This window comes from Polaribacter sp. (assembly GCF_036480315.1).
In the GTDB taxonomy this organism is placed as follows: Bacteria; Bacteroidota; Bacteroidia; order Flavobacteriales; family Flavobacteriaceae; genus Polaribacter.
Genome location: NZ_JAZGGG010000055.1, coordinates 1 through 57,671, shown reverse-complemented (window position 1 = coordinate 57,671; position 57,671 = coordinate 1). Strand labels below are relative to the sequence as shown.

The 57,671-nt window shown below is 29.1% G+C and carries 60 protein-coding genes and 2 pseudogenes (1 of these 62 running past the window's edge); 35 read left to right on the top strand and 27 right to left on the bottom strand.

All coding sequences use genetic code 11. The features are described from left to right. Positions 1-861 carry the 3' portion of an amidohydrolase family protein gene (locus tag V3V28_RS11460; protein WP_331365155.1) on the top strand. It extends 222 nt beyond the left edge of the window, so 861 of the gene's 1,083 nt are visible here — the last part of the coding sequence; its start codon lies off the left edge, out of view; the stop codon is at positions 859-861. A gap of 76 nt (positions 862-937) precedes the next feature. On the opposite strand, the gene V3V28_RS11455 is transcribed toward V3V28_RS11460, so the two are convergent. The 11 genes from V3V28_RS11455 to dnaK all read right to left on the bottom strand — a co-directional run bounded on the left by V3V28_RS11455 (position 938) and on the right by dnaK (position 11,165). Then, entirely contained in the window at positions 938-1,561 is a 624-nt protein-coding gene (locus V3V28_RS11455) for a tetratricopeptide repeat protein (RefSeq protein ID WP_331365154.1), read from the bottom strand. Positions 1,562-1,577: 16 nt separating this feature from the next. Continuing rightward, entirely contained in the window at positions 1,578-2,195 is a 618-nt protein-coding gene (locus V3V28_RS11450; protein ID WP_331365153.1) for a DUF2306 domain-containing protein, read from the bottom strand. A gap of 1 nt (position 2,196) precedes the next feature. Beyond that, positions 2,197-2,616 carry a DUF2141 domain-containing protein gene (locus V3V28_RS11445; protein ID WP_331365152.1) on the bottom strand — a complete coding sequence of 140 codons (420 nt, stop codon included), beginning with the start codon at positions 2,614-2,616 and terminating at the stop codon, positions 2,197-2,199. A gap of 227 nt (positions 2,617-2,843) precedes the next feature. Beyond that, complete coding sequence (locus tag V3V28_RS11440; RefSeq protein WP_331365151.1) at positions 2,844-5,000, bottom strand: TonB-dependent receptor; 2,157 nt, start codon at positions 4,998-5,000, stop codon at positions 2,844-2,846. 100 nt (positions 5,001-5,100) lie between these two features. Continuing rightward, positions 5,101-5,277: a GyrI-like domain-containing protein gene (locus V3V28_RS11435; protein WP_331365150.1), complete on the bottom strand. Its 177-nt coding sequence runs from the start codon at positions 5,275-5,277 to the stop codon at positions 5,101-5,103. 35 nt (positions 5,278-5,312) lie between these two features. Continuing rightward, entirely contained in the window at positions 5,313-5,729 is a 417-nt protein-coding gene (locus tag V3V28_RS11430) for a hypothetical protein (protein WP_331365149.1), read from the bottom strand. A gap of 10 nt (positions 5,730-5,739) precedes the next feature. Further along, positions 5,740-6,657: an AraC family transcriptional regulator gene (locus V3V28_RS11425; RefSeq protein ID WP_331365148.1), complete on the bottom strand. Its 918-nt coding sequence runs from the start codon at positions 6,655-6,657 to the stop codon at positions 5,740-5,742. 351 nt (positions 6,658-7,008) lie between these two features. Then, complete coding sequence (locus V3V28_RS11420; RefSeq protein WP_331365147.1) at positions 7,009-7,317, bottom strand: hypothetical protein; 309 nt, start codon at positions 7,315-7,317, stop codon at positions 7,009-7,011. Further along, on the bottom strand, positions 7,318-8,604 hold the full coding sequence (locus V3V28_RS11415) for an NAD(P)/FAD-dependent oxidoreductase (RefSeq protein WP_331365146.1): 1,287 nt from the start codon (positions 8,602-8,604) through the stop codon (positions 7,318-7,320). Between the two features lie 65 nt (positions 8,605-8,669). Then, on the bottom strand, positions 8,670-9,194 hold the full coding sequence (locus V3V28_RS11410; RefSeq protein WP_331365145.1) for a hypothetical protein: 525 nt from the start codon (positions 9,192-9,194) through the stop codon (positions 8,670-8,672). Positions 9,195-9,266: 72 nt separating this feature from the next. Continuing rightward, complete coding sequence (gene dnaK / locus V3V28_RS11405; RefSeq protein WP_331365144.1) at positions 9,267-11,165, bottom strand: molecular chaperone DnaK; 1,899 nt, start codon at positions 11,163-11,165, stop codon at positions 9,267-9,269. 247 nt (positions 11,166-11,412) lie between these two features. On the opposite strand from dnaK, the gene V3V28_RS11400 reads away from it, so the two are divergent. Both V3V28_RS11400 and V3V28_RS11395 read left to right on the top strand, forming a co-directional pair. Then, positions 11,413-11,754, top strand: a complete 342-nt coding sequence (locus tag V3V28_RS11400) for a DUF2853 family protein (RefSeq protein WP_331365143.1) — start codon at positions 11,413-11,415, stop codon at positions 11,752-11,754. Between the two features lie 88 nt (positions 11,755-11,842). Further along, positions 11,843-13,267, top strand: a complete 1,425-nt coding sequence (locus V3V28_RS11395) for an L-serine ammonia-lyase (protein ID WP_331365142.1) — start codon at positions 11,843-11,845, stop codon at positions 13,265-13,267. Here the strand turns inward: V3V28_RS11395 and V3V28_RS11390 are convergent, their stop codons facing one another. Both V3V28_RS11390 and yaaA read right to left on the bottom strand, forming a co-directional pair. Beyond that, positions 13,268-13,915, bottom strand: coding sequence for a SanA/YdcF family protein (locus V3V28_RS11390; RefSeq protein WP_331365141.1), 648 nt, complete (start codon positions 13,913-13,915; stop codon positions 13,268-13,270). Next, positions 13,916-14,674 carry a peroxide stress protein YaaA gene (gene yaaA, locus V3V28_RS11385; RefSeq protein WP_331365140.1) on the bottom strand — a complete coding sequence of 253 codons (759 nt, stop codon included), beginning with the start codon at positions 14,672-14,674 and terminating at the stop codon, positions 13,916-13,918. Between the two features lie 206 nt (positions 14,675-14,880). On the opposite strand from yaaA, the gene V3V28_RS11380 reads away from it, so the two are divergent. From V3V28_RS11380 to V3V28_RS11335, 10 genes are all read left to right on the top strand, one after another. Next, entirely contained in the window at positions 14,881-15,420 is a 540-nt protein-coding gene (locus tag V3V28_RS11380; protein ID WP_331365139.1) for an RNA polymerase sigma factor, read from the top strand. 41 nt (positions 15,421-15,461) lie between these two features. After that, positions 15,462-16,001 (top strand): hypothetical protein, encoded by a 540-nt coding sequence (locus tag V3V28_RS11375; RefSeq protein WP_331365138.1) that lies wholly within the window; start codon positions 15,462-15,464, stop codon positions 15,999-16,001. Positions 16,002-16,073: 72 nt separating this feature from the next. Further along, complete coding sequence (locus tag V3V28_RS11370) at positions 16,074-16,946, top strand: hypothetical protein (protein ID WP_331365137.1); 873 nt, start codon at positions 16,074-16,076, stop codon at positions 16,944-16,946. Positions 16,947-16,995: 49 nt separating this feature from the next. After that, positions 16,996-17,472, top strand: a complete 477-nt coding sequence (locus tag V3V28_RS11365; RefSeq protein WP_331365136.1) for a hypothetical protein — start codon at positions 16,996-16,998, stop codon at positions 17,470-17,472. 10 nt (positions 17,473-17,482) lie between these two features. Then, positions 17,483-17,737 carry a hypothetical protein gene (locus tag V3V28_RS11360; protein WP_331365135.1) on the top strand — a complete coding sequence of 85 codons (255 nt, stop codon included), beginning with the start codon at positions 17,483-17,485 and terminating at the stop codon, positions 17,735-17,737. Further along, complete coding sequence (locus V3V28_RS11355) at positions 17,734-18,372, top strand: hypothetical protein (RefSeq protein ID WP_331365134.1); 639 nt, start codon at positions 17,734-17,736, stop codon at positions 18,370-18,372. The genes V3V28_RS11360 and V3V28_RS11355 overlap by 4 nt, the downstream gene beginning before the upstream one ends. 69 nt (positions 18,373-18,441) lie before the next feature. After that, entirely contained in the window at positions 18,442-18,768 is a 327-nt protein-coding gene (locus V3V28_RS11350) for an ArsR/SmtB family transcription factor (protein WP_331365133.1), read from the top strand. Positions 18,769-18,779: 11 nt separating this feature from the next. After that, positions 18,780-19,247: a DUF6428 family protein gene (locus tag V3V28_RS11345; RefSeq protein WP_331365132.1), complete on the top strand. Its 468-nt coding sequence runs from the start codon at positions 18,780-18,782 to the stop codon at positions 19,245-19,247. Positions 19,248-19,361: 114 nt separating this feature from the next. Beyond that, positions 19,362-19,796, top strand: coding sequence for a GNAT family N-acetyltransferase (locus V3V28_RS11340; protein WP_331365131.1), 435 nt, complete (start codon positions 19,362-19,364; stop codon positions 19,794-19,796). Between the two features lie 151 nt (positions 19,797-19,947). Beyond that, positions 19,948-20,457 (top strand): hypothetical protein, encoded by a 510-nt coding sequence (locus V3V28_RS11335; protein WP_331365130.1) that lies wholly within the window; start codon positions 19,948-19,950, stop codon positions 20,455-20,457. Between the two features lie 36 nt (positions 20,458-20,493). Here the strand turns inward: V3V28_RS11335 and V3V28_RS11330 are convergent, their stop codons facing one another. Both V3V28_RS11330 and V3V28_RS11325 read right to left on the bottom strand, forming a co-directional pair. Beyond that, entirely contained in the window at positions 20,494-21,534 is a 1,041-nt protein-coding gene (locus V3V28_RS11330) for an RluA family pseudouridine synthase (RefSeq protein WP_331365129.1), read from the bottom strand. 89 nt (positions 21,535-21,623) lie between these two features. Beyond that, positions 21,624-22,181 (bottom strand): PASTA domain-containing protein, encoded by a 558-nt coding sequence (locus tag V3V28_RS11325; RefSeq protein WP_331365128.1) that lies wholly within the window; start codon positions 22,179-22,181, stop codon positions 21,624-21,626. Positions 22,182-22,274: 93 nt separating this feature from the next. Between V3V28_RS11325 and V3V28_RS11320 the strand changes: the two genes are divergently transcribed. The 6 genes from V3V28_RS11320 (at position 22,275) to V3V28_RS11295 (ending at position 28,193) form a co-directional block, all read left to right on the top strand. Continuing rightward, complete coding sequence (locus V3V28_RS11320) at positions 22,275-23,258, top strand: D-alanine--D-alanine ligase (protein WP_331365127.1); 984 nt, start codon at positions 22,275-22,277, stop codon at positions 23,256-23,258. Positions 23,259-23,345: 87 nt separating this feature from the next. After that, complete coding sequence (gene coaD / locus V3V28_RS11315) at positions 23,346-23,801, top strand: pantetheine-phosphate adenylyltransferase (RefSeq protein WP_331365126.1); 456 nt, start codon at positions 23,346-23,348, stop codon at positions 23,799-23,801. 49 nt (positions 23,802-23,850) lie between these two features. Continuing rightward, entirely contained in the window at positions 23,851-24,813 is a 963-nt protein-coding gene (locus V3V28_RS11310; RefSeq protein ID WP_331365125.1) for a hypothetical protein, read from the top strand. Between the two features lie 4 nt (positions 24,814-24,817). Continuing rightward, positions 24,818-26,563 (top strand): M14 family metallopeptidase, encoded by a 1,746-nt coding sequence (locus V3V28_RS11305; RefSeq protein WP_331365124.1) that lies wholly within the window; start codon positions 24,818-24,820, stop codon positions 26,561-26,563. A 12-nt stretch (positions 26,564-26,575) separates the two neighbouring features. Beyond that, on the top strand, positions 26,576-27,082 hold the full coding sequence (locus V3V28_RS11300) for a pyridoxamine 5'-phosphate oxidase family protein (RefSeq protein WP_331365123.1): 507 nt from the start codon (positions 26,576-26,578) through the stop codon (positions 27,080-27,082). A 7-nt stretch (positions 27,083-27,089) separates the two neighbouring features. Beyond that, positions 27,090-28,193 (top strand): lactonase family protein, encoded by a 1,104-nt coding sequence (locus tag V3V28_RS11295; RefSeq protein ID WP_331365122.1) that lies wholly within the window; start codon positions 27,090-27,092, stop codon positions 28,191-28,193. 98 nt (positions 28,194-28,291) lie between these two features. On the opposite strand, the gene V3V28_RS11290 is transcribed toward V3V28_RS11295, so the two are convergent. Then, the gene (locus V3V28_RS11290) at positions 28,292-29,953 is read right to left on the bottom strand and encodes a SulP family inorganic anion transporter (RefSeq protein ID WP_331365121.1); all 1,662 of its coding nucleotides are present in this window, start codon (positions 29,951-29,953) and stop codon (positions 28,292-28,294) included. Positions 29,954-30,004: 51 nt separating this feature from the next. Then, positions 30,005-30,601, bottom strand: coding sequence for an NUDIX hydrolase (locus V3V28_RS11285; protein ID WP_331365120.1), 597 nt, complete (start codon positions 30,599-30,601; stop codon positions 30,005-30,007). 7 nt (positions 30,602-30,608) lie between these two features. On the opposite strand from V3V28_RS11285, the gene pyrE reads away from it, so the two are divergent. Further along, positions 30,609-31,250, top strand: coding sequence for an orotate phosphoribosyltransferase (pyrE, locus tag V3V28_RS11280; protein WP_331365119.1), 642 nt, complete (start codon positions 30,609-30,611; stop codon positions 31,248-31,250). 17 nt (positions 31,251-31,267) lie between these two features. Then, the gene (locus tag V3V28_RS11275) at positions 31,268-31,657 is read left to right on the top strand and encodes an SRPBCC family protein (protein ID WP_331365118.1); all 390 of its coding nucleotides are present in this window, start codon (positions 31,268-31,270) and stop codon (positions 31,655-31,657) included. Here the strand turns inward: V3V28_RS11275 and V3V28_RS11270 are convergent. After that, positions 31,654-32,385, bottom strand: a complete 732-nt coding sequence (locus tag V3V28_RS11270; protein WP_331365117.1) for a biotin--[acetyl-CoA-carboxylase] ligase — start codon at positions 32,383-32,385, stop codon at positions 31,654-31,656. The two genes, V3V28_RS11275 and V3V28_RS11270, sit on opposite strands and share 4 nt — an antisense overlap. Positions 32,386-32,472: 87 nt before the next feature. On the opposite strand from V3V28_RS11270, the gene rsfS reads away from it, so the two are divergent. The 10 genes from rsfS (at position 32,473) to V3V28_RS11220 (ending at position 42,724) form a co-directional block, all read left to right on the top strand. Continuing rightward, entirely contained in the window at positions 32,473-32,841 is a 369-nt protein-coding gene (gene rsfS / locus V3V28_RS11265) for a ribosome silencing factor (protein ID WP_331365116.1), read from the top strand. 22 nt (positions 32,842-32,863) lie between these two features. Beyond that, complete coding sequence (ftsH, locus tag V3V28_RS11260) at positions 32,864-34,855, top strand: ATP-dependent zinc metalloprotease FtsH (protein WP_331365115.1); 1,992 nt, start codon at positions 32,864-32,866, stop codon at positions 34,853-34,855. Between the two features lie 22 nt (positions 34,856-34,877). After that, a complete protein-coding gene (locus V3V28_RS11255; protein WP_331365114.1) occupies positions 34,878-35,462 on the top strand; it encodes a hypothetical protein in 585 nt (194 codons plus the stop codon). A gap of 1 nt (position 35,463) precedes the next feature. Continuing rightward, positions 35,464-36,258, top strand: coding sequence for a phosphatidate cytidylyltransferase (locus V3V28_RS11250; RefSeq protein WP_331365113.1), 795 nt, complete (start codon positions 35,464-35,466; stop codon positions 36,256-36,258). Between the two features lie 3 nt (positions 36,259-36,261). Beyond that, on the top strand, positions 36,262-36,918 hold the full coding sequence (locus tag V3V28_RS11245) for a phosphatidylserine decarboxylase family protein (RefSeq protein ID WP_331365112.1): 657 nt from the start codon (positions 36,262-36,264) through the stop codon (positions 36,916-36,918). 2 nt (positions 36,919-36,920) lie between these two features. Continuing rightward, positions 36,921-37,190 carry an acyl-CoA-binding protein gene (locus V3V28_RS11240; RefSeq protein ID WP_331365111.1) on the top strand — a complete coding sequence of 90 codons (270 nt, stop codon included), beginning with the start codon at positions 36,921-36,923 and terminating at the stop codon, positions 37,188-37,190. A gap of 1 nt (position 37,191) precedes the next feature. Then, positions 37,192-37,821 carry a YceI family protein gene (locus tag V3V28_RS11235; protein WP_331365110.1) on the top strand — a complete coding sequence of 210 codons (630 nt, stop codon included), beginning with the start codon at positions 37,192-37,194 and terminating at the stop codon, positions 37,819-37,821. A 315-nt stretch (positions 37,822-38,136) separates the two neighbouring features. Then, on the top strand, positions 38,137-41,958 hold the full coding sequence (locus V3V28_RS11230; protein ID WP_331365109.1) for a T9SS type A sorting domain-containing protein: 3,822 nt from the start codon (positions 38,137-38,139) through the stop codon (positions 41,956-41,958). 18 nt (positions 41,959-41,976) lie between these two features. Beyond that, on the top strand, positions 41,977-42,147 hold the full coding sequence (locus V3V28_RS11225; protein WP_331365108.1) for a hypothetical protein: 171 nt from the start codon (positions 41,977-41,979) through the stop codon (positions 42,145-42,147). A gap of 103 nt (positions 42,148-42,250) precedes the next feature. Next, a complete protein-coding gene (locus V3V28_RS11220) occupies positions 42,251-42,724 on the top strand; it encodes a hypothetical protein (protein ID WP_331365107.1) in 474 nt (157 codons plus the stop codon). On the opposite strand, the gene V3V28_RS11215 is transcribed toward V3V28_RS11220, so the two are convergent. Together V3V28_RS11215 and V3V28_RS11210 are read right to left on the bottom strand one after the other, a co-directional pair. Beyond that, a complete protein-coding gene (locus V3V28_RS11215) occupies positions 42,717-43,595 on the bottom strand; it encodes a TIGR01777 family oxidoreductase (RefSeq protein ID WP_331365106.1) in 879 nt (292 codons plus the stop codon). The genes V3V28_RS11220 and V3V28_RS11215 overlap by 8 nt on opposite strands. Positions 43,596-43,660: 65 nt before the next feature. After that, a complete protein-coding gene (locus V3V28_RS11210) occupies positions 43,661-46,279 on the bottom strand; it encodes a zinc-dependent metalloprotease (RefSeq protein WP_331365105.1) in 2,619 nt (872 codons plus the stop codon). A gap of 237 nt (positions 46,280-46,516) precedes the next feature. Between V3V28_RS11210 and V3V28_RS11205 the strand changes: the two are divergent. Next, positions 46,517-47,192: pseudogene (locus V3V28_RS11205) on the top strand (hypothetical protein); the annotation flags it as partial. Next, positions 47,182-47,676, top strand: a pseudogene (locus V3V28_RS11200) (magnesium chelatase); the annotation flags it as partial. The pseudogenes V3V28_RS11205 and V3V28_RS11200, both read left to right, overlap by 11 nt. A 44-nt stretch (positions 47,677-47,720) precedes the next feature. Here the strand turns inward: V3V28_RS11200 and V3V28_RS11195 are convergent. From V3V28_RS11195 to V3V28_RS11175, 5 genes are all read right to left on the bottom strand, one after another. Further along, entirely contained in the window at positions 47,721-48,074 is a 354-nt protein-coding gene (locus V3V28_RS11195) for a DUF6686 family protein (RefSeq protein WP_331365104.1), read from the bottom strand. Between the two features lie 11 nt (positions 48,075-48,085). Beyond that, positions 48,086-50,284 (bottom strand): PepSY domain-containing protein, encoded by a 2,199-nt coding sequence (locus tag V3V28_RS11190; RefSeq protein ID WP_331365103.1) that lies wholly within the window; start codon positions 50,282-50,284, stop codon positions 48,086-48,088. A gap of 99 nt (positions 50,285-50,383) precedes the next feature. Beyond that, entirely contained in the window at positions 50,384-50,878 is a 495-nt protein-coding gene (locus V3V28_RS11185) for a DUF2271 domain-containing protein (protein WP_331365102.1), read from the bottom strand. A 9-nt stretch (positions 50,879-50,887) separates the two neighbouring features. Then, complete coding sequence (locus tag V3V28_RS11180) at positions 50,888-52,366, bottom strand: ankyrin repeat domain-containing protein (RefSeq protein WP_331365101.1); 1,479 nt, start codon at positions 52,364-52,366, stop codon at positions 50,888-50,890. A 5-nt stretch (positions 52,367-52,371) separates the two neighbouring features. Continuing rightward, complete coding sequence (locus V3V28_RS11175; protein WP_331365100.1) at positions 52,372-53,274, bottom strand: DUF6607 family protein; 903 nt, start codon at positions 53,272-53,274, stop codon at positions 52,372-52,374. A 100-nt stretch (positions 53,275-53,374) separates the two neighbouring features. Between V3V28_RS11175 and V3V28_RS11170 the strand changes: the two genes are divergently transcribed. Next, positions 53,375-55,450, top strand: coding sequence for a TonB-dependent receptor plug domain-containing protein (locus V3V28_RS11170; RefSeq protein WP_331365099.1), 2,076 nt, complete (start codon positions 53,375-53,377; stop codon positions 55,448-55,450). Between the two features lie 36 nt (positions 55,451-55,486). Continuing rightward, positions 55,487-56,113: an HmuY family protein gene (locus tag V3V28_RS11165; protein ID WP_331365098.1), complete on the top strand. Its 627-nt coding sequence runs from the start codon at positions 55,487-55,489 to the stop codon at positions 56,111-56,113. 59 nt (positions 56,114-56,172) lie between these two features. Here the strand turns inward: V3V28_RS11165 and V3V28_RS11160 are convergent, their stop codons facing one another. Both V3V28_RS11160 and V3V28_RS11155 read right to left on the bottom strand, forming a co-directional pair. Next, positions 56,173-56,754, bottom strand: coding sequence for a YdeI/OmpD-associated family protein (locus V3V28_RS11160; protein ID WP_331365097.1), 582 nt, complete (start codon positions 56,752-56,754; stop codon positions 56,173-56,175). After that, on the bottom strand, positions 56,738-57,538 hold the full coding sequence (locus V3V28_RS11155; RefSeq protein WP_331365096.1) for a M23 family metallopeptidase: 801 nt from the start codon (positions 57,536-57,538) through the stop codon (positions 56,738-56,740). Before V3V28_RS11155 ends, V3V28_RS11160 begins: the two co-directional genes overlap by 17 nt. Positions 57,539-57,671: the final 133 nt, after the last annotated feature.

The window sequence follows — 57,671 nt, the reverse complement described above, 5'->3', positions numbered from 1 at the left end:
CTTTCTCAATTATATGGAAACGGTTTACGTTTAGAAGAAATGAAAAAAGCGTTGCGTTTTCAGAATGATTTTAATGCAAAAGTACAAAGAGAACATCCATCTAAATTTACGTGTGGTTTTGTTGTACATCCTGGTTTTATTTATGGCGCTTTAGATGAAATGAAGCGTTGTGTAGAAGAATTGGGTTTGAAAGTTTTGTGTTTACCAACACATTTTATGGATTCTATTGGGCAATGGCGTTGTGTTTTTGATGAAGAAAACGACCGAATTTTTGAATTGGCAAATAAGTACAAATTAGCAATTGAAATCCATCCTTATGATGGTGATAAAATGATAAAATTAGAAAATACCAATTGGCGATTTCATTTAATTTGGATGTTAGCACAATGTGGCGATGCATATCATTTTTATACGTTAAACGGAATGCAAGAACGTTTTAAAAATATTAGAACTTGTTTTGCTCATGGAGGCCAATTGGCGCAAATGAATTTAGGAAGAAGAATTCAAGGTTTTGATGGAAGACCCGATTTATTTGAAGGAAAAACGCATCCAAGAAAAGCCGTTGGGCACCCAAATATCTTTTTTGATACACTTGTACATGATACAGATTCATTAAATTTAATGATTGATAGACAAAGTTCTAATCAAGTTTTAATGGGTTTAGATGATCCATATCCTTTAGGAGAAATGGAAAGTGATGAGCAATCTTCTTATCCTGGTAAAATTTTAGATTTAGCTAAAGACAGAGATATTATTAATCAAACCCAATACGATCAAATTTGGGAAGATAATACCCTACAATGGTTGTTTGGTGATGACGAAATTGCTAAACAAGAATTGATAAATAAGATACTTTCTTAAAATAGTATTTTTCTTTAGTTTTCAGTAGCAGTAGCGGTTAACAGTGAATACTGAAAACCGCTATTGCTACTGAGGACTATTTCTCACATTGTTTTAAAACACCTTCAGCTCTTCCTACCATAAATTTAGGGTAGAATTCCTCTTCAATTTTTTCTACTTTTCCTAATTTAATGGCTCTTTTAATTTCATCGCAATAAGGTGTTGTAGGTTTACCAAAGAATTTTGCAGCACCCATATTCCATTCTGCATTTCCTAAAATCACTCTTGGGTTGTTTGGTGCAATCGCTAAAGCTTTTGCGTATAATTGGGCATTTTTCCCAGACAAAGTCATTCCGTATTTTTGTCCATCAAAAGCTATATAACCTAAATTTAAAAACGCTTGTGTAATTAATATTTCTGGATTATTTTCAGAATTTGACTTTGCTGTATCTAAAAACTCTTGTGCTTTATTTAATTTTTCTGTCAGTTTTGCTTCATCTTTTATTCCGAAACTACCTATAATTTCTACAGTTGCTGCATAATATACTGGCTTCCATTTAGTTGGTTCTGCTTTAGAAATTCTTTCAAATAATTGAGAAGCTTCAGTCATTTTTCCTTTTTCCCAAAGAGAAAATGCTTTTTTCATTCCTGTTTGATATTTTGTTTGTGCAGATATGATTCCTGTAAATAATAAAGCGATAATTAAGATTAATTTTTTCATTTTATATAGTTTTAAGTTATTGAATTTTAAATTGATATTTTATAATAAAGTAAACGACAATAGTATTTGGAACCCAACACAACCAAGAAATTAATTTGTATGCTGGTAAAAACCCGCCTAATAAAGGGATGAAAATTGGTAAATAAATTCTTAAAGTAACAGCTGCAAAACAAATTGCATAACTGTAAATCATTAGTTTTTGATGTTTGATTACGTTTCCGTTTTTTATAGCTGTAAAACCGAATAAAGTAGTTAAAAACCAAGCAACTGCCATTGTCATAAAACCTAGTTTTGCAATAATACCTCCAGTAGCAAAGTAGCCAATATATAAACCCGTAATTGCACTTAATAGAACAGCTATAATATATATCTTTCCTATTTTTCTATGAAGATTTATGTTTCTTAGTCGTAGTTTTTTGTGAAACTGTAACCAACCAATTAGCAATGCAATTCCTCCTAAAAGAATATGTATGTAAAACATGGTGTTCCAAAGGCTATTTGCTAACAGTTCTGCAGATTTACTTGCTAATAAGCCGAACTTTCTATCAGGAACTAGAAAATAAACAATTGGGTACAAACCAATAAGTACACTACAAATAGCTAATAAATAATAAGATATTTTTTTAACTTTCATATTATATTTTAATATCGATTGTTTTGTTTTCTACTAACTTAAATTTTGCATCATCGTATTTTGGTGGCCCCATAAATCCTTTTGCATTGTTAGAACAGCCATAATCTTCTTTTGGAATTCCAAAAAAGTTAGTATCCATTTTTTTGTTGTCATTTTCATCATGAACAAAAGAAACTGCATATTCTCCTTTTGGCAAATTTTTAAAAATAACTACAGATTTTTTATCCATAATTTTTACAACATCACCTTTAAATTGCTTGTTTAAGAAGTTTTCTTTTTTGTTGTAAAGCCCAACCAATAAAGTTCCTTTGTTAGAATTTAAACCGGCAATGTTTACAGTTAAATTAAATGTTTCTTCTTGTGCGTTTGTAGTTAGAATTCCACTAAAAACGAAAGTGAATATTAAAAATAATTTTTTCATGATGGTTGTTTTAGTTTTTATTGATGATGTAAATATCTGATGTTTCTGTCTGTTATTCACAAGAATAATACCGAATTGTCGTTTTTTGATTCTGAATTGTATTTTTTATATTATGACCTTTGCTTTTAGACAAGTTTAGCCCAGATTGAAGCATTTGTTTGAGCTCTTTTTTGTCTTTTCTGACAAAAAAAGCGAGTGCTGAAAGCTGGAAATAGCTTCTAAAAATATTACAAATTATCTAATTGATTGGTTTTTTTATTATCACTAATTGTCCAGAAGAAGCCTATAAAAAAGAACCTATCTGCATTTGGTATAATTGCTTGCCTATCGAAATTTCCACTAGGTTCTGCGGTGTTTTTGTAGTTGTAGCCAAAAACATTTTGAGTCCCTAAAACATTGTTTACAGAGAAATATAATATTTTTTGTTGATCAATTAAGTATGCCCAATTTAAACTTAACGAATTGTAGTTTTTAGTTTCATTGTTTAAAAACCCAGCTTCATTTGGATTGGTGTAATTTCTACCAGAAGCAAAATTGTAACTAAAACCAATCTGACTTTTCCAATCTTCTACCCAATGCTTTGCGACCACAGATAAGTTGTGTTTAGAAGCAAAACTTGGTCTTGCTGCTGTAGGGTAGTTTTTGTAATCTCTTTTGGTGTCTAAAAACGAATACGAAACCCAATAATCTGTATTTTTAATTTTACGATCTTGTCTCCAAAATATATCAAAACCTTTTGCATAACCGCTTCCGTTATTATTGAAATTACTGTTAAATATTGGTTGGTTGCTATCATATTTTACCAAACTTTTATAATCTTTAAAGTAAGCTTCAATTCTGAAAATTTGACCTTGTTTTATATGTTGATAATTGGCTATTAAATGTGATGTGTTTTCTGCCTTAAAATCTTGACTGAATTTTAAATATTCGTTTTTTGGGTTTTGATAAAATTGACCATAAGCTAAAGAGAATTGTGAGTTTTTGCCTGATTTATAAGCTAAAGAAAGTCTTGGTGAAATTGTAAACTCATTTAATAATTCTGAATGTTCTGCACGAATCCCTATTTTAGTTGCTAGGTTTTTTGAAAAGAATATATCTGTTTCTGCAAATGAAGCAAAAATGTTATTGTTGAAGCCGTATTGAAACTTATTACTATTATTAGCAGTGTAATCTTCATTAAAATCTGTCATAAAATATTCTGACCCAAAGCTAATTTTAAATCGATTAGAAAACTGTTTTTTTAGTTTCACTTTAAAGTGCATTGAGTTTTCGTTGTCAGTTATTAAATCGTCAATAATTTTTAGGTTAGAATAATCATTTGTGAAACTCATACCTGTTTCAATTCTCCAATTATCTCCAAATTTATTCTTATAAGAAGTATTAAAATAAAGGTTTCTATTTTTTAAACCGAAACGAAATCCATCTACAAAATTAATATCATCTTGTATTAAATCGAAATCAGTATAACTAAATGCGCCATATAATTTTAAAAGAGATTCATTCTTAAACTTGTGTCTGTACACCATTTCTCCACTCAATGCTTGCACAGGTTTTTTCCATGTATTTCTATCTGGAAATGCTGCTTGATATGGGGCTAAATTGATGTAAGACGTATTTACACTAAACGAATTATTACTCCAGATTTGTGTGTTTCCAACGCCTAAACCCAAAGTCATAAAAGATAAATCTGTTTTTTCTTCTACAGGTTCATCAATTGTATTTAATTGTAAAATACTCGATAATGCTTGTCCGTATTCTGCTGAATAACCACCTGTTGAAAATGAGATTCCTTTAAACAAAAACGGTGAAAATCGTCCACGAGTTGGAATGTTTCTTGCGGAAGCAGCATAAGGTGTAAATACACGGATACCGTCTATAAAAATTTGTGTTTCTTCAGCTTCGCCACCACGTACAAAAAGACGCCCATCTTCATCTACTGTAGAAGTTCCTGGAAGTGTTTGTAAAGCGCCCATAACATCGCCTAAAGCGCTTGCTGTTGTAACAATGTCTAAAGGTTTTAAAACAGTAACTTTTGCTTTTTCACCAGCTTCAAAAGTTCCTGCATTTATAACTACTGCATCTAATGAGTTTACATCATCTCTTAATTTTACTTTTAAGTTTTTAAGTAATGAAACATCAGCTGTTTTTATAAAAGGTTCAAAAGAAACAAAAGAAATGACTAGCGTTTGTGTTCCTATTTCTTCAGTTTTAAATGAAAATTCTCCTTTTTCGTTTGTTGAAGTTCCATCATAAGTGCCATCTAAATAAACATTTGCTCCATTTATAGGATTATTTTTTGAACCTGTAACTTTACCAGAAATGGTTGTTTGTGCAATTAATGAAAATTGACAAATTGTAAATAAAATAAATAATATGCGTTTCATCTGTAGTTGTTTTTTGATGATACAAAGATGTAGTGTTATTTAATCTTAAAATAAAAACAAATACCGAGTTGTAATTTTTGAATGATGAGTTGTAGAAAAATTATTTTACTTTAAAACGCAAAACTGTTTTTAGCTTTTCTGTAGGAACTTTTCTGAAATCGGATAAATATATTTCTCTATGAATTTTTGATTGTCTTTCTAAATTTGACTCTTTAGCAAATTGTTCCATAATTTTAAACGATGCAGATTCATCATCAAAAGAACCAATATGAAGCATTTGAATACAGTTTCCTTCTATAATTTTTTCGAATTTTACTTTATCAAATAATGGATTTGATTTTTTTTTTTTGCTTTTTCTATAGCTTCTAAAGCGTATTCTTTAGTAATAAAATTGGGTTGCCTAATCATTAATGTAAAAACTAAATCGTCTTTATTTAATTTGGAATCTTCAGTGTATGTTTTTTTTGCTTCATCAGAAATATCCCAAACACCTTCTAATGGATATACTGTATAATCATAATATCCATTTAGAATTGGGTTTTTCTTTAAGCCCATTTTAACACCATAACAAATAGGATATAATGCGCCAATATATTCTGAAAATTCAGGATTATTAGGGTTTCCTTTACCTGAAATTGTAAAGAAATTATATTCTGGAATATTAACCTGTTCTGGTTTTTCTTTCGGAATATAAACCAGTTTTTCTTTTTTTCTCCATTCGTGTTTCATGGCTAGCAATTTATAAAATAGGAATGCATAAATCTACAATAAACTTATTTTCTGAATGTTCTGCAGCATTATTGTAATAAATTTCAAAAGGATCTATTTCAGATTTTTTGTACCCGTTTTCAACCATAAATGCAAAAGAAGATTCCCATGCTTTTTGAAATTCATAAGGAGTAATTTCTAACCGAGACACAATACATTTTGTAGGACTTAAAATTCTTAAATTTACTTCACCATCAATTTCTATTGGGTCATTTAGAACAATACAAGCGCTCATTCTTAAGTTATCTGGATTGGTGATTTTAGGACTGTCATGATAAATAGTAACCATTCTTGTTTGGTTATTCATCAAACCTTTTGGAGTTGCCCATTTTACTAGTTTATTATAGATACTACCAATTGCTTCCATTTTTCCTTTATGAGAAATGGCAGCTAAATCTAATCTAGGAACTTCTTTAACTACTGTTTTTGCATTCATTTTTAACCAATTTAAAGCGTTATTTATGTTGCAAATATATTGTTCAAAAGTAATCGTTACTTTTCCATTCTTGCTATCAGTTTTGCAAATCTTGCTGTATTTTTCTGGACTTTCTTTTTTGAATTTACTTGGAGACATTCCATAAAATTTTTTAAAAGATTTTGAGAAAGCTGATAAAGAACTAAAACCTACTTTTTCTGCAATCTCCGTAGTGTTTATTTCATTTTGATGTAATAAATAAGCAGCAGATTTTTCAATTCTTTTTCTATTGATAAAATGATGTACGGTTTCACTAACAGCAATTTTAAACAATCTATGAAAATGAAAAGGAGAGAAGTATGCTTTTTCCGCAATAACTTCTAGAGACAGTTTTTCTGATAAATTTGCTTCAATAAAAGTAATTGCAGTATTTAAACGCGCAATATTTTCTTTAGCAATTTTAATAGAATTCATTTTTTAGTTTTTTGAAGATAATAGAATATAAATCCGCTTGCAAAATAAACAATAACATCAACAAAGTCTTTGGTATATCTTGCTATATATTTTGGAAATATAAATTCGAATAATAAACTATATAGAAAACATAAGTATAAAATGATGGGTAAGCTTAATGTATATTTTTTATTGTTTTTAGTCCATTTTAAAACGTGTAAACAGATATAAAGTACAATAGGAATTATAAAAAAATCATTAAAATAGAAACGAATTATTCTTGGTAAAGGAATTGAGAAATATTGAAAAAAATAAATAATAGTTCCTGTTAATAAAGAAAACAGAAAGTAATAAAACAGCGTTTTTTTCATGTTAACCTGCTGCAACCATTGCTATAAACCATGCTAAACCAGCACCAATTGTTGTAACAATCATAATTGCTGAATAAAGAATCCAGCCAATAATTCTATAAAACAAAAAAGGATGCTTTTTTAGACGTTCAGCAAAATTAGGATTCTCTAACTCGTAAATTACTTTATCAACTTCTTTTTGTTTTACTTCAGCAATCTTTAGTTCTCTTTTTTTTGCATCAGAAATTAAGGTATTGCAATTTTCACAATATTCTTTATTGGTGTTAAAAACACCACAATTAGAACACTTTATGATTCTTGTAATACTCATTTACGAAACTGTTTTTTTGTTTTTGTAAGGACGAATTATTAAACGTGTTTCTCTATCAAAACGAATGTAATTATATACCCAATTTAGAAAAACAATGGCTTTGTTTCTAAAACCAATTAAAGAAAATAGGTGTACAAACATCCAAACAAACCAAGCAAAAACTCCTTGAAATTTCCATTTTGGTAAATCTACAACTGCTTTATTACGCCCAACTGTTGCCATAGAGCCTTTGTCATTATAAACAAAAGCTATCAGTTTTTTATTGAATAGTTTGGCTAAAATATTTTTTGCTAATAATCTTCCTTGTTGAATAGCGGGTTGTGCCATCATTGGATGACCATAAGGTTTTTTTTCTGAAGACATACAAGCTACATCACCAACGGCATATATATTTGGGTGTTTTAATACTTGATTGTATTCATTCACTTTTATTCTTTCAGCTCTTTCAATAATGCATTCTGATGTTAAACCATCAATCATTTCACCTTTTACACCAGCTGCCCAAATAACTGTTTCAGCTTTAAAATGATCTTCACCATTTGTTGTTACAGTTTTTCCATCATAATCTAAAACACGAAGGTTTTTCCAAACATTAACGCCTAATTTTATTAGAAAGTCTTCCGCTTTTTCAGATGCTTTTGCACTCATTCCTTTTAAAATACATTCAGAACTTTGAATTAAGTTAATTTGCATCTGGCGGATATCTAAATCAGGATAATCTTTTGGTAAAATTCCTTTTTTCATTTCAGCCAAGGCGCCAGCTAATTCAACTCCTGTAGGTCCACCACCAACAATTACAAAATTCATTAAAGCATTTCTTTCTTCAATATTTGAAGTTAATAAAGCCTCTTCAAAGTTCTCTAAAATTAAACTTCTAATGTTTAGAGATTGTGGAATGGATTTCATTTCCATCGTATGTTTTTTGATATTTGTATTACCAAAAAAATTAGTTGTAGAACCTGTTGCTATTATTAATTCATCATAATCTAATTTCCCTATAGTAGTTTCAATCGTATTTTTATTAGGATTGATTTTATTTACTTCAGCGAGTCTAAAGTAAAAATTATCTACATCGTTAAAACGTTTTCTTAAAGGAAATGCAATAGAATCTGGTTCTAATCCACCAGTTGCAACTTGGTATAATAATGGTTGAAACGTGTGATAATTGTGCTTGTCTATTAAAACAACTTGTAATTCTTGTTTTTCTAATCCTTTTGCTGCAGCCAAACCTGCAAATCCACCACCAATAATTACAACTCTTGGAAAACTAGTTTGTGGAATGTTCATATCAGATTTTGGATTGTTAGATGATTAGAATTTAGATAACAAATTTACGGAAAAGAGATGATTTCTTATTTGAAACTTCTCTTTATTTCTTGCAATGTTTTCTCTGAATTTATAAATTCAGAAATAACTTTAAAACGGATTTCTTCTATTTCTAGTTCAAAATGTTTTGTCCATTTATCATCTTTAAATAAATGTGTTATTTGTTTAATTTTATTTTGAGCTTCTGTAAAAGTGAATGCAAAGTTTATAGAAATCTCTTTTTCAGGTTGAATTTTCACCGTCTTTTCTTCAAAATTAACTTCTATAGAAAAGTTTTTTTCTGATGAATTAATAGGGTAGAAGTTCGCCCATTTTGCAAAACCAATAACTATTTGTTGATTTTTGTAATTTTTATTTGAAATTAATTTCCATCTGCAATTTGCAACACGCCCCCAATGATTCGATTTTCTATAAACACCTTCATCTGCATAAAAATAGCTGCTTTCAGATTTGCTTTTATAATTTGTATTCTCTGGAAATTCAAAGTTGTCAACTTGCTGAAATTCGCAAAAAGTATGTTTAAAAAAATTGGTTTGATTGTAGGTTTTCAAATGAAAGTAGATTGAATTAAAAAACGCAACCAAATTAATGATTGCGTTTTATATTGAGAGTAATTAAATTACTTATTTTACTTCTTCGAAATCTACATCTTCAACATTGTCACCTTGAGCATCTGCTTCTGGTTGACCTTGTTGCGCATCAGCATCAGCTCCTGCACCACCTTGTTGAGCAGCCATCTCTTCAGATGCAGCTTGCCAAGCTTCGTTAATACTAGCTAAAGCAGTATCAATTAATGTTAAATCTTTCGATTCATGAGCAGCTTTTAACTCAACTAAAGCAGCTTCAATTGGTCCTTTTTTATCATCAGATAATTTTTCTCCAAATTCTTTTAATTGCTTTTCAGTTTGAAAAATCATAGAATCTGCTTCGTTGATTTTTTCTGCAGTTTCTTTAGCAGCTTTATCAGCATCAGCATTTTCTTCTGCTTCTTTTCTCATTTTAGCGATATCTTCTTCAGATAATCCAGAAGAAGCTTCAATTCTAATTTCGTGAGATTTGTTTGTTCCTTTGTCTAAAGCAGAAACTTTAATAATACCATTTGCATCAATGTCAAAAGTTACTTCAACTTGAGGAACTCCTCTTTGTGCTGGAGGTAAACCATCTAAATGGAAACGACCAATTGTATTATTATCTGCTGCCATAGCTCTTTCACCTTGTAAAACGTGAATTTCTACTGATGGTTGATTGTCTACTGCTGTAGAAAATACTTGAGATTTCTTTGTAGGAATAGTTGTGTTTGCATCAATTAATTTTGTGAAAACATTACCCATTGTTTCAATTCCTAAAGATAAAGGTGTAACATCTAATAACAATACATCTTTAACATCTCCAGATAAAACTCCACCTTGAATGGCAGCTCCTAAAGCAACAACTTCATCAGGGTTTACACCTTTACTTGGTGCTTTTTTGAAGAATTTTTCAACAGCTTCTTGTACAGCAGGTATTCTTGTAGAACCACCAACTAAAACAATCTCATCTATTTCATCAATTGTTAAATCAGCATTTTTTAATGCAGTTTGACAAGGTTCAATAGTTCTCTTGATTAAATCATCAATTAATTGCTCAAATTTTGCTCTAGATAATGTTCTTACCAAGTGTTTTGGTCCACTAGCAGTAGCAGTAACATATGGTAAGTTGATTTCTGTTGATGCAGAAGAAGATAATTCAATCTTCGCTTTTTCAGCAGCTTCTTTTAAACGTTGTAAAGACATTGGGTCTTCACGTAAATCGATTCCTTCGTCAGATTTAAATTCTTCAGCTAACCAGTTAATTATTTTTTCATCAACATCATCTCCACCTAAATGCGTATCTCCATCAGTAGCTAATACTTCAAAAACACCATCTCCTAATTCTAAGATAGAAACATCATGTGTTCCACCACCAAAATCAAAAACAACAATTTTCTTGTCATCATGAGATTTGTCTAAACCGTAAGCTAATGCAGCAGCAGTAGGCTCATTTATAATTCTTTTTACTTGTAAACCTGCAATTTCACCAGCTTCTTTTGTAGCTTGTCTTTGTGCATCGTTAAAGTATGCTGGTACAGTAATTACTGCTTCAGTAACATCAGTTCCTAAATAGTCTTCAGCAGTTTTTTTCATTTTCTGTAAAACCATTGCAGAAATTTCTTGTGGTGTATATAAACGACCATCAATATCTACTCTTGGTGTATCATTATCTCCTTTTACTACTTTATAAGGAACTCTTTTTGCTTCCTTTGTAGATTCAGAAAATTTATTACCCATAAAACGTTTAATAGAATAAACTGTTTTTGTTGGGTTTGTTACAGCTTGTCTTTTAGCTGGGTCACCAATTTTACGTTCTCCTCCTTCAACAAAGGCAACGATAGATGGTGTTGTTCTTTTTCCTTCTGAGTTAGGTATTACAACTGGCTCATTACCTTCCATTACAGAAACACAAGAGTTGGTTGTACCTAAATCGATTCCAATTATTTTACTCATAATATTTATTTTAATAATTTTTTTAATTCAATTTTACGTTTTCTATTAGTCAAACTGTGTGCCAACCGCTTTTTTGCTTGTAAAATGTCAGTTTTATTTTATTTTTTGAAATTTGTATGTGACATTTTGACATAAATTGAGTCTAAAGTATAGAAAGAAAACAATATTTGATTTCCTGAATTATTTTCATATATTTGGATAGTTCTTTTAGAATCATAATCTTATACTAACAATTAAACAAAAAACAATGAGTAAATTTGACGAAAAAGTAGCTTTATACAAGAAATTTATGGACGATAGAGACCTACGTTCTAATTCAGAATTATTAGCTGCAGTTACAAAAGGTTTAGGACCTTCTATTTATAAAGCGGATGCAGAAACTGTTTCTGGTTCTGATGCAAAAGAATTAGCAACTGTTAAAAATAACTTTTTAATCAAAAAATTAGGTTTAGCTGACAGTAAAGAATTAGATGCTGGTATTGAAGAAGTAATGGAAAGAATTGGTAAATCTGAAAGAAAAAAATATAGAGCAGTAGTATACTATATGCTAATGAAAAAGTTTGATAAAGAATCTGTTTACGGATTCTAATCTTTATCTTTTTATTAATATAAAAAAATCCAACTCAATTGAGTTGGATTTTTTACATTTACGGCAATTATTTTAATCAATTTTAAGAATGTCGCAATTTATTAGTGTTTTTGATATGTTGAAGATTGGTGTAGGTCCATCAAGTTCACACACTTTAGGTCCTTGGCGTGCTGCCGAACAGTGGATTTCTAAATTAAAAGAAACAAGTCTTTTAGATAAATTAGATGCTATAAAAGTAGATTTATATGGTTCTTTATCACTAACAGGAAAAGGGCATGCCACTGACGTTGCTATCTTATTAGGTTTAAGTGAAGCAGACCCAGAATATATTCCTATTGAAGATGTTGTTATTATAGTTGATAGAATTAATACGCAAGAAGAAATTTACTTTAAAGGAGGAAAAAAAGTTGCTTTTCCTAGTAACTCAATCAAATTTAATAGAGAGTTTTTACCATTTCATTCTAACGGGATGACTTTTAGAGGTTTTTCTGAAGGAAAAGAAATTTCAACAGAAACTTATTTTTCTATTGGTGGCGGATTTATTGTACAAGAGAATGACCATTTAGAAGAAGAAATAGAAATAACCAAAAAGAATTTTCCTTATCCTATTAATAGAGCAATTCAGTTAGAAGAATATTGTGAAAAAGAAAATTTACAAATATCTGATATTGTTTTTAAAAATGAATTAGAGTTAAGATCTGAAACCGAAATTGATTTTGAGCTGAATAGAGTTTGGGAAACCATGTTAGAGTGTATGTATATTGGTTGTCATACAGAAGGCAAACTTCCAGGAGGTTTAAATGTAAAAAGACGTGCTTTTGATACGCATGTAAAATTGATAAAAGATGCAGCCTATTCTAATCAAAAAGAATGGATTACAGCAATTAGAAGTGGAGAAGTAAAGTTTAGAGAAATTTTAAAATGGGTAAGTTGTTTTGCACTTTCTGTTAATGAAGTAAATGCAGCTTTAGGAAGAGTTGTAACTGCACCAACAAACGGAAGTGCGGGCGTAATTCCAGCAGTTTTAATGTATTATTTGGTAATTGAAAACCATGAAGCTGACTTTGAGCAAATTAAAAAATTCTTATTAACTGCTGGTGAAATTGGAAGTATTTTTAAGAAAAACGCAACCATATCTGCAGCTATGGGTGGTTGTCAAGCAGAAATAGGTGTTTCCTCTGCAATGGCAGCAGGAGCTTTAACAGAATTATTAGGCGGTTCTGCCGCACAAGTTTTATCAGCAGCAGAAATAGCAATGGAACATCATTTAGGTTTAACCTGTGATCCAATTGGAGGTTTGGTACAAGTACCATGTATAGAACGTAATTCTATGGGTGCTATTAAAGCGATTCATGCAGCAGAAATTGCATTAGAAACGAATCCAAAAGAAGCTTTAGTACATTTAGACAATGTAATTGATACTATGTGGGAAACTGCAAAAGACATGCATAAAAACTATAAAGAAACTTCAGAAGGTGGTTTGGCTATTAATGTAGGTATGGCAGATTGTTAGTTATATAATTTCAATTTTTTCTCCTAAAAATTTAGGTTGTACATTAAATAAAATATCAACAAAAACTTTAACTCTAGCTAAATATTCTCTTAATTGTACTTTTAAACCATATCTACCAGAAATTCCTTTTGCATTAAAACCAATTGCTTTAATTTTAAAGTATTCTGCTAAATAAATGGCTCTTTCATTATGAAACTGTTGTGATATAATTGTCACAGAATTTTGATCGAAAATTTCTTTAATTCTTACAACAGAATCTAAAGTTCTAAAACCGGCATAATCTAAAAATATTTTATTTTCTGGTATTCCTGCTTTTACAAGATCGTTCTTAAAATCTGTAGGTTCATCATAACTATTAGTGCTATTGTCTCCACTAATTACAATAAATTCAATTTTGTCAGATTTAAATAATTCAATTGCGGCTTCTAATCTATATTTATAGTATAAATTTATTCTACCGTTTCTTAAGGTTTTAGAAGTTCCTAAAACAAGACCAACTTTATTTTTTGTAATGTTTTCTGTCTTTGAAAAGACTTTATTTTGCCCATTTTTTTGAATCAATTTATTAGACATAAAGATGCAGAAAATAGAAAGTAATAAAAAAGCGAAAGTTGCTTTCAGTAATTTAATGATCGTTTTCTTTTTCATCTATCTCGTAAAAACCAAATCATTACCTGAAGACATTTCTTCAGAAAAACGATATTTATCAACATTAAAACCTTTTAAACCATCTATGGTTTTAATATTGTTTTCTATAATATAACGTACCATTAAACCTCTTGCAATTTTAGCATACGTCATTATGGTTTTATATTCTCCGTTTTTAAAATCTTTAAAAACAGGAGTAATCATTGGTACTTTTAAAGTCTTTTTTGGCAAGGCTTTAAAATATTCTGCACTTGCTAAATTTACCAATAATTCATTATCATCTAACTCTTCATTTAAAGAATTAGCTAAATCTTCATTCCAAAATTTATAAAGATTTTCTGTTCTGTCAACTTTTAGTCTGGTTCCCATTTCTAAACGATAAGGCTGAATTAAATCTAAAGGTTTTAATAAACCATATAATCCAGATAAAATACGTAATCGTTCTTGTAATATTGGTAATTTTTCTTCCGCTAAAGAATTTACATCAATTCCTTGAAAAACAGCACCTGTAAAAGAATAAATAGCCTGTTTAGCGTTTTCTTTTGTAAATGGAGTTTCCCAAGCTTGATTTCTTTCATGGTTTAAAGCAGATAAATCATCAGAAATTTTCATTAAATCAGAAATTTTCTTTTTTGAAAGTGTTTTTAGTTTTTTATTCAACTTTATAGACTTGTCTAAAAAACGAGGTTGTGTATGTAGACTTGTAGGCACTTTACTTTCAAAATCTAAAGATTTAGCTGGAGATATAATGATTTTCATTTGATGAAATTGAAAAATTAATTGATTGCAAAAATTAAAATATAAATGTACAAAGGATTGCAAAACATTTCAAAGAAATAAAGGAGTTAATATTGATAAAACTATTTAAAAAATTGATAGAAATTTTGAAAGTTGTTTTTTTCTATAAATAAATCAAACTATTTAATTTATCTTGGGTCAAAGAATAGAAATCAACAAACCAATACTTGAGTAAAGACGCTGAACTTGTAAAAAAGTTAAAAGATTCTACACTAAAAGATAAAGCTTTTAGTGAGTTGCTTAACGTCTATCAAGAACGTTTGTATTGGCATATTAGAAAAATAGTTTCAACTCATGAAAATGCAGATGATGTTTTACAAAATACGTTCATCAGAATTTATAAAAGTATTTTAAAGTTCGAAGAAAAAAGTAGTTTACATACATGGATGTATAGAATTGCTTACAATGAATCTATTCGTTTTTTAGAGAAGAATAACAAAAAAAGGTATGATAATATTGATGAAGTTTCTGATTCTAATTTAGAAGCTTTATTCGAAGATGAATATTTTGATGGAGATGAAGTTCAAATAAAATTAAATAAAATTATTGATGGTTTTAAAGAAAAACAGAAAAGAGTTTTTCAAATGAAATATTTTGAGGATATGAGTTTTAGACAGATTTCAGAGATATTAGATGTGTCTGAAAGTACATTAAAGTCAACTTATTATTCAGCTGTTAAAACAATAGAAGAAAAAATATTTTTATAAATCCAAACTATTTACAAAAAGTTGGGTCTAACTATTATATTATGGAAAAATCAACAGAAAATAACAACAAAACAAGCTTTCTAAAAGAAGGCTTAAAAGGTGATATTTCTAAAAATCATAAAAAACATTTAGGAACAACTATTCCTGAAGGATATTTTACGAAATCTAAATTGTCCATTTTAGACAAGATAAAAGAGAATTCTATTACAGAAGTGCCAAAAGAAACGAAAAAACAAATTGTTTTTTGGATGCAACCTCAATTTAAATATATAGCTGCAGCTTCTTTGGTCTTTATTTTGAGTTTAACAATCTGGTTACAAAATGCAGATAATAAAATTGAAAATGAAACGAATATTGAGTTTCTATCTTTTTTAGAAGATGATGTTTTAATTAACTCTTTATTAGTAGATGATTCTGAAATGGATTTGTTTGCAGACAACACTTTAATTAATGAAATAATGATAAAAGTTGAAATTTCTGAACAAAAAATGGATGATTTATTTTTAAATTCTTTACTTATAGAGGACTCATTAGTAGATAATTACATTAATGATGGTTTCGTTGATACAATTATTTTATAAAATTTTTCAAACTATTTTATAAAACGTAGTTCTAAATAAATAGAAACAATTATTAACTAAAAATTTACAATTATGAGAACTACAATTTCAAAAGAAAGCATTCTAAAATCGAGTGTATTATTTTTAACAATTAGCGCTTTTATTTTATCAGCTTTATTATTTACTTCTTGTTCAGAATCAGAAGGTTTAGATATTTCTACTAGTGATGAGGTATTAATTTCACAAATAGAAAGTGCTGCAAGAACAGTTGTAGACACTAGTAGTTTACCAACTGCAACAACTACAGCTTTTAACGGAGATTTATCAGACAGTTTTGTAGAAAGTGTTGCGTTAGCTTCAGGTTTGGGTTATAAAGTGTCAATTCTTACAGACAATGAATCAAGATCAGAAGTAAGTAGCGATGTTTTCTTTACTACAGAAGGAAGACAATTAGCAGATTCAAACGAAAGAAGAAAGAAAAGAAGACATAAATGTTTTCAATTTGTATTTCCTATCGATTTTATAATGCCAGACAATACGTCTATCACTTTAAATGAAAAAGCAGATTGGATGTTAATTAGAGAATGGTATACAGCAAACCCAGATGCAACTGAACGTCCAGAATTAGTTTTTCCTGTAGATTTAACTTTAAAAGATGGAACAGTTCAAACTTTAATTGATAGAGGTGAATTAAAAACAATTAAAGATTCTTGTAAAAAAGGAAAAGACAAAAGAAAATGTTTTAAATTAGTATTGCCAGTTAGTTTTACAATGGAAGATGCAAGTATAATTACAGTTACAGAAAGAGCCGATTTTAAATTATTAAGAGAATGGAAAAAAGCAAATCCAGATGCAACTGTTAAACCAGCATTAAATTACCCTGTAGATATTGTATATAGAAATGCTACAACTGCTACTATTAATGATACTACAGAAATGCAAGCAGCTAAAGATACTTGTAATTAATAAATAGTAACTTTGTACTTTAGAGGTTAAAGAGTAAAATATAAAAAAAATGAAATTAAAAACCATCATATATACAGTTAGCTTTATGAGTTTGATGTTATTTAATACAACACTTTTTGCTCAAAATTCTAACTTCGATTTAATTACCAAGGAACTTACAAAAGAACAGCGAGATTTATTACAGAAGGAAAGAGAAGTAATGAAAACAAATCGTGATTCTTTTAAAGCAACGCTTACAAAAGAGCAATTATCTATTTTAAGAGATAAAACTATTTCTAAAAATGAAATTAGAAAACGTTTGTTATCTACTTTTTCTAGAACACAAAAAGATTTGGTTAGAAATCAACAAGTACGTTTAAGAAAAACGAGAGATAATTTTAGAAAAACGCTTACAGGTGAACAACGTAAGATGCTAAAAGAGCGAATAGATAAAATTAGAAAGGCAAAAGATAGAGGAGAATTGAGAGATGGCCCTAGACAAAACGGTACTAAAGACGGAAAGAAAAGAAGAGTAGGGGGAAATTAGTTTTAAAAATATGACAGATCCTTTTCAGGAAATTAAAACAACTATAAAAGTTTTTGGGTTGCTATTTTTTACAATGGCAACCTCTTTTTGTTCATATGCGCAAGAGAATAATGATGTAGACGGTTTATTAGATGAACTTTTTTTTAATGATCAACAGTTTTTAGATGAATTGATTGAAAGTAATTTTTCTTATATACATCAGTTTCTTATAATAGTAATACTTTTTTTTCGGGAAGAGATTCTGATACAAATCAGTTTAATATGATTTCTCAAGTATCTTATTATCATTTCTCTGGATTTAACGCAAGTATTTCGGGAATTTATTACGAAACTTTTGCTCCAAATTGGGATTTTATAAGTGTTTCCGCTGGGTATTTTAATACTATTGATAAAAAGAAAAATATTACTTATAATTTAGGTTACACAAAATACTTTTATTCTGATGGTTATGATGGTTTTACCAATTCTATAGATTTAAGCTTAGGGATGAGAAATAAAAAAAGAACTTTAGGAACCAATGTTTCAGCTTCCTATTTATTTGGATCAGATGAAAGTTACCAATTAGTTTCTAGTAGTTTTGTTAATTTAACATTGAAAAAGACCTCAAATTATGCATTACGTTTAAGACCAAGATTAAACTTTATAATTGCAAAACAAAATATTACAATTAGTAGAATTGTATCAGTTGCTGGTAGCAGCGTACTTAGAACATTTAATTTTGATGTATTCGATTTATTAAACACACAATTAAACATACCACTTTCTTTATCGTTAAAATCTTGGGATTTCGAATTAGGTTACAATATAAACCTACCTAATGCTTTAGTAAATGAAAGTGATCTTAAAAACACAAGTTACTTCAATCTTTCTATTGGTTATTTATTTGATCTAAGTAAATAATTTAACTTTTTTATACAAAAGCACTCTTCTTTTACTCATTAATCGTTATATTGCAATAAATAAATTAATATGGGTTTAACGAAGTCAGAAATATTTACAGAAGAACAAAATGAAATCGCAGCAATTGCAAAAGTATTGGGTCATCCTGCAAGAATTGCCATTCTAGAGTTTTTAATTAAACTAAAATCTTGTGTCTGTGGAGATTTAGTAAAAGATATAGGTTTGGCACAACCTACAATTTCACAACATTTAAAAGAATTAAAAAAAGTAGGAATTATAAAAGGAAAAATTGAAGGGACAAGTGTTTGCTATTGTATTGATCAAGACAATTGGGATAAAATAAAAAACACATTGGGCAAATTTTTAAATAAAAACTCAACAGGAAGCTGTTGCTAAAAACAAATAACATGAAATTATCAGAAATTAAAAGTCATTTAAAAGGTTTAGAAAAAATAGGATTTCAATTACCAAACGGAGAATTAGTAGCATCTCATTTTCATGTTACAGAGGTTGGTAAAATAACCAAAGATTTTATAGATTGTGGAGGTAAAGTTAGAAGTGAATCGGTTATCAATTTTCAACTTTGGGAAGAAAACGATTACGATCATAGATTGCACCCAGAAAAATTAGTGCATATTATTGAGCTTTCTGAAAAAATTTTTAAGTTTGATGATTTAGAAATTGAAGTTGAATACCAAGGAAAAGAAACCATTGGTAAATACAATTTAGAGTTCGATGGAACTAACTTTTTGTTAACCTCTAAACTTACCGCCTGTTTAGCAAAAGAAGCTTGTGGAATTCCTGTTGAAAAAACAAAAGTAAAAATTGCGGAAGCTGTCAGTTCTTGTTGCGACCCAAGTTCTGGTTGCTGTTAGTAGCAGTTTGTTTCTTAAATAAAAGCCGTTTAGATATTGCAATATAAAAGTTACCTTACGGGATATCGACAATAAAACCTACTATATAACGAGTTAGTAAAAATACTTATATAAGTGAAAAATGTAATTCTTGAAATTAAACAAATTACTTCCTCTGAAACTTTACCAATTAGACACAAGGTTATGTGGCCAAATGAACCGATAGAGTATGTTAAATTACCAAATGATGAAAATGCAAGACATTTTGGTTTATTTGTAAATGGAGAAGCCTCATCAATAATATCCTTATTCATAGAGAATAGTGAGGCACAATTCAGAAAATTTGCAACATTAATTGAATTTCAAAGATTAGGATATGGAGCAATTCTATTGAAGAGTATAATTGATTTAATACAAAAAGAAGGAACTAGAAGGTTATGGTGTAATGCCCGAGTAGAAAAATCAAAATTCTATGAGAGGTTCAATTTAAAATCTACAGATGAAAAATTTATAAAAGGTGGAATTGAATATGTAATTATGGAAAAAAAAATTGTTGACATTCGTATATAATAAATAGAAATTATTAAAAATAACGCTCTAGTCTTAAGCTAGATTCCTACTATTTTTCTTTAATCATTCTATTTCTTTAAAATTAATATTATTTAATACAAACAAAGAAACAGATTGTGGCTATTAAGAAAAACATTATAACAAACCTAATATGAGTAATAGTTCAAAAGTAAATAATTCAACCATAGAGCTTAAAGACTTCGATTTTCTCATAGGAAAATGGACAGTAATAAACAAACGTCTAAAAGAACGTTTAAAAAATAATACAGATTGGATTGAGTTTAGTGCTGAAATGGAAACAAAACCATTTCTTAATGGATTAGGATTAATGGATGAAATGAAATCTTCTCATTTTGGAGATGAATTCATTGGGTTTAGTATTAGAATGATTAACCCTCAAACAAATATTTGGAAAATATATTGGGCAGATACTTCAGCTCCAGAAAACTATTTAAAAGAGCAAGTAGTTGGCGAATTTAAAAATGGAATTGGAGAATTTTTTGGAAAGGAACAATATCAAGGAAAAGAATATAAATTAAGATTCACTTGGATAAAGGAATCAGAAAATACTGCAAAATGGGCACAGGCATATTTCGATGAAAAGAAAAATGAATGGGAAACCAATTGGACAATGGAATTTACAAAAGAAAATGAAGAATAAGTAAATCCCACTACATCTATAAATAACAAATAGAGATTACTCCAATTCTATATCTTTAGAATTCTCGCTATACGTTCTCCACTTCTCTAAACATTCTGTAATATCTGTAGGTACTTCAGAATTAAACTGCATAAATTTACCCGTAGTTGGGTGTGTAAAACCTAACGTTTTGGCATGTAAAGCTTGTCTTGGTAAAGCTTTAAAACAGTTTTGTACAAACTGTTTGTATTTTGTAAAAGTAGTTCCTTTTAAGATATCGTCTCCACCATAACGTTCGTCATTAAAAAGTGTGTGACCAATATGTTTAAAATGGGCTCTAATTTGATGTGTTCTACCTGTTTCTAATTTACATTGTACTAAAGTTACATAGGTTAAACGCTCTAAAACTTTATAATGTGTTACTGCATGTTTTCCAAAATCACCATCAGGAAAGACAGCCATTTGCAAACGATTCTTTAAACTTCGTCCAATATTACCTTCAATTCTGCCTTCATCTTCTTCAACATGTCCCCAAACCAAGGCATAATACAAACGCTCTGTAGTTCTATCAAAAAACTGTTTAGATAAGTTTGCCATGGCAAATTCAGTTTTAGCAACCACTAATAAACCACTTGTATCTTTATCAATTCTATGCACCAAACCTGGTCTTTCGTTAGAATTTGTTGGTAAATTTTCAATATGATGTATTAAACCGTTCACTAAAGTTCCAGAATAATTTCCATGACCAGGATGTACAACCATTCCTGCAGATTTGTTTACTACAATTACAGCGTCATCTTCATATATTATATCTAAAGGAATATCTTCAGCAACCAATAAATTTTCTGCTGGAGGATAAGATAAAACAACCCTTACAACATCTTTTGGTTTAACTTTATGGTTCGATTTTACAGCAACATCATTCACTAAAACATTACCAGCTTTTGCAGCTTGTTGTATTTTACTTCGGGTTGCGTTTTCTACAAAATTCATTAAAAATTTATCTACCCTTAATGGTTCTTGACCGTCACTAGCAGTAAATCTATGATGTTCGTATAAATCGTCATTTTCTATATCTTGAGGTTGATTTTCTTGCAAAATGTACTTTTTAAGTTTTAAAATGACAATCGTTTAGATTCTCAAATTTTAAATGTTTAATTTTTTAGTTTTGAATACTAAATACTGATTTAATTTCCTCGTCCATCACCTAAGACCATATCTATAATAGAGTTTAACGGTAACTTATCTCCATGGTTTAAAATTTTTCCATTATAACGTAAACCTCTTACAACATCTTTACCAATATCTCTAACTAAAGTTGGGTTTGTGCCAATATTAAAACCAATAGAACGTAAATGAGAAGTTGCTTGTCTTTTTGTTTTACCATTTAAATCTGGGATGGTAACATCTCTATATTTAGACGGATTTAAAGTCAAATAAATCTTACGCTTTTCTTTTACAAAATCACCAGCTTCAGGTGTTTGTTCTATTACAGATTTTTTTGGATAATCAGGATTAAAACTAGCACTGTCAATTACTTTAAAGTCTAAATTTAACTCCTTTAATTTACGTTGAACTTCATCTAAAGATAATTTTTGTAAATCTGGCACCTGAATTTTCTGACTGTGATTAGTAGAAACTCCTAACCAGTATTTTAAGATAAATATAAATGCTAATAAACAGACAATTGCAATTGCAACTTGTTTAAAAAACGATTTACTTTTTAGAAATTGAACAATACTCATTTTTTTATTTTTAGAACACACAAAGATATAAAAACTAAACGTTGCTATTTCTATATTTATTTTGATAAATTTGTTTAATTATTTTTAAAATTAATGAAAAAGAATATCGCAATAGTTATGGGTGGTTATTCATCCGAAGTAAACATTTCTCTAACAAGCGGAAATGTGGTTTATAACCATTTAGGTAAAGAGAAATACAATTCTTTTAGAGTACATATTCTAGAAGAAAAATGGGTTGCTTTAGATGATGATTCTAAAGAATACACCATCAACAAAAACGACTTTTCTTTTCTTTTGGGTGATAAAAAAATCACTTTCGATTGTGTTTTTAATGCAATTCATGGTAATCCCGGAGAAAACGGAGCGCTATTAGCATATTTTAACTTGATTAATTTAAAGCATACTTCTGCGCCTTTTTATCAAATGGCATTAACATTTAATAAAAGAGATACGTTAAGCGTTGTAAAAGAATACGGAATAAAAACAGCAGTTTCTATCTATTTAAATAAAGGCGATGTTGTAGATTTAGATAAAATAATAGCAAAAGTTGGTTTGCCTTGTTTTGTAAAACCAAATAGCGCAGGTTCTAGTTATGGTATTTCTAAAGCACATACAAAAGAAGCAATCTTACCAGCTATTGAAAAAGCATATAAGGAAGATTCAGAAATTTTAATTGAATCTTTTTTAGATGGTACAGAAGTTTCTGTAGGTGTTATTCAATATAAAGGAGCACCAAAAGTTTTACCAATTACTGAAATTGTTACAGAAAATGATTTCTTTGATTATGAAGCAAAATACGAAGGAAAATCGCAAGAGATTACACCTGCAAGAATTACTGTCGAAGAAAAGGAGAAAGTAGTAACGGTTGCTAAAAAAGTGTATGAAATTTTAAACATGTCTGGTTTTTCTCGATCTGAATATATTTTAGTGAATTGTGAACCACATTTCTTGGAAATGAATACGGTTCCCGGCTTAACGGAAGAGAGTATTTTGCCTCAACAAGCACAAGCTGCAGGAATTTCATTAAAAGAACTATTTGATAATGCCATAGTTAGTTCCCTCAATACCTTTAAATAATGGAGTTTTAATACTTTTATTTTAAGATATTTCTCTATTTTTATCAATTATTAACCGCTATACTTCAATAGTATAAAAGAGGGACAAATGAAAAGAGCAATTTTTCCAGGATCTTTTGATCCAATAACAAAAGGACATCATGATATTATTACGCGTGGCGTAACATTATTTGATGAACTTATAATAGCTATTGGTGTTAATTCAGACAAAAAATATATGTTCTCATTAGAACAGCGTAAAAAATTCATTGAAGATTCTTTTAAAGACAATCCTAAAATTAAGGTAGTTACTTATGAAGGTTTAACAGTACATTTTTGTCAAGAAAATAATGTAGATTTTATTTTAAGAGGTTTAAGAAATCCTGCTGATTTCGAATTCGAGAAAGCAATTGCACATACAAATAGAGATTTAGCACCTGTTGAAACCGTTTTTCTTTTAACAGCAGCAAACACTTCATACATATCATCATCAATTGTTAGAGATGTAATTAGAAATAATGGAGATTATACAAAGCTAGTTCCAGAGATGGTTAGAGTTAATTAATAACAAAACACAACTAAAAATCATAAACAAACAATCAAACAATATAACAATGAAAAAATTAATTAGTTTAACAATTTTAATGTTGGTTGCTTTTACCACGTTTTCACAATCTAATTCTTATTATAAGCCTGGTGATACTTTGTATTACCAAAATAATAGAGCTACTTATTTAAAGACAAATGTTCTTGTAATTATTAAAGAGACAAACGTTGATAATAATAATTTTAATGTTGAAAAACATCTTTTTGATACTGAAGCTAACAAATTTTTTTTAGACTCTAAATTCACAACTAATGGTTTGCAAGAGTTAAAATCGAATGGAGTTTTTAAATCATTTTATAAAAATGGTAAAATTGCTTCAGAAGGAGAAACTGTAAATGGTAAAAAAGGAACAGGGATTTGGAAATATTATTATGATAATGGCAAAAATAAATCTGAAGAAAAAAAATCGAAAAAAACGCTAGCGAATGATCAAAAAGTGGATTTAGTAATGAGTTTTTGGGATAAAAAAGGAAATCAGACTGTAGAAAACGGAAATGGTTTTGCACAGTTTATAGATGAAGAAGGAACTTTTGTTAAAGGAAGCTTTAAAGATGGTTTTAAAAATGAACTTTGGATTGGTTATGATGGTAAAGTAAAAAAGTACGAAGAAAACTATAAAAAAGGAAGCTTATCTAAAGGTACAAGTTGGAATGCAGCAGGAGAAAGCTTTACTTATAAAGAAGTAAATACACCAGCTTACTATAAAAAAAGAGATAATGGTTCTGTAAGAAAATACGTTGGTAAAAAATTCAATTCTAATATTGCAGGTGTAAACGGAGTTATTTTTGTAACATTTACAGTTACAAAAGAAGGAGATGTGAGCAATGTAAATGTAGAAAGAGGTTTAATACAAAGTTATAATTCTGAAGTTACAAAAATATTGTCTGAAATGTCTGGTTGGACACCAGCTCAAAAAAGAGGACAAAGTTTAGAGTCTAATTATTCTTTAAACTTAAATTTTAAAGGATAATTTTATGAAAAAAATAGTTGCTGCATTAATTTCATTACTTATTTTTTCTTGTAATGATTCTCCTAAAAATTCGAAAGATTTTACAACTATTTTCGAAAAATCAAACGGAACAGAAACACCAACTTATAAAGATGTTATTAGTTATTATGAAGAAATCGCTGAAGAATATTCAGCGATTTCTTTGTTTTCATTTGGGCAAACTGATTCTGGTGAACCTTTACATTTAGTTGTTTATAACCAAGAAGGAATTTTTAATGTTGAAGAAATAAAAAATTCTTCAAAAAATAAAATTTTAATAAATAACGGAATTCATCCAGGAGAATCAGACGGAATAGATGCTTCTATGATGCTGGTAAGAGATATTGTACAGAATGATTCTCTAAAAAAAAAGTATAAAAATTCTATTATTGCAATTATACCTGTGTATAATGTTGGCGGTTCTTTAAATAGAAATTCGCACACCAGAGCAAACCAAAACGGACCCAAAGCTTATGGGTTTAGAGGAAACGCTAGGAATTTCGATTTAAATCGAGATTTTATAAAACAAGACACTAAAAATGCAGCTGCTTTTGCAGAGATTTTTCATACAGTAAATCCAGATGTTTTTATAGACAATCATGTTAGTAATGGCGCTGATTATCAATATGCAATTACACACTTATTTACGCAACATAATAAATTAGGCGGAAGTTTAGGAGCGTTTTTAGAAAATGAAATGCGCCCTAAATTAGAAAAATCATTACAAGAAAAAGGAATTGCAATTACACCTTATGTAAATGTTTGGGGTAATACACCAGAAGCAGGTTTTTCTCAATTTTTCGATTCCCCAAGATATTCTACTGGTTATACAACATTGTTTCATACTCTAGGTTTAATGGTGGAGACGCATATGTTAAAACCATATAAAATTAGAGTAGAACAAACGTATGAATTATTGTTTTCTACTTTAGATTTAACCGAAGAAAATTCAGTACAGATTAAAGAGTTAAGAAAAAAAGCTGTTGAAGAAATCTTGGCTAAAAAAACCTATCCAATTGCATTTAAAGCAGATAAAGAAAACCCAACAGAATTACAGTTTTTAGGATACGAAGGCGAATATATAGATAGCAAAGTAACCTCAGGGAAACGTTTGTTTTATGACCGCACGAAACCATTTACAAAGCCTGTAAAATATTACAACAATTTTGTAGCAACCAAAGAAGTTGAGATTCCAAAAGCATATATTTTACAACAAGGTTGGCATAAAATTGTAGAACGTCTACAAAACAATAAAATAGAATTTAGAGAGCTAGAAAATGATACTACAATTACGGTTGCTGTAAATCATATCAATAATTATAATACACGTAAAATGCCTTATGAAGGACATTATTTACATTATAATACATCAGTTTTACAAACAACAGAAACGGTAACGTTTAGAAAAGGTGATTTATATATAGATACAAATCAAAATGGTGTGTGTTATTTGTTAGAAACATTAGAAGCAGAAGCTACTGATTCTTTTTTCAATTGGAATTTCTTCGATACTATTTTACAACAAAAAGAAGGATATTCTGGTTATGTTTTTGAAGATGTTGCCGAGCAGTTTATAAAAGACAATCCAGTAATAAAAGTAGCTTTCGAAGACAAATTAAAATCGGATGCAGACTTTGCAAAAAATCCGAGAGCGCAATTAAACTACATTTATAAGAAAACGCTTCATTACGAAAAAGCACATTTACGTTTACCCGTTTTTAAAGTTCTTTAAATTATTTTGTTCATGAAATTTCTATATATTTTCTTACTTGTAGTTTTTTTTTCGAATTGTGATACTGCAACAAATCAAGTAAAAACAGATTTAAAAGAAATTGCAAATGAGATAATGATTGATGCAAAAAACTGCGCATTAATTACTGTAGATTCTCTGGGAGTTGCAACTGTAAGAGCTATGGATCCTTTCTTACCAGAAAACAATTTTACTGTTTTTATGGCAACAAATCCTAAAAGCTTAAAAGTGCAACAGATTAAAAATAACAACAAAGTAACGTTGTATTATTTTGACTCAAAAAGTATTAGTTATGTTACATTACAAGGAATTGCAACCATTGTAAATGAGCAAGACAAAAAAGAAAAATATTGGAAAAAAGAATGGCAGAATTTTTACAAGAATAGAACTACAAACTATGTATTGATAAAATTTGTACCCAACAAAGCAAATATAATCAGTGAAAAATATAATATATTGGGTGATTCTATCACCTGGAAAACACCACAAATAATTTTTTAAAACATACATGAAAAACACAATCGTATTATTTGCATTTGCAATTCTTTTTAGCTGTCAGAAATCAAAAGTGAAAGAAGAAATCGCTACCAGTTTTTATGTAGGAACGTATACCCAAAAAGAAAGCAAAGGAATTTATAAATATTCACTTTCTTCGGAAGGAAAACTAAAGAAAATAGGATTGGTTGCAGAAGTTTTAAACCCTTCTTTTTTAACCAAATCGAATGATGGAAAAACTTTGTTTGCAGTTGGAGAAACAGATGATAACGGAACCGGTTTTATAAGTTCGTATACTATTACTAAAGATTCTTTAACCTTATTAAAGAAGCAAATTACTGGCGGTGCAAATCCGTGTTTTGTAGCTATTAATGATGAAAATTATGTGTTGGCTGCAAATTATTCTGGTGGAAATGTAGGTTTGTTAAAAGCTACTGAAAACGGAGAGTTATCAGCATTATTAAATGTGCAGCAACATGTAGGTAAAGGAACTACTGATAGACAAACAACACCACACGCACATTCGGCTTGGTTTCATCCCATAAGAGATGAGGTTATTTCCGTAGATTTAGGAACTAACCAACTTTGGTTTTCTATCATTGATACTGTTAAAGACGAATTGGTTTTTACCAATCAGAAAACGTTGAAAATGGCCGATGGAGCAGGGCCAAGGCATTTAACATTTCATCCGAATAACAAATGGATTTACGTTTTAAATGAACTAAACAATACGGTCTCACTAGTAAAAGAAAAAGACGATACTTATTTTGTAGAAAGCTCCATTTCTACATTGCCAGAAGACTTTACTGAATTTAGTGGCGCTGCAGATATTCATATTCCTAAAGACGGAAAATTTTTATACGCTTCTAATCGCGGACATGAATCCATTGCTATTTTTAAAGTAAATCCAGAAAATGGAGCGTTAACAATTGTAGCGTATCAATCGGTTTTGGGTAAACATCCAAGAAATTTTTCTTTCTCTCCAGATGAAAAATTTATATTAGTAGCTAATAAAGATACAGACAATATTGTTTCCTTTAAACGCGATGCTAAAACAGGAAAACTAACTTTTGTAAGTGAAGTTGCGGTTTCTTTGCCTGTTTGTGTTTTATTTTAGGGTGATTAATAAATAATCTTAAACGAAATTAAATTACAGATACAAAAAAAAGCTCAACTTTTAAAAGTTGAGCTTTTTTTTGTATCTGTAATTTAATTCTAAAATTTATACTCACCTAAAGGTTTAGGAAAGTCTTCAGGATTTGCGGCTAAGTGATAACGAGGATCATCGATATCTTCTTCAATAATATCAGTAAAAATAGGAGAAGCTTTATAAAGCAAAACTTTACAATCTTCACTTAAATGTTTTAAGGTAACTTTTTTACCAGCAGCTTGGTATTTTTCAACCAAAGCATAAATAGCCTCTATAGCAGAATGATCAGAAACACGTGCTTCTACAAAGTCAATTTCTACATTCTCAGGGTCTGTTTTAATATCAAATTTCTCATTAAAAGCAGAAATACTTCCAAAGAATAAAGGCCCCCAAATTTCGTAAATTTTTGTTCCATCTGTTTTAAAACGTTTTCTAGCTCTAATTTTCTTTGCATTTTCCCAAGCAAAAGCCAACGCAGAAATAATTACACCTACAAAAACTGCAATTGCTAAATCGAAAATTACGGTAACAGTAGAAACTACAATTAGTACAAAAGCATCCGATTTTGGTATTTTCTTTAAAATTCTAAAACTAGACCAAGCAAATGTTTCAATAACCATCATAAACATTACACCAATTAAAGCTGCAATTGGTACTTGTTCAATTAATTTATCAGTAAAAAGAATAAAAGTAAGTAAGGTTAACGCCATCATAATACCAGACAAACGTCCACGACCACCAGCGTTAATGTTAATTACGGTTTGTCCTATCATCCCGCAACCACCAGTTCCACCAAAAAGACCGCTTAAAATATTTCCTGCGCCTTGTGCAACACATTCTCTATTTCCGTTTCCTCTAGTTTCTGTTAATTCGTCAACTAAATTCATTGTCATTAAAGACTCTATTAAACCAACAGAAGCGGCTAAAAAGGCATACGGTAAAATGAACATTAACGTATCTAAATTAATTGGTAAGTTGCTCCAAAGATCTGTATTTGGTGTTGGGAACTCTCCTTTTAAACCCGTTCCACCACCTTCAATAATATAAGAACCAACTGTAGAAACTTCTAATCCAGAAAAAACTACAATTAAAGTAGTTACTAAAATTGCTGTTAAAGCTGCTGGAATTTTCTTTGTAATTTTTGGTAACAACCAAATAATGCCCATTGTTAAGACAACTAGACCTAACATAATATACAATTCTGTCCCATGCATAAAAGTACTTGTGTATCCTTTTACACCTTCGGCAGAAACTTCTAACGTTTTATGAGAAAACATTTTTACTTGTGCCCAAAAAATAACAATTGCCAAACCGTTTACAAAGCCCATCATTACAGAATGCGGAATTAAACGTACAAATTTTCCTATTTTTAAAACTCCTGCTAATATTTGTATGACTCCCATTAAAATTACACACGCCATTAAATAGAAAAAGCCCATATTATCTATTGGCGTATCAAACAACATTCCTTTTGTATGACCTTCTGCAATCATAGTTACAAAAATTACAGCAACTGCACCAGCAGCACCAGAAATTAAACCTGGTCTTCCACCAAAAACAGCTGTAATTAAACCAATAATAAAAGCACCAGAAAGCGCCATTAAAGGATCTATTTGTGCAACAAATGCAAACGCAACTACTTCAGGAATCATTGCTAATGAAACCGTAATACCCGATAAAACATCGTCTTTAGCGTTTGGAGTTATCTTTTTTATAAATTCAGTCATGTTTTTTGTGCCTTTTTGAAGTCGGCAAAGATAGTCCGTTTTTTTAGAAAATTAGGCTTCTTTGTAAGTATCGTACACTAATTTTATATTTGAATACGTGTTTTTTAATGCTATTTTTGCATTTTCATCATTTTTAAACAACACTTTAGTAATGCTTTCTTCTAGTTGAGGTGTTAATTCTTTATCATAATTAGAATCCATTAAAAACCAATAGGTTACTTTTAATTTATTTTCTTCGTGATAATAAATATGGTATGTAGTTACTAGTTCTTTAATAATTTTTAGATTAAAAATTCCGCATTCTTCTTCAACTTCTCTTATAGCTGCGGTTTCAATACTTTCATCTTTTTCAATTCGTCCTTTTGGCAAATCCCAAACATTATTTCTGTAAATAAAAAGGACTTTTTTTTTAGGATTTAAAACCAAACCACCTGCAGCAGGAACTACTTTTAATTTCGTTAAAAATAGAAGCCAATCATTCTCTAAATCGGTTGTGTATAAGTTAACACCATCTATATGCTTATTTCTTAATTTATGAATGATTTCATCAATAACAACATTCTTAAATTGATATACAGGAAAATTATTCTCTTTTTGTTGAGAAGATGTTACAATAATTGGGCTATCATTTACAAAAACTTTATACATTTGCGATATGATTTTGAACAAAGATACTGCAAAAAAAACTGCTGAACTTTTACTACAAGTAAAGGCGATAAAATTAAATTCTACAGAACCTTTTAAATGGGCATCTGGTTGGAATTCTCCTATTTACTGTGATAATAGAGTGACACTTTCTTATCCTCCAGTACGTGTTTTCTTAAAAGAAGAAATTGCAAAAATAGTAGAAAAAGAATATGGTAAACCAGATGTAATTGCTGGTGTTGCTACTGGTGCAATTGCAATTGGTATATTAGTTGCACAAGAATTAGGAGTACCTTTTATTTATGTGAGACCAGAACCAAAAAAACATGGTAGAAAAAACCAAATTGAAGGTCATTTAGAAAGCGGACAAAATGTTGTTGTAATAGAAGACTTAATAAGTACTGGTAAAAGTAGCTTAAATGCTGTAGAAGCAATTAAAGAAGCTGGAGGTGTTGTTAAAGGAATGGTTGCAATTTTTTCTTACGGTTTTGAAGTAGCAAAGGCTAACTTTAAAGAAAAAAACGTAAGTTTAACAACTTTAAGTAATTATGACAATTTGTTAGAGCAAGCTTTAGATAGTAGTTACATTTCTGAAAAGGAATTAAGTACTTTGGAAGAATGGCGTTCTAACCCAAGTGTTTGGAAACAATAATTTAATATTTTTATAAGATGAATATAGAAGGGAATAGCGTAGTAGTAAAGAAATCTCAAAAAGAAACGTTCGAGTTTTTAACTGATTTAAAAAACTTTGAACAATTGATGCCAGAATCTATTCAAAAATTTGAAGTAGATGGAGATTCTTTTATTTTTGGATTAAAAGGAATGCCAGAAATAAGACTAGTACTAAAAGATTCTACTGAATATTCTAACATAACTTTAGGTGCAGCAAGTAGTAAATTAGATTTTGAGTTGGTTGCAAACATTGAAGCAATAGATGATGCATCTAGTGAAGTTCAATTAGGTTTTAATGGTAAATTTAATATGATGATGGCAATGATGGTTAAAAAACCACTAACTAATTTTATTGAAACACTAACAGATAATTTAGAAAACGTTTAAAGAATAGCAACTTCTTTAATATCGAATTCTTTAATAAGATCATCTTCGAGTGTAATTTGAAGTCTACCTTCTTTTGAAACACCAGAAATCATACCCATAAATAAAACATTGTTACTATCTTTAAACATAGTAGGAATGTTTTTTTTATACAAAACATTTAGATAATCATTTTCTAAATGTTGAAATTGTTTATCATTTAAAAGCGTTATTCGTTCTTTAATTTTTGAAATTATTTTTGATAATAACGGATCTAAATCATATTCTTTTTCGGTCTCTTTTTTTAAGGAGCTTACGCTTTTAATGTGGTCAGGAAACTCAATTTGATTCACATTTAAGCCAATTCCTATGACTGAAGAATTTATTTTACTGCCTTTTATGCTATTTTCAATTAAAATTCCACATAATTTTTTGTTTTCTGACAGAATGTCGTTAGGCCATTTAATAGAAAGTTTCGGTAGATTTTCTGTAGAAATAGCATCAAAAATCCCTAAAGAAATGGCAAAATTTAAATGTTTTTTCTGATGAATTCCTAGGTTTTTAAACCTTGTAAAGACACTAAAGGTAAGGTTTTTAAAGGGTTTAGAAGCCCATGTGTTTTGTTGTTGACCACGACCATTTGTTTGGTTGCTTGTAACTGCAACGGTAAAGTTCTCTAACACAGAATTCTTGCCTAATTCTTTTAAAAAAGAATTGGTAGAGTCAATGGCATCAAGTTTGATTATTTTCAAGTGTTAAATAAACTGTAAACTAGTTCAATATTACACAAAATACTCGCAAAAAAATAATAACTTCGCACTAAATTAGAAAATAAATTAATGGCAAAGAAAACAGTCAATACAGACGATTTAATATCTGTAATAATAAAAGGAATTGATGATGTTAAAGGAGAAAATATTCAATTACTAGACTTAAGAGAAATAGAAAATACAGTTTGCGATTATTTTATAATCTGCTCGGGTGGTTCTAACACCCAAGTAAACGCAATTTCTGGTTCCGTACAAAAATTAGTAAGCAAAGAACTTAAAGACAAACCTTGGCATATTGAAGGGCAAGGGAATTCTGAATGGATTTTAATGGACTATGTAAACGTGGTTGTACACGTTTTTCAAAAGCACGTTAGAGAATTTTATGATATAGAAAGCCTTTGGGGAGATGCAAAAATTACTGAAATAAAACCAGTTTAAACTTTTTAGATTTTTATAACACATGAGTGATTCAAAAAAAGATAACAAATCTAGTGACCCTAAATTTAAGTTTAATGCTTATTGGATTTATGGTGCTATATTTTTAGTATTAATAGCAGTACAGTTTTTTAGTAGCGGAGATTTAGCAACTAAAAGCATTTCTAAAAATGAGTTTATTGAAGTTTTAGAGGATAATGATGTCTCTAAAATTCTAGTAGTTAATAATAATTTAGCTCAAATTTTTATTAAGGAAGAAGCTATCAAAAAAGAACGTTATCAAAAATTGGTGAACTCTACTTTTTATAGAAAAGGGTCCTCTATATATGAATACAACTTTGGAGATTTACAAAACTTCGAAAATGATGTTGAAAAAATTAGATTAGAAAAAAACTTAAGTTTCGATTTAAAAAATGAAAGCAGAACCAGTATGTTTGATACTATTATTGGTTTTTTACCTTTTATTATTTTAATTGGTATTTGGTTGTTTTTTATGAAAAGAATGTCTGGTGGCGGAAGCGGTGCTGGTGGCGGAGGTCAAATATTTAACATTGGTAAATCGAAAGCTAAATTATTTGATAAAGACACTAAAGTAAAAACAACTTTTGCAAATGTTGCAGGTTTAGAAGGTGCAAAAGAAGAAGTACAAGAAATTGTAGATTTCCTTAAAAACCCAGAAAAATATACATCTTTAGGAGGTAAAATTCCAAAAGGAGCCTTATTAGTTGGCCCTCCAGGAACTGGTAAAACTTTGTTAGCAAAAGCTGTTGCTGGTGAGGCAGGTGTTCCTTTTTTCTCATTATCTGGTTCAGATTTTGTTGAAATGTTTGTTGGAGTAGGGGCTTCTCGCGTTAGAGATTTATTTAAACAAGCTGCACAAAAATCGCCTTCTATTATTTTTATTGACGAGATTGATGCCATTGGTAGAGCTCGTGGAAAAAATAGTATGACTGGTGGAAATGACGAAAGAGAAAACACTTTAAATCAGTTATTAACTGAAATGGATGGTTTTGGTACAGACGTTAATGTAATTGTATTAGCTGCAACCAATAGAGCAGATGTTTTAGATAGTGCATTAATGCGTGCTGGACGTTTTGATAGACAGATTTATGTAGATTTGCCTAACATTAATGAAAGAAAAGAAATTTTTGAAGTGCATATTAAACCTTTAAAATTAGCAGATGATGTTAATATTGAGTTTTTAGCACAACAAACTCCTGGTTTTTCTGGAGCAGACATTGCTAATATGTGTAATGAATCTGCTTTAATTGCGGCTAGAACTGGTAAAAAAGCAATTCATCATCAAGATTTTTTAGACGCTGTAGATAGAATTGTAGGTGGTTTAGAAAAGAAAAATAAAGTAATTACACCAAAAGAAAAGAAAGTAATTGCTTTTCATGAAGCAGGTCATGCAACCGTAAGTTGGATGTTAGAACATGCTGCACCTTTGGTAAAAGTAACTATTGTACCAAGAGGGCAATCTTTAGGTGCTGCTTGGTATTTACCAGCTGAAAGGTTGATTGTACAAACAGAACAAATGCTAGACGAAATGTGTGCTACTTTAGGTGGTAGAGCTGCGGAAAAAATTATTTTTAATAAGATTTCTACAGGTGCATTAAGCGATTTAGAAAAAGTAACCAAACAAGCAAGAGCTATGGTTACTGTATATGGTTTAAATGAAGTAGTTGGTAATATTACGTATTATGACTCTTCAGGAAACGATGGTTTTGTAAAGCCTTATAGTGAGGATACAGCTAAAACAATTGACAAAGAAATATCTAAAATGATTGAAGCTCAATACCAAAGAGCTATAGAATTATTAGATAATAATAGAGATAAACTTACTATTTTAGCAGAGCTATTGTTAGAAAAAGAAGTTATTTTTAAGGATGATTTACTGAAAATATTTGGTAAGAGACCTTTTGATGAAGTAGAAGAGAAAATTGAAAAAAAAGTTGAGGAAAAAGTTGAAGAAGAAGTAAATATTCCCCCAGTAAGTAAAAAGACTGAAGAATAATTAAACATCTTTAATTTAAAGAATGAAGTTTTTTAAAAAGCTATTCAACATACCTATAAAGGAAGATAAGGAAATTCGAAAACAAGAAGTAGAATTGTCTTTAGATGATTTATTTGTACATAACTTTCTTGAAAAAGGGGGTAAGTTTTTATATTGTCTAAAAAAGGAGGAAGTTACTCTTAACCTAAAAAGGATTCTTGCAGAAAATAATTGGCAAGAAACTTTATTGTTAAACGACGATTTAACTGTGTTTCTTAATAAGAAAGAAATAAAAACTACAAAAGAACTTAAGTCTAATATTCCTGTATTAACAACGTGTGAGCATTTAATTGCAGATAGTGGAAATATCTTGTTTTCTTCTAATCAATTAAAAAGTAACAAATTACCTGTGTTTTCAGAAAACTTTATAGTGTATGCAACAACAAGTCAGTTGGTTAAAGATACAGGTGAAGGTTTAACTGGAATTAAAGTAAATAGCGATAAAAATTTACCAACCAATATTTCTTCAGTGAAAAATTATATTATAAATAAAAGTGATGATAATTTTTTAAACTATGGTAACAGTAATACAAAAAACTTATATTTGCTGCTATTAGAAGATTTATAATATGGGTAACCTTTTAAGAAGGAGTTTTTCAGGTATAATTTTTGTACTTATTTTTGTTTCATCTATTCTTGTTTCTAAAGAATCGTATATTGTTTTAACTTCATTATTTGCACTTTTAGGTATTTGGGAGTTTTCTAAAATGATAGATTTCAAAAGTTTTGTTTCCTATATTTTCTTCGGATTAGTATTGTTTCTAATGCTTAAAAGACCAGAAAGTTATGCTATTACAGGTGTTTTAATAATAACGATTTTGTCTTCTGTATTTTTAATTTATCAGTTATTTGCTAAAAAGGAAATACTATTTTTTAATGATAGATCTAAACTTGGTTTAACAATTAGGTATCTAATTTTTTCAATGAGTTTTTTAGTGCTATTGCCATTTTATAAAGGTGAATACAACCCATATTTAATGATTTGTATTTTAGTTTTAATTTGGGTAAATGATAGCTTTGCATTTCTTGTTGGAAAAAACATAGGGAAAACAAAATTATTTGTTTCAGTTTCACCTAAAAAAACAATTGAAGGTTTTGTTGGTGGAGTTGTTTTTGCAATAATTGCAGCATTTACAATTAGTAAATACAATACAGATTTTACACTTCTAAATTGGATTGTTATTGCCGTAATTGTTTCTGTAATTGGTACTATAGGAGATTTGGTAGAATCAAAGTTTAAAAGGCAAGCTAACATAAAAGATAGCGGAACAATTATGCCTGGTCATGGAGGGATTTTAGATAGACTAGATAGTTTATTGTTTGCAGCTCCGTTTGTATATATGTATATTAATTTTATTATTTAAGATATGATTCGTTTTCACAAAGAAGGGTATAAAATTATTGTAATTGCTTTTGTATTATCAATTGCAGGTATTTTATTAGCTGAAAAATTTATAGAGATTGGTTGGCTGTTAAAAGTTATTCAAGTTATAATTTTAGCTTTTTTAATTATAGTGCTTCAGTTTTTCAGAAACCCAAAGAGACTTACCAATTTAGACGCAAATACTATAATTGCACCTGTAGATGGTAAAGTTGTAGTTATTGAAGAAGTTGAAGAACCAGAATATTTTAAAGATAAAAGATTACAGGTTTCTATATTTATGTCGCCAATAAATGTGCATGTTACAAGATATGCAATGAGTGGAGTTATTAAATATAGTAAATACCATCCAGGTAAATATTTAGTTGCTTGGCATCCAAAAGCATCTACTGAAAACGAAAGAACAACTGTGGTTCTCAAAAACGAAGCAATAGGTGAAGTTTTGTACAGGCAAATTGCAGGCGCTTTAGCAAAAAGAATTGTAAATTATGCAAAGGAAGGTGATACTGTTGTGCAAGGAACAGACGCTGGTTTTATAAAATTTGGTTCTAGAGTAGACTTATACTTACCTTTAGGAACTAAATTAAATGTTAAGTTAGGTGATAAGGTAAAAGGTGGAGTGCAGGTAGTTGCAGAAAAATAATTATGGAAAGCGATTTAGACATAGCGTTTTATGAAGCCTTTGAAAAAATTTCTGAATTAAAAAAAGGAGTTGCACCAGATATGATGCTTCGGTTTTATGCTTTTTATAAACAAGCAAACTTTGGAAATAAGTCTTCTACAATTAACGACTCAAATGTAAGAAGTGCTTTTAAATTTAATGCTTGGGTACAGTTAAACGGAATGTCTCCTGAAGAAGCAAAAAAAGAATATATTGCATTAGCAAAAACAATATTAAACTCTAAAAAACAATAGTATGAAAAAAGTATTTATCATATCATTTTTATTATTAGTCGCTTTTAATTTTTCTTCATGTAAAACAGATACAAAAAAAGAGGATGTTAATAAAACTAGAACTAAAAAAGAAAAAAGTAATGCTGCTTTTTCTTTGAAAACTGCAAAAAATTTAATCAATTTTACTGCTTATAAAACGACAGAGAAAGTGCCTGTTGGTGGACAGTTTAAGAAAGTTGACATTCTTTCTGGCGGTGAAGGAAATTCAATTAAAGATGCAATAAATAACACAGAATTTTCAATTCCTGTAAGTAGTATTTTTACGAAAGATTCAAACAGAGATTTTAAAATTCAAAAAGCTTTTTTTGGTGTTATGAAGAACACAAAATTACTTTCAGGAAAATTAATGATAGAAAATGATTCTATTGGTTCTGCAAGTATTACAATGAATGGTGTTACAGATAAAATTCCTTTTACATATACAATTGTAGACAAAACGTTTTCTATGAAAGCAACTATGGATGTAAATAAATGGAATGCACAAACTGCATTAACTTCCTTAAATAAAACCTGTGAAGCTTTGCATTCTGGTGCAGATGGTGTTTCTAAAACATGGAATGATGTTGCTTTAGATATTACTTCTAAATTCTAAAGTTACTCTTAAAATAAATAAAAGATGGTGTGAAATTTATAATTTCACACCATTTTTTTTGCTTCAATAAATGGAAATTATTTGGTAATAAGTACTTTTTTGTTTTTAAAAGAGTGAAATAGAAAAAATATAATTAAAATAATAAGGTCTATAAAGCCTTTAAAATAAGCGGATTTTGAATAAAATATAAGGAGAATAAATATTTTTCAATATTTTTTTTATGATATTTGTATAAAAAAACTATATTTGGCTGTTGATTATTTATAAAAAATAACTTTTTGTAAGTAATTAATAAAACTTTTTAACCCCTAACTAATGACCCAAAAATTTTCCCCTGAATTTTTAAGGCATCTTATCGTCTTAACTATTATTTTTCAATCATTTAATCTCTTTTCACAAAATGTAGATATTACTGTTTCTGTTAGTTGGCCATCTTGGTCGTCAGAAAACAAAATTGAACTTTTAGGCCCAAGTAACGATGTTATTTTTACAATAGACAATGGTTATGATGGAAGAAATGTTACAGGAACATACACAGAATCAAAATCTACAAACCCAGACGTTGCAGTAAATAGTTCAACAACTACCGGATATTCTGTAAAAATGTATGACAGTTATGGAGATGGTTGGAATGGCAGTGGTACTGCAACCGTAAATGTAGATGGTGTCGATGTACTAAATTTAAATAGTTCTAATTTTGATGATATTACCAATTCTTCAAATACAGAAATAATTAAAGAAATTCATTTTGCTGTTAACCAAGTGGTTGTTTTAGACAATGCTTCTTTTAGCTATACAAAGGCCTCTTATTGTCAAATTGAATCAGATCCGACAGCAACAGTTACTGGAGAAGCTGGTGGAACTTTTACTTCTACTTCTGGTTTAATTATTAACAGTTCTTCTGGTTTAATAGATGTTTCTGCATCTACTTTAGGTAGTTATGTAGTGACATATACAACAACAGCACCAGATCAAAATAGTGCAACACAAAACATTACAATATCTAATGGAGACGTTGCTACTTTCGAATACACAAGATCTAAATCCGTGCAAGATAGTGCAGATTTAACACCAACCACTACAGGTGTTAGTGGAGCTTTTAGTTCTACAAGCGGGTTATCTATTAATTCATCTTCTGGTCTTATAGATGTTTCTAATTCTACTATTGGTGTTTATACAGTTTCATATACAACAACAACAGGAAGTTGTCCTAAAATTTACACTGATGAAGTAGAAATTTTAGCTCCTTTTCCTGGAGTATCCCAATATTTTAATTCAAGCAAAAAATATATAGAATATATTCCTGGAAATATGCCAGTAATTATCTCTGCTCCTCATGGAGGTGTTTTACAAGCTGGTAGTGAAGATTGCTGTTTAAGTAGCAGTACTTACCCACATACTGATAGTGATTTAAATATAAGAAATTGTGGTTCAGATGAAAGGGATGACAATACAGATATTTTAATAAGAGAAATTCAAAAAAGAAGTTATGAGCAATATGGTTTGTATCCTCATATCATAATAAATAACTTACATAGATCTAAATTAGACCCTAATAGAGATAGAGCAGAAGCAACATGTAACAGTACAGGTGCAGATAAATATTATGATGCTTTTCATAACTTCATAGATACAGCAAGTGCAGATGTAGATGCTAAATTTGGTAAAGGATTATATATAGATTTACATGGTCAAAGTCATTCAGTACCAAGAATTGAAGCTGGTTATAATTTACCAAGTAGTTCTTTTGATGAAAATTTAAATAATGCTGCAACAAATGCAGAGGAATTATCTAGAGTTACCATTAAAAATTTAATTGAAAATAATCTTCAGAATTTATCTTTTGAAGACCTAATAAGAGGTTCTCAAAGTTTAGGTGGACTTTTTCAAACTACGGGTGGAAGCGAATATTTAGCAATTTCAGGTAATACAACATGTAGTAAAACTGCTGGTTATAGAACAGTACCAAGTCATATATCTTCTGGGTCTAGTCAAGGTACTTGTGATGATACAAATCCAGGAAATAATGATTATTTCGCCGGAGACTATTATAATAATATTAGACATGGGTCTGGTAGTACTTCAAAATCTAATTCTATTGTTGGTGCTGGAGGAAATTTAAACGGTGGTGGTGGTACTATAGATGGTATTATGACTGAAGTGAATAGAAGAGTTAGGGATATTGGATCTGATTACTCTAGTTTTTCTTATCCTTACAATAGAACAGATGGAAGAACTGCAACTGTACCTCATTTCTCAAGAGATTATGGAACTGTAATAAAAACCTATATAGATCTTCATTATAATGATTTTTCTAAATTTACTTATGATGCAACTAGTTATTCAACAAAAGGAATTGATGTTACACCAACAATAAACGGAATTTCTGGCGGGACTTTTTCTAGCACATCTGGTTTGTCAATAAATACATCAACCGGAGAAATAGATGTTTCAAATTCTACAACAGGTACATATACAATATCTTATACAGCACCAAATGTTGGCGATTATTATAAGAAAGAAACAGAGATTACTATAAATAATGCTACTGTAACAAATGAGTTTACTGCTAATTCAGGAGATTGGTCTTTAACTACAAATTGGAGTTTAGCACGAATTCCACTTGCAATTGATAATGTGTCTATTCCTTTAGGAAAAACGGCTAATTTAAACTTAACAAATGTTTCAGTTATAGATGTAACTGTTGCAGGAGTTCTAAATGTAAATGCTGGAAAATCTCTAACATTAACCGGGAATTTAACAACTACTGGTACAACAAAAATTAAATCTGATGCAACAAGTAGTGGGTCATTGATTGTAGATGGAACTTCTACTGGAAATATTTCTTATGATAGATATATTAAAGACAATACTAATTGGTATTTAATTTCTAGTCCAGTTGAAAATCAAGATATAGATGTATTTGCAAATGCAAGTTCTTTAATTCTTGGAGCTGGAGAAAATAGAGGTTTAGGAGCATACAATAATGCAACACCAGGTTGGGATTATTATCAAAATGGTGCAACAACTTCTGGTGATTTTAATCTAGGAAAAGGATATACAATTCGCCTTTCTTCAGCAGAAAACACCACTTTTACTGGAAGTTTAAAAACGGATAATTCTCCTGCGGATGTTACTGTTGGTAGTAACGGTTGGAATTTAATAGGAAATCCTTATCCGTCTTTTATGAACCTAAATGATCCTGCAAATGCAACAAACAATGTTATAGATATTAATTTTACAAAATTACAATCTGGATTTAAAGCAATTTATTTTTGGGATTCAGCATCAACTTCATATAAACCTTTTAACAACGCTTCTAGTGCAAAATATCTTGCGCCAGGACAAGGTTATTTTGTAAGAGTAATTGCAGACGGAACTATTGCTATGAATGAAAATATGCAAAGTCATCAATCTGGTAATTTATTTGCTAGAAGTGGTTCTGATAGATTTGAGATAAAATTAAAAGTAAGTAACGGTACTTCTGAAAAAAGTACTGATATAAAATATATAAACGGAACAACCACAGGTTTAGATGATGGTTATGATGCCGGTTTATTTAATGGTAGTTCTAATTCATTTGCTTTATACACGCATTTAGTAACCGAAAATGATGGAATAAAATATGCACTACAGGCTTTGCCAGACAGTAATTTTAACGAAATGATTATTCCTATTGGAGTAAATGCTGTTGCAAATTCTGAAATAACTATTAATGCGGACGTTTTAAATATTCCTAATGGTTTAAAAGTATATCTAGAAGATAAAGATGTAAATACTTTTACAAGAATAGACGAGGCAAACACTTCTTATAAAGTTACATTAACTTCAGATTTAAATAGCGATGGACGTTTTTATATCCATACATCTTCGGGAGTTTTATCTGTTAAAAATGAAGAAATTGCAAGTAATTTAAATGTTTATAAAACTGATAATAGGACTCTTAAAATTACAGGATTAAAAGATGAAAAATCTTTGATTAAGTTATTTACAGTTTTAGGAAAAAAAGTATTTCACTTAGATATATCAAATCAAACTTCACAAGAAATTAAACTTCCTAGATTGTTATCAGGAGTATATTTAATACAATTAGAAACTAGTTCACAAAAAATAAGTAAAAAAATAATTTTAGAGTAACCCCTAACTTTAATAAAAATGAATTTACAAGAACAAACTAGTAAGGAAATTACTAGAAAAGAAGCCCTAAAAAAAATTGGTAATTATGGTAAATATGCAGCACTTACTGCTTTAGGTACTTATATTATTTTAAGTCCAGAGAAAGCGCAAGCATCTTCACCAGCAGATCCTGGAACAGGTTTTTTCTAAACAGAAGGTAAACTTTAAGTTTTAACCACTAACAAAATAGCTAGTACTTTTTACTAGTATAATAAATATTAAAAATTTTTACAAATCCCCTAAATTAAAAACAATGAAAACTATTAAAAATCAATTATTATTTGCAGTAATCTTAATCTGTACAATATCTATTAATGCCCAAGATAGATTAATGACATTAGGAGTGTACACAAAAGCATTAGTAGCAGAAAATATAGCAGAATATAAAGATGCGCCTATTATAGATAATAAAACTTTTACTTTTAACTACAAAGGAGGTGAAGTAATTGTTATTTTCAATGGAAAAAAACATATAGAATATTATAATAACTATAAGCATTATATTAAATCTTCAGTTAAATGGACTTCTCGTACAGAGTGTATAATAACGTTGCAAGATATTAATTTACCAGATTTTCCTTTTAAAGTAGGGACACATTTAAAAATGGAGATAACAAAAGTAAGAGGTAGAAATGTTTATTATAAATCAACACTTGGTGGAAGAACCTGGTTAGGTAAAATGAAAGAAGTAGACAGACAAGGGGAGAGTGTTATAGCCGCTAACTAAAAGTTTTTAGCGCTATAATTAGATTGGAAAATCGAAAAGAAAAACCTTTCTTTTCGATTTTTTTTATTGAAACTCTACTGCCTTCTAAAAGTATAACTGCCATTTCGCCAAAAAGTATTTTTAACAAAAATGATGGAACTCCTAAAGATATAAAAGGACGTTTTATTGCATTTGCTAATTCTTTAGAAAAAGATTTACTTGTATGATGTTCAGGAGCAACAGCATTGTAAATTCCTTCTAAATTATTCTCTATTGCGTAAATGTACATTTCGCACAAATCATCTATATGAATCCAAGGAATATATTGTTTTCCAGAACCTAAAGGAGAAACAATTGGTGTTCTCATTTTTTCTAATGCACCACCTTTTTTAGACAAAACAATACCAGTTCTTAAAATAGTAACAGGTATGTTTTCTTGTTGAAATTCAAAAGCAGCGTTTTCCCATTTTTCACACACAATACTTAAAAAATCATGTGAAGGTTTGTCTTTTTCTGTAAAAATTTTATCAGAAGTTATGGCTCCATATAAACCTGTTGCCGACGCAGAAATAAAACCTTTTAATTTAATTTTATATTGCTTCACTTTTTCTAAAAGAAGATTTGTAGTTTGTACACGACTGCTAATAATTACTTTTTTTCTGTCATTTGACCAGCGTTTATCTGCAATTCCTGCGCCAGCTAAATGAATGATATAGGTTAAGTTTTTAAACGCATTTTCATCAATATAATTATTTGAAACGTCCCATTTAAATTCATTTTTATTTTGTGGATTTCTACTTAAAATTACTACTTCGTAATTTTTTGCAATTAACAATTCTGTTAATTTACGTCCTACTAAACCTGTACCACCAGTAATTAAGATTTTTTCCATAATATCAAAGATAAAAAAAACCGCAATCGAAATGATTACGGTTTTAATAAATAAAATTTATAAGATTATTTTATTTCTTTCATAGTATTTGTAATTAATGTTTTCAAGTGATTTTTGTGTGCTTTTGTTGCAATATCACCAGAGTTATTACTTACCCAATTCTTTATGTTTTTAAGATTATAAATAGCCATAGATTTTGAAGCTACAGAATACCTGCTACTTGCTTTACCAGAAATTATACTAATTAACCCTTTTGTATAAGCAGCCTGTAAATTCTGACGGAATGAATTAACAGAACCATTTATATCTGCTTTAAACATTGTATTATTTATATCTGTCATAAAACTAGATAATTTATATTCGTTACCATACAATTCAGAATTTGAAATTCTCTGTAATGTATTAGGGTGTAGAATATGAGCTAAAACTCTAGTTTGGTAACTTAATACTTGTTCATGAATTTTAGGGTCTTCTGTTCCGCTAAAAAAGTTATAACCTCTTCTCTGTCTCGCTAAATAATTATAAACATCTTTTGGAGTATTAAAAGCATCCGGAGCAAAAACATATTTCTTTAATGCATTCATAGCTCTTTTTTGATCTGCTAAACTTACAGGTGTAAAAGGTTTAGTATTTGCGCTTTGTCCAGGTTTTGTTCTGTCTACATAAACTCCACCAATAAATCTAGAAATTACGCCAGCTGCAGTTGCAGATTGTCCGTTTAAAATATAATATGCTTGTCTTAATTGCATGTAAGATTCTCCTTTATTTGCAAAACGAGATTTAATATCCTTCATCATTTTATTAACCAATTCAATTCTATCAACAGAGTATCTAATTTGGTCGTTCGATAAATCGCCAATCATAACTCTTGGGTCAATTGCTTTTCCAGGAGAACGCATATCATCTGCGTCATTACCAAAAATTAATTCTGGTTTTGTAGATTGTGCTAATAAAGTATTTCTTTCTGTAGCAGCTTTAAAAGGCGTGTAACCAAATTGAATTGCCCAAACATCATAAGGACCAACTGCCATATCATAATATTGACCTTGTTTGCTTCTGTCTTTTGTTAAATTGATGCCTGCATAATCCATTACAGAACCTGTTAAAGCTTTTCCTTTAATAAAATTAGCATCTGCTAATTGTTCTGGCGAAAATAACTGACTTGCTTTCATATTATGGTTCAAACCTAACGTATGTCCAACTTCGTGCATAATTAAAGATTTCATTCCTTCTTTTTTCATGCCTTCCATTTCTAATTCAGAAGCTCCAGCAGCAGCTAAAACTGTTTGTCCGAATAAAGTGTTCTCATGCATTAAGTGTCCTTTAGAACAAAATAAATGATTGTCTTTATTTTTAAAGAAATTAACTTTTTCCTCATCTGCTGTTTCAATATTTAAACTTAAAGCAGAAGCATTATCAAAAACTCTATCATAATAAACTCTATTTGTAAAATGCACATATTCTAACATAATATCTGCACCTAAAATTTCACCAGTTCTTGGGTTTACAAAACTTGGTCCGTAACCACCAAATGGAGGATTCGGAGAAGAAGTCCAACGTAAAACATTGTAACGAACATCACCAGCATCCCAAGTTGCGTCATCTGGCTGTACTTTTACAACCATTGCATTGTTGAACCCTGCTTTTTCAAAAGCAACATTCCATGCAAGAACACCTTCTTTAATTGTTTCTATAAATTCTTTTGGAGTTGTATTTTCTATCCACCAAGTAATTGGAGTAACTGGGTCAGAAATTGCCGCTTCGGGGTTTTTCTTTACTAATTTCCATCTGTGAATAAAATCTCTGTAATTAACAGCTTCAGTAGAGGTCATATCGTTTGTTTCCGTTAAGAAATAACCAACTCTAGCATCATCTAATCTTGTCTTATAATCACTTTCTGGCATGTTCATAAACGTATGAAATACTTTTATAGAAACATTTCTTCCGTCAGTTACAGCTCTTCCTCCACCATTTAAAACAGAAGGGTTGCTATACACATATTCCGTTTTTACATTTGTATTCTCCGGATAGTTTTTAATTTCATTGATTTTAGATTTCTTTTTATCAAATCTTCCTAGGCTGAAAGCAAAAGGAGATTGACCAGGAAAACGAGGTCTTTTTACTCTTGTAAAAGTTTCAGATAAAAATAAACCATCAGCATCTATTAAATACTCACCGGTTTTATCGTCAGAAGCTAAAACTTTACCAGCTGCAATTACTGCATCACTGATGTTTGCTTCCGAAGATTTAGAGATTGCATTGTTTTTATCAAAAAAGAATGAAGTATTTGGGACCACAAATTCTAAACGGTTAAAGTATTTTTTAACGTGAAAAACTGAAGAACCTTGGTAAGCTCCTCTAAATTGGCCGGCTTCTACCACACCATCTGCAATTTGAGAGAAGTAAATAAAATCTTTATTTAGTTGGTCTTTCTTAACCAATAATTTTACAGAACCAGTTAAAGTGTCTTGATAAATAGTAAATAATCCTTCAATTTTTTTACTACTTTTAGTAAGTTCTTTTATAGTTTTACCTTTCTTCTTTGGTGTTTTCTTTACTTCTTTTTTTACTTCCTTCTTTTTCTTCTTCCAGAATTGTGCATTTGTTTCTTGTACACCTAAAAAAGCAAGTGCTAAAAACAAGGAGCATAAAATTCTAAATTTACTTGAATTTGTTGTCTTCATATTAGTTTTGAGTTAGTTAAAATAAGTTTGTGAAGTTAATTTTTCGCAGTCATTACTACTGTTAATTTTATGATAAATTTACTTCTCTTTATAAAAGATGCTATTTTTTTTGAATAGTTACATTTTTTTCAACCTTTTTATGAAGGAATCATAATTATTGCTTCTATTAATATTGTAATATATTAAAGCTATGTTAATCTTTTTTTAGGCGTTTAATAAAGCCGTATTTTTATAGTGATGAAAAACAATACAAAAAGAAAAGGTTTTGTATTTAAAACCTATGAAGCATAAAACCAATCTCCGTTTGAAAAGTTTTTTGAAATATTTAAAGAGCTTATAACTCATACTTTTGGCGATTTTGATGAAGCCATCGACTGGTTACGTTCTTTGGATAAAGAGTATAAATTAACAGAAGAGAATTACACCATTGATGATTTTATTGAAGATTTAAAAAAGAAAGGCTACATCAAAGAAGAAATAAAAGGAGATGGAACTGGTGGTACAAAAATTACTGCAAAAACGGAACGTGCAATTAGACAACAAGCTTTAAATGTTATTTTTGGAAACATAAAAAAAAGTGGTTCAGGAAATCATAAAAGTAAATTTCCAGGAATTGGAGATGAACATACTGGTGATTTAAGAGGGTATCAATTTGGTGATGCATTAGACAAGATTTCTGTAAAATAAAGTATTAGAAACGTGCAGATTAATAACGGAATTGACAATTTTAGTTTAACAGAAAACGATTTGGTTGTTGAAGAAACAATGAATAAAAGCCAAATGAGTACTGTTTTATTGATAGATATTAGCCATTCTATGATCCTATATGGAGAAGATAGAATTACGCCTGTAAAAAAAAGTGGCGTTGGCTTTGGCAGAGTTAATCACTACTCGTTATCCTAAAGACACGATTGGCAAGATTAATGGTCAATTTATTAGATGTTGTAGAAGGTTCAGAAATTAATGATGATCCGTTAAATCCGATTTCAAGATTTGCAATTGAGTTAATCAAGTAAAAAGGAAATGATACATCTATATACAGGATGCACAGAGACGAACGTTTTGCAGAAAAACTAGCAACACCAGATGTTACTGTGGCAGATATTATTGGTGATGTTGACCCAATAAAAGCAGCCAATTTAAAATTGAGTTATGCAGATGATAGAGTGATTCATTATGGAATGATTCCAAGGGCAAACAGATGTATTTTTGTAGTTAATGAATTACCAGATTTACAAGCTAGAATTCAAGTAGCGCTCTTTAACATCTTATAAGAAGGCGATATTCAAATTAGGGGTTTTAAAATGAGATTGGATTTAGATATGCAATTTGTTTTTACTGCAAACCCAGAAGATTATACCAATAGAGAAAGTATTGTTACACCTTTAAATTCGAAGGAGTGTTATGTTTTGCACAATAATTATTTCATAATAAAAAAAAATTAATTCAATACCAAAGTATAATCAATATCTGCTGGAGATAAAATTGTGTTTTTAATAGTTCTGTGGATACCTAACAGCGTTTTTAACTCGTTTATTTCATGTAAATCAAACACTAAAATTAAGTTTTCATGAAACGTTTGTACTGTAATTTTCTTTCTTTGTGTTGTGCAAGCACTATAATCTAACCAATACTCGATGTCTATTTTAGAAATATAATTTTTAAATTGAAGCAATTGATTTTTATCAAACTGAAAAAAAATATTATTGAATGTAAGACTGTAATTTTTACAACCTTTACATATGGTTAATTCACCGTTTTTTACTCTTGATATTATTTTAGATTTTTGACACATAATCCTTTTTTTTAGTAACAATCAGTTTTTAGTTGCTTGTTTTCTTTTAATTTTTCTACACTTACATTCAACTCTTTTTTAGCAATTTCATCAATTATTTTTTCTACTTCTTTCTGCATTGCTAAAGAGCCACAAATAAGAATTTTTCCGTTACTTTTTAGCGTATTTATTAGGATGTCTTTTTTCTTAAAAAGTAAATATTGCACATAAATTTTTTTTTTATTTTCTTTTGAAAATGCAATATTTAAAGAAGACAACTCGTTCTTATTAGCTGATTTTTCTAAATACTTTTGATAGATTTTTAAAGATTCTTTTGTTCTAGTTCCCCAAAATAAATGTGTTTTTATATTTCTTTTATTTTCATGAATCATTCCTAAAAATGGAGCAATTCCTGTTCCATTTGCAATTAGTAACACTTCTTTTGCTTTTTTTGGAAAATGAAAATTTATGTTTTGTTTAATTGTACCATTTATAAAATCGTTTTTATTTAGTTGGTTCAAGTAGTTTGAACAAATCCCCAATTCGTGTTTTTTCACACTCAACAAAATGTTCTTATCAACTTTTGCAATTGAATATAATCTGCTTCTATTTTCGTTTTTTGGAGTAATAGAAAGTACATCACCAGAAGTGAATTTTACTTTTTTTGATGGTTGTAAAGAAATTAAAAAAGTATCATCTAAATTTGAGTTACTTTTCTCTAAAATTTTTAATTTTATTTCTTTTTGTTTGTTTTCTAAAAGTTCATTATCATTAATTTTTAAAGATAAATTATTGTTATTATTCCATTCTTGTAACCAATTTTTAAAAGAATTAATCTCTTGATTATCGATTCTAAACAAAGGAGCTATCGGAATGAACTTTTGTTGAATTTGCAATGATGCGTGCACTAAAACAGCAAACTTGCAAAATTCTATATATTCTTTAGAACCAAATCCCAAAACTGCATATTTTAAAATATTTTTCTGCTGAATAGTATCGATTAATTTAATAAATTTTGACGCATTTGCAGGTGCTTCTCCATCACCATAAGTTGCAGTAAAAATGATAATACTTTTTGCTTTTTCATATATCGAATAATTATTTAATTCAGAAATAAAAACAGTTTTACCAGCTTTTAAAAGAGCATTCTTAAACGCAGTTGCAAAACGAATAGTTGTTCCAGTTTCAGAACCCACTAAAATTATAAATTCAACTTCATCTTTTGTAGTTTTATTTAGAATCGTAGTTGTTTTTTTCTTCCTTTTCAAAGTCATAGAAAACCCAGAATACATAAAAAAGATAATAGAAAAACAGGTTAATAATAAAACTAAAGACCAAATAATTGAACCTTTTCCTGTGTGTAAAATCATACTATAATAAGAACCTAAAGCAATTAAATCTTGTTTTTTTTTACTTATTATTTGCCCGTTAAATTGATGAATTGCAAATTCTTTATCACGAGTTTTTACATAGAAGTAATCTTCTTTTTCTTTAGAAAACGGAAACTCAATTTTTTGAATATCTTCTAATTTTGTAATTTTAAAAAATTCAAAATCTGCTGTTTTTAGATTAGATGTTATTTTATTTGTTTCTAAATTTATATGTTTTTGATGCTCTTTTGGTAACAAAGAAAACTTTTCCAAAGACAAATAAATACCTGTTAAAGTTATAATGATAATAGGAATTAAAAAATATCTTCCGAAAACAACATGATAATATTGATTAAAATCCTCTTTAATAACTTTAGAGAATATTTTAGAAAATCCGCCTTGTCTTTTTGTGATTAAAAGAACTCCTGTAATTGAGATTAAGAAAAGTAACAACGAAACAAAACCAATTAAAAACCTTCCTGTAGATTTTAAAAATAATGAACGGTGTAGGTTGGTTGCAAATTTAAAAAGGGGTGATTTTTGGGTTAAATCTCCAACTTTTATTCCTGTTTTTGGATTGATATAAAAAGTTTCACTTTTTCTTTCTTTGGTAATTATTGAAGCTTTAACAAAATCATTCTCATCAATTTCTATGGTAATAATTTCCTTGTATTTTTCTTCTAAAACTGTAACAGTTTCAGCAATTGAAATCATATTTAAATCTTCTGAATTATAATAATTAAGCTTCTCTGAAATTGGTTCTAATGCCAAAATTATTCCAGTTAAGGAAGCAATTACAATAAATAAAGCAGAAGAAATTGCCAGTGTTAAATGGCTATATCTCCAAATTGAAATTGTCATTTAATTTTTTTGTATCTGATTAAATGAGGTTTTTTGTAAATCAAAAATCATAAGTAGTAAAGACTTTAACTGCGAAAATTTGTGTTTATTTTTTTAATTTTATTGAGGGATCATTCTTATATATCGAATAAAACCTTTTCCTTCAATTTTAGATTTTAAATTTTTTGAAGTCAACTCAAATTCCACATCATCTTTATGATATTTTTGGTCTTCTACAGCAGTTTCAAAACGAATTTTATAACCTTTGTTCAATTTATCATCAGGAATATTTATCACACTAACTTTACGTTCACCACCACTAATTGTTGCTCCAGTTATTGCATCTATTTCTGTACGTTTTTTTCCTTGAAAACTCCACCATTCTGTAATATCAAAATACCATTCGTCGTCATCTCCTTGTACATACAAAGTTTCTTCATATTTTCCTTCAGGATTTAATAATGAAATTACAATATAAGCGCCTTCACCACTATAATTCTTCATTTGTATCATGCACTTATATGAGCTACTCTCAATATGTTTTTTAAAGCTAAATAATGCAGTAAATAGAATTAAAATTAAAGGAATTATTAATATTAATTTTCTTGTTTTCATTTCAGTTTATTATTTTAAAAAGTTAATATTGATGTTATTTTTCTTCAGCAATTCATTTTCTGAAGCTAAATCATAAACGGTTTCATCAAAATCTGTTTTTATATTTTTATTAGCGCCAATACTTAATAAATATTTTAAAATATTGACGTTTTTTGCTTTCATTGCTGCTACTTGTATAGTGGAGAGATTATTTTTATTCATGGTATTAACATCAATATTGAAGGTCTTTAACCTCTTCAATAGCGATAAATTATTCCTCTCGGTAGCTAGATGCAAAAGTGTATTTCCAGAGTTTTGAATTTTATTTATAACCAATCCGTTTTTTAATAAAACTTTTAGTTTGTCTTCAAAATTTGTTACTTTATTTGCTCTGAAAGTATTAATTAGATAATAAGAAAGGGAGTTTCCATTTTCATCAACAGTATTAATATTTGCTTCTTTTTCTAATAAAAATTTCACAACATTTACAGAGTTTCTATTTACTGCCATAGCCAATGCAGAGCGACCATTTTCATCTTTTAAATTAATGTTTCTTAAATAATTAGATAAAAATTTAACAACTTCTAAAGTGTTGCTATTCGAAGCATTCATAAAAGGAGAATCGCCACCATTATCTTGCAAATTTATGTCAACTCCTTTATTTATAAAATATTTGTAGGTTTCTAAACTTTCACTATTGTAAGCAATTGCATGTAGAGGATTTCTGCCTTTTATATCAACAATATTTGCTTTAACATCAATACTTTCTAAAAATTTATATGTTTCTAAAGTGTTTTCTTTTCTTCTTAAACCTTGGCTTGCAAAAATCATTGCATTATCTCCTTTCTCAACTTCCTTCTCAATTAAATTTTTCAAAAAAGGAATATTTCCACCTTTTGAAGCATATTCAAAAAGTCCATTTCCATTAGTATCTTTATCATTTAAAGTGGCGCCATTTGCCAAAAATAAATCGACCAATATAAAATCTTTAAGATAAGGTGCTACCAATAAAAGAGCATTTGCACCATCATGATTTTTCTCATGTTTAATATCTGAACCAATATTAAAACTGTATTTATACAAATCTAAATCTGTTTGACCTGTAGCAGCTGCAAAATTTAAAAACGTATTTCCATGTGTATCAATAATATCTGTTTTTGCGCCTTTAGAAATTACATATTTTATAATTTCTAAATTATTTTTATATGCTGCCCAAAAAATATAGGTTCTTCCATCATGTGTTTTTTTATTCACATTATTTCCTGCTTTAGACAATAAATATTTTATGGTTTTGTTGTCTGTTTTCTCTAAAATAGCATACACAACTGCATCAAAAGCATTACTATTTAATTGAGAAATATCATTTCCTTCAGTAATTTTTTTATCAATTGTTTCTATAGATGGATTTGCTTTCCAAAAATTTCTATTATGAAAAATATTTGATTTTTGTGCAATTAATGAACTATTTATAATAAGTGCAAAAATGATTAGTATTTGTAACCTTTTCATCTTATTTATTTTTTTACAAAAGATTCAATAATTTCATTCATTTCTCTTTCTTTATAAATTTTATTAGAGAATAAATACTTGTACAAAGGTTTGTTTTCGACTTTAGTTTCAAGTGTTAAATTAGTATTTCTATTAAAAACTTCATCCCATTTATTTCTTACCAATTGCCATTTTGCATTATTAGCAATCCACCAATCTTGTGCAACTTTGCATCTACTATCTGCAACTCTTTTGTAAATATTATAGCCTTTTTCATTCGCAATAATTACATCTTCTTTTCCATTTTTACGCACAACTTTACTATTGTCTTGATCATGAACCCAACCATAATTTGTAATTTCATGCCTATTACCTCTTAAAGTAATATTGTAATCGCTTCTTTTTGTGTATTCTCTTCTTGGTAAAGGCGCAGTTGTTGTATTTTCCCAATAACTTTTTTCATCAACATGAACCCAAGTTCCTGAACCTTCATAACGTGGACTATCATCTACTTGATATACTTTTTGTGTCCATTGTTTTTTTACATCTTTTTTGTCTTTTTGAGTAAATGTCCAATTGTTATCTCCATTATACATATAGAAATCTGTGTTTTGATACAACCAATCTTGCCTCCAATGTTTAACAGTCATTGGTTTAGAAGGATTCCCAACTTGTAAGATATGCTGAATAGAAATTTTATTTTTACTATCTGTAACCAAGCCAGCCCATTCTAAACCTTTACTAACCTTGTTTTTTGATGCTCTGTAGGTAGAATCTCTACTATAATTAAAGGTTTCTGCGAAATTAAAAGTTACTTCAAAACAACCACACATTTCTTTGATGGCATTTTTATCTTTTGTTTTTTTACTTTGAGCGTTTACGGAAATAGCAACTATAAGTAACAAACTTCCTAATACTAATTTTTTCATTCTATTATTTATTTGGATGATAATTAATTTTTGACAAAAATATAACTTTTATTTAGATTGAATAAAAATAATAGCATATGTTTGTCGAAAATTATTAAGAATGTTTCTAAATAGAGTTTTTGTAGTTATTCTTTTATTGATAAATACAGTTGTAATTGGTCAAGTAACAACCGTAAAAAAAGATTCTGTAAAAGTGAATGAATTAGATGAAGTAGTTATAACTGCAACAAGAACTGTTAGGCAATTATCTTCTTTACCAATGCCAGTTACATTAATTTCTAAAAAACAAATTCAACAAGCAGGAACCACAAGATTAAGTAATATTCTTTTAGAACAAACAGGTATTAATTTTGTAACTGACCAAAGTGGATTTACTGGTGTGCAAATGCAAGGTTTATCAGCAGAATATACAATGATACTTATTGATGGAGTTCCATTAGTAGGAAGAAGTTCTGGTAATTTAGATTTGAATAGAATTACAGTAAACAATATAAAGCAGATAGAAATTGTAAAAGGACCATCTTCTTCTTTATATGGTTCTGAAGCTTTAGGAGGCGTTATAAACATTATCACAGAAAAACCAAAAAAGAATACTTTAAAAGGAGATGTTGGTTATTTTGTAAGAGGTGGTTCAAGAAACGAATTAGACATCAATACCAATTTTTTATACAAAAAAGAAAAATTTGGAGTTGTTGCTGGCATCAATTTAAATTCAAGTGGTGGCTTTGATTTAAGCCCAGAAACGGTATTTAAAACAACACAAGCGTATCAAAATTATACAGGAAATTTACAATTAACTTATGATTTTTCTAATGCATTGAATTTGTTGATTTCTCAAAGATATTTTAAGGAAGAACAAACAGAAGACAATATTCAAAGTGATTGGAATTCAAATATTGAATTACGACATAAAATAAATGATAAATGGAATTTAAACTATACATTTTATGCTACAAAATTTAAAACCGAAAGTGTTTTTAATGAAGATATTTCTCTATTCAATCAGACATTAGTTCGACCAGAAATTAGAGCAACCACGAATTTTGAAAATAGCACTTTAAATGCTGGTATAGGGATTAATTTTGATGCTTTAGATCGAACTTTTTTCGATAAAAAAGAAATTTTCAATTCAAAATATGTTTTTGTTCAGTACGATTTTCATCCAATAGAAAAAATGAATACAGTTGTAGGTGCAAGATTTGATGCGCATAACAAATACAAATCTGCATTTAGTCCTAAAATTTCATCAATCTATAAAATTAACGATTGCTTAAAAGTAAAAGGTTCTGTTGGTTATGGTTTTAAAGCACCAGATTTTAGACAATTATTCTTCAATTTTAATAATTCTGCAGGAGGTTATGTTGTTTTAGGAACAAGAACTTTGCACGAATTATATGGAAATGAAGGGAATGTTAGTATTCTTGATAAAGATTTGAATCCAGAAAATTCTATTGGCTATAATTTTGGTTTTGAAGTGAGACCAATTTCAAATCTTAAAATAAATATTAATTTGTTTAGAAATGATATTAATGACTTAATTAATACAGTTTCTTTACAAAAACCTATAAATTCTCCAGATGGAACCCCTGTTTTACCAGAATTAAACTCATCAACTTCTGTTTTTTATTATGAAAATAGAGATCAAGTGTTTACGCAAGGAATAGAGTTGGATGTGAATTATAAAATATCAGATAATTTAAGATTTATTGGTGGTTATCAATACTTACAAGCAAAAGACAAAGAAGATATAAATAAAATAAAAGCTGGCGAGATATTCTTTAGAAGAACACCAAATTCTTCATCAGAAATTTTAAAGAAATCAGATTATTTTGGATTACCAAACAGGTCTAAACATACTGCAAACGCAAAATTTTTCTATCAAAATTTAGAATACGATTTTTCTGCAAACATTAGAACCATTTATAGAAGTAGATATGCCTTATTTGACACAAACAACAGTCAGAACATTATAGATATATATGATGATTTTGTAATTGGAAATATGCAAATAAATATAGCAATTGAGAAAACTTTTTTCAATTTAATGAATGTACTATTAGGTGTTGATAATCTCTTTGATGAAAAAGGGTTAGAAAACAAAAACACCTTTTCTAACAATGATGCAGTTTTATTATTAGGAAGAAATTTTTATACAAGAGTTCAATTCAATTTTTAATATAAACATAAATAATAATCAATTTAATTAATAGTAATGAGAAATTTAAAATCAATTTTAGTAGTAGTATTTGTGAGTTTAGTAATCACGTCTTGTGAAAAGAATAATGAACCCGATTTAGCGCCTGTTGAATCAAAAACAGCAACAAATATTCACGCTCCAGTAACAACCGATTATACTGTAAGCCCACCAGCAACATCAGGAGAGTTTACAAAATTTAGTTTTAAAACTGGTACAGTAGTTACAGATAATAGTTGGGATATTGCTTTTAGAGGAACATCAATTTTAGTAAATGGAGGAACGCAGATTGGAGGATTAATAGATGAACCAATAAGAGCAGGAGAAGCAGCTTTATCTATAGAAACAGGAACTTTTACTTCTGTTTTGGAAGCGCCAGTTGATACTAATTTTAAACAAGATGCTTCTAGTGTTTATGCATTAACAACAGGAAGTGGAAATGGTTGGTATACTTATGCTGGTCCACCAACTCATTTAATTAACCCAATTGCGGGAAAAGTAATTGTAGTAAAAACTAATGATGGTCATTATGCCAAAATGGAAATTTTGAGTTATTATAAAGATTTAGACACTTCTAGTGATTCGAGATATTATACTTTTAATTATATATATAATCCAAACATCGGAGAAAAAAGTTTTGAATAATATTGTTTAATTTTTTTAACGAAAAGCTATCTAATTCTAAATTTAGATGGCTTTTCTAATTAACGAGCTTCTCTAGATTTAATATTTTCATTACACAACCGAATAATTTCTGTAATTCGTTTTTGTCTTGTAGACTCTCTTTTTGCTTGGTTTAACCAATACAAATAACTCTTTCTATAACTTGATGCAAAGTTTTTATAATTTGAAAAAGCAGTTTTATTTTTATCAAATTCAATTTGTAAATCTTCAGGAATTATCCCTTTCTCAACTTCATCTAATGCAGTCCAAGAACCATTTTTCTTACCAATTCTTATAATTTCTAATCCGTTTTTGTGCATCAATTTATTGGAAGTTAACTCTTTAATGTATTTTTTGTTTAAAGCACTCCAAACACTTTTAGGATTTCGTTTACAAAAATACTGTCTGCGTTTACCATTACCTAAACTCTTTACAGTAGAATCAATCCAACCAAAGCATAATGCTACTTTTACAGCTTCTTCCCAACGCATAGATTCTTCTTCATTTTCTACTTTATAAAAAATAAGATAAATTCCTCCGGATAAAAAATAGTTTTCAGACAACCATTTTCGCCATTCGATATCACTTTTAAAATACAGTTCTGGTTTAGTTGTTAATGGCATATTTTCCTCTTTTATATTTTTCTGTTGGTATTGAATCTAAAATATAGGGGATAGAAATTAAACCGTTTTTTGTCGATTTGTAAACTACCAAATGCAAGTGTGGTTCTGTAGACATGCCTGTGTTGCCAGAATAACCAATAACCTGGCCTTTTTTTACAGTATCACCAACTTTAACTAAAACACCATCTTTTTTTAAATGACCATATTGAGAAAAAGTGCCATCAGCATGAAAAATGAAAATGATATTTGCTTTTTTAAAATATTCTTCACCGCCCCCACCTTCATTTGAATTACTTTTTACATTAACAACTATACCTTCTCTAATTGCACAAATTTTTTGACCAATATTCATTTTAAAATCGATTGCATATTTAGATGTTGGTTTGTTATGACTAAAATTTCCATTATTTCCTTGTAGAATTTTGTGTTTTTTTTCCTTTAAAAAAGGAAGCCCATAGTTGTGTAAAGTATCATAGTTTTTAGTAAACGAGTTTCCATAATTAAAATAAAATCGATAATTTTTTAAAATAGAAAGTGAATCATTTTCTAATTGATGAAATTTTAAAACTGTTAATATATCAGGTTTCTTGAAGTCGATATAAGTTGTTTTTTTGTCAATTAAATTTTCAATTTTCAAGAATGATGTTGAAAGTACATTGTTCTTTAAAATAACATAAGTAGAATCTTTTTCAAATTTAAAAGAAATATGACTTGGTATTTTATATGTTGGTTTTTTCGAACAAGAAATAAATAAGAAACAAAGTATTAAAATTCTAAAAAGCATATTACCTTAACCTGTTGTGCATTATAAAAAAGCTGTTCATTGATTAAGAGAATCGTATATTTAATTGAATTTCAAACATTTAAATAGATGAACAGCTTTAGAGCAAATTACGAGAAAATTTTAGAGGTATTAA

What these genes read in the sequence shown, in the direction of transcription:
- V3V28_RS11455 (WP_331365154.1), bottom strand. Translation starts at nt 1,561, where the DNA reads ATGAAAAAATTAATCTTAATTATCGCTTTATTATTTACAGGAATCATA.
- V3V28_RS11450 (WP_331365153.1), bottom strand. Translation starts at nt 2,195, where the DNA reads ATGAAAGTTAAAAAAATATCTTATTATTTATTAGCTATTTGTAGTGTA.
- V3V28_RS11445 (WP_331365152.1), bottom strand. Translation starts at nt 2,616, where the DNA reads ATGAAAAAATTATTTTTAATATTCACTTTCGTTTTTAGTGGAATTCTA.
- V3V28_RS11440 (WP_331365151.1), bottom strand. Translation starts at nt 5,000, where the DNA reads ATGAAACGCATATTATTTATTTTATTTACAATTTGTCAATTTTCATTA.
- V3V28_RS11435 (WP_331365150.1), bottom strand. Translation starts at nt 5,277, where the DNA reads ATGCTTCATATTGGTTCTTTTGATGATGAATCTGCATCGTTTAAAATT.
- V3V28_RS11430 (WP_331365149.1), bottom strand. Translation starts at nt 5,729, where the DNA reads ATGAAACACGAATGGAGAAAAAAAGAAAAACTGGTTTATATTCCGAAA.
- V3V28_RS11425 (WP_331365148.1), bottom strand. Translation starts at nt 6,657, where the DNA reads ATGAATTCTATTAAAATTGCTAAAGAAAATATTGCGCGTTTAAATACT.
- V3V28_RS11420 (WP_331365147.1), bottom strand. Translation starts at nt 7,317, where the DNA reads ATGAGTATTACAAGAATCATAAAGTGTTCTAATTGTGGTGTTTTTAAC.
- V3V28_RS11415 (WP_331365146.1), bottom strand. Translation starts at nt 8,604, where the DNA reads ATGAACATTCCACAAACTAGTTTTCCAAGAGTTGTAATTATTGGTGGT.
- dnaK (WP_331365144.1), bottom strand. Translation starts at nt 11,165, where the DNA reads ATGAGTAAAATAATTGGAATCGATTTAGGTACAACCAACTCTTGTGTT.
- V3V28_RS11400 (WP_331365143.1), top strand. Translation starts at nt 11,413, where the DNA reads ATGAGTAAATTTGACGAAAAAGTAGCTTTATACAAGAAATTTATGGAC.
- V3V28_RS11395 (WP_331365142.1), top strand. Translation starts at nt 11,843, where the DNA reads ATGTCGCAATTTATTAGTGTTTTTGATATGTTGAAGATTGGTGTAGGT.
- V3V28_RS11390 (WP_331365141.1), bottom strand. Translation starts at nt 13,915, where the DNA reads ATGAAAAAGAAAACGATCATTAAATTACTGAAAGCAACTTTCGCTTTT.
- yaaA (WP_331365140.1), bottom strand. Translation starts at nt 14,674, where the DNA reads ATGAAAATCATTATATCTCCAGCTAAATCTTTAGATTTTGAAAGTAAA.
- V3V28_RS11375 (WP_331365138.1), top strand. Translation starts at nt 15,462, where the DNA reads ATGGAAAAATCAACAGAAAATAACAACAAAACAAGCTTTCTAAAAGAA.
- V3V28_RS11370 (WP_331365137.1), top strand. Translation starts at nt 16,074, where the DNA reads ATGAGAACTACAATTTCAAAAGAAAGCATTCTAAAATCGAGTGTATTA.
- V3V28_RS11365 (WP_331365136.1), top strand. Translation starts at nt 16,996, where the DNA reads ATGAAATTAAAAACCATCATATATACAGTTAGCTTTATGAGTTTGATG.
- V3V28_RS11360 (WP_331365135.1), top strand. Translation starts at nt 17,483, where the DNA reads ATGACAGATCCTTTTCAGGAAATTAAAACAACTATAAAAGTTTTTGGG.
- V3V28_RS11355 (WP_331365134.1), top strand. Translation starts at nt 17,734, where the DNA reads ATGATTTCTCAAGTATCTTATTATCATTTCTCTGGATTTAACGCAAGT.
- V3V28_RS11350 (WP_331365133.1), top strand. Translation starts at nt 18,442, where the DNA reads ATGGGTTTAACGAAGTCAGAAATATTTACAGAAGAACAAAATGAAATC.
- V3V28_RS11345 (WP_331365132.1), top strand. Translation starts at nt 18,780, where the DNA reads ATGAAATTATCAGAAATTAAAAGTCATTTAAAAGGTTTAGAAAAAATA.
- V3V28_RS11335 (WP_331365130.1), top strand. Translation starts at nt 19,948, where the DNA reads ATGAGTAATAGTTCAAAAGTAAATAATTCAACCATAGAGCTTAAAGAC.
- V3V28_RS11325 (WP_331365128.1), bottom strand. Translation starts at nt 22,181, where the DNA reads ATGAGTATTGTTCAATTTCTAAAAAGTAAATCGTTTTTTAAACAAGTT.
- V3V28_RS11320 (WP_331365127.1), top strand. Translation starts at nt 22,275, where the DNA reads ATGAAAAAGAATATCGCAATAGTTATGGGTGGTTATTCATCCGAAGTA.
- coaD (WP_331365126.1), top strand. Translation starts at nt 23,346, where the DNA reads ATGAAAAGAGCAATTTTTCCAGGATCTTTTGATCCAATAACAAAAGGA.
- V3V28_RS11310 (WP_331365125.1), top strand. Translation starts at nt 23,851, where the DNA reads ATGAAAAAATTAATTAGTTTAACAATTTTAATGTTGGTTGCTTTTACC.
- V3V28_RS11305 (WP_331365124.1), top strand. Translation starts at nt 24,818, where the DNA reads ATGAAAAAAATAGTTGCTGCATTAATTTCATTACTTATTTTTTCTTGT.
- V3V28_RS11300 (WP_331365123.1), top strand. Translation starts at nt 26,576, where the DNA reads ATGAAATTTCTATATATTTTCTTACTTGTAGTTTTTTTTTCGAATTGT.
- V3V28_RS11295 (WP_331365122.1), top strand. Translation starts at nt 27,090, where the DNA reads ATGAAAAACACAATCGTATTATTTGCATTTGCAATTCTTTTTAGCTGT.
- V3V28_RS11290 (WP_331365121.1), bottom strand. Translation starts at nt 29,953, where the DNA reads ATGACTGAATTTATAAAAAAGATAACTCCAAACGCTAAAGACGATGTT.
- V3V28_RS11285 (WP_331365120.1), bottom strand. Translation starts at nt 30,601, where the DNA reads ATGTATAAAGTTTTTGTAAATGATAGCCCAATTATTGTAACATCTTCT.
- pyrE (WP_331365119.1), top strand. Translation starts at nt 30,609, where the DNA reads ATGATTTTGAACAAAGATACTGCAAAAAAAACTGCTGAACTTTTACTA.
- V3V28_RS11275 (WP_331365118.1), top strand. Translation starts at nt 31,268, where the DNA reads ATGAATATAGAAGGGAATAGCGTAGTAGTAAAGAAATCTCAAAAAGAA.
- rsfS (WP_331365116.1), top strand. Translation starts at nt 32,473, where the DNA reads ATGGCAAAGAAAACAGTCAATACAGACGATTTAATATCTGTAATAATA.
- ftsH (WP_331365115.1), top strand. Translation starts at nt 32,864, where the DNA reads ATGAGTGATTCAAAAAAAGATAACAAATCTAGTGACCCTAAATTTAAG.
- V3V28_RS11255 (WP_331365114.1), top strand. Translation starts at nt 34,878, where the DNA reads ATGAAGTTTTTTAAAAAGCTATTCAACATACCTATAAAGGAAGATAAG.
- V3V28_RS11250 (WP_331365113.1), top strand. Translation starts at nt 35,464, where the DNA reads ATGGGTAACCTTTTAAGAAGGAGTTTTTCAGGTATAATTTTTGTACTT.
- V3V28_RS11245 (WP_331365112.1), top strand. Translation starts at nt 36,262, where the DNA reads ATGATTCGTTTTCACAAAGAAGGGTATAAAATTATTGTAATTGCTTTT.
- V3V28_RS11240 (WP_331365111.1), top strand. Translation starts at nt 36,921, where the DNA reads ATGGAAAGCGATTTAGACATAGCGTTTTATGAAGCCTTTGAAAAAATT.
- V3V28_RS11235 (WP_331365110.1), top strand. Translation starts at nt 37,192, where the DNA reads ATGAAAAAAGTATTTATCATATCATTTTTATTATTAGTCGCTTTTAAT.
- V3V28_RS11230 (WP_331365109.1), top strand. Translation starts at nt 38,137, where the DNA reads ATGACCCAAAAATTTTCCCCTGAATTTTTAAGGCATCTTATCGTCTTA.
- V3V28_RS11225 (WP_331365108.1), top strand. Translation starts at nt 41,977, where the DNA reads ATGAATTTACAAGAACAAACTAGTAAGGAAATTACTAGAAAAGAAGCC.
- V3V28_RS11220 (WP_331365107.1), top strand. Translation starts at nt 42,251, where the DNA reads ATGAAAACTATTAAAAATCAATTATTATTTGCAGTAATCTTAATCTGT.
- V3V28_RS11215 (WP_331365106.1), bottom strand. Translation starts at nt 43,595, where the DNA reads ATGGAAAAAATCTTAATTACTGGTGGTACAGGTTTAGTAGGACGTAAA.
- V3V28_RS11210 (WP_331365105.1), bottom strand. Translation starts at nt 46,279, where the DNA reads ATGAAGACAACAAATTCAAGTAAATTTAGAATTTTATGCTCCTTGTTT.
- V3V28_RS11195 (WP_331365104.1), bottom strand. Translation starts at nt 48,074, where the DNA reads ATGTGTCAAAAATCTAAAATAATATCAAGAGTAAAAAACGGTGAATTA.
- V3V28_RS11190 (WP_331365103.1), bottom strand. Translation starts at nt 50,284, where the DNA reads ATGACAATTTCAATTTGGAGATATAGCCATTTAACACTGGCAATTTCT.
- V3V28_RS11185 (WP_331365102.1), bottom strand. Translation starts at nt 50,878, where the DNA reads ATGAAAACAAGAAAATTAATATTAATAATTCCTTTAATTTTAATTCTA.
- V3V28_RS11180 (WP_331365101.1), bottom strand. Translation starts at nt 52,366, where the DNA reads ATGAAAAGGTTACAAATACTAATCATTTTTGCACTTATTATAAATAGT.
- V3V28_RS11175 (WP_331365100.1), bottom strand. Translation starts at nt 53,274, where the DNA reads ATGAAAAAATTAGTATTAGGAAGTTTGTTACTTATAGTTGCTATTTCC.
- V3V28_RS11170 (WP_331365099.1), top strand. Translation starts at nt 53,375, where the DNA reads ATGTTTCTAAATAGAGTTTTTGTAGTTATTCTTTTATTGATAAATACA.
- V3V28_RS11165 (WP_331365098.1), top strand. Translation starts at nt 55,487, where the DNA reads ATGAGAAATTTAAAATCAATTTTAGTAGTAGTATTTGTGAGTTTAGTA.
- V3V28_RS11160 (WP_331365097.1), bottom strand. Translation starts at nt 56,754, where the DNA reads ATGCCATTAACAACTAAACCAGAACTGTATTTTAAAAGTGATATCGAA.
- V3V28_RS11155 (WP_331365096.1), bottom strand. Translation starts at nt 57,538, where the DNA reads ATGCTTTTTAGAATTTTAATACTTTGTTTCTTATTTATTTCTTGTTCG.